The sequence below is a fragment of the Rhizobium sp. 01T444 genome (assembly GCF_056398305.1).
In genome coordinates this window covers 1-55,491 of sequence record NZ_JBFTPD010000038.1, presented here as the reverse complement: position 1 = coordinate 55,491, position 55,491 = coordinate 1, and the positions used below count along the sequence as shown (strand labels likewise).

At 57.9% G+C, this 55,491-nt stretch carries 57 protein-coding genes and 4 pseudogenes (1 of these 61 only partly in view); 18 read left to right on the top strand and 43 right to left on the bottom strand.

The annotated features are described in order from the left end of the window. A protein-coding gene (locus AC1DTN_RS32905) for an SAM-dependent methyltransferase (RefSeq protein ID WP_113321386.1) crosses the window boundary here: on the bottom strand, nt 1-153 show its 5' end (the start). Its footprint begins 1,077 nt before the window's first position; only the first 153 of its 1,230 coding nucleotides appear in the window; it begins with the start codon at nt 151-153; its stop codon lies beyond the left edge, outside the window. Between the two features lie 169 nt (nt 154-322). Continuing rightward, the gene (locus AC1DTN_RS32900) at nt 323-1,708 is read right to left on the bottom strand and encodes an NAD(P)/FAD-dependent oxidoreductase (protein WP_477924322.1); all 1,386 of its coding nucleotides are present in this window, start codon (nt 1,706-1,708) and stop codon (nt 323-325) included. 189 nt (nt 1,709-1,897) lie between these two features. On the opposite strand from AC1DTN_RS32900, the gene AC1DTN_RS32895 reads away from it, so the two are divergent. Genes AC1DTN_RS32895 through AC1DTN_RS32880 form a run of 4 tightly spaced genes read left to right on the top strand, consistent with a single transcriptional unit; the run spans nt 1,898 to nt 4,838 of the window. Further along, nucleotides 1,898-2,701, top strand: coding sequence for a DUF1295 domain-containing protein (locus AC1DTN_RS32895; protein WP_477924321.1), 804 nt, complete (start codon nt 1,898-1,900; stop codon nt 2,699-2,701). Next, nucleotides 2,701-3,729: an SAM-dependent methyltransferase gene (locus tag AC1DTN_RS32890; RefSeq protein ID WP_113321388.1), complete on the top strand. Its 1,029-nt coding sequence runs from the start codon at nt 2,701-2,703 to the stop codon at nt 3,727-3,729. Before AC1DTN_RS32895 ends, AC1DTN_RS32890 begins: the two co-directional genes overlap by 1 nt. Beyond that, complete coding sequence (locus tag AC1DTN_RS32885) at nt 3,729-4,265, top strand: hypothetical protein (RefSeq protein WP_049818421.1); 537 nt, start codon at nt 3,729-3,731, stop codon at nt 4,263-4,265. The genes AC1DTN_RS32890 and AC1DTN_RS32885 overlap by 1 nt, the downstream gene beginning before the upstream one ends. A 42-nt stretch (nt 4,266-4,307) precedes the next feature. Continuing rightward, nucleotides 4,308-4,838, top strand: coding sequence for a lipocalin family protein (locus AC1DTN_RS32880; protein WP_477924319.1), 531 nt, complete (start codon nt 4,308-4,310; stop codon nt 4,836-4,838). A gap of 382 nt (nt 4,839-5,220) precedes the next feature. Here AC1DTN_RS32880 and AC1DTN_RS32875 read toward each other — a convergent pair whose 3' ends face one another. From AC1DTN_RS32875 to AC1DTN_RS32860, 4 genes are all read right to left on the bottom strand, one after another. Then, nucleotides 5,221-5,655, bottom strand: coding sequence for a response regulator (locus tag AC1DTN_RS32875; protein WP_113321390.1), 435 nt, complete (start codon nt 5,653-5,655; stop codon nt 5,221-5,223). Next, the gene (locus AC1DTN_RS32870; RefSeq protein ID WP_477924318.1) at nt 5,652-6,779 is read right to left on the bottom strand and encodes a PAS domain-containing protein; all 1,128 of its coding nucleotides are present in this window, start codon (nt 6,777-6,779) and stop codon (nt 5,652-5,654) included. Before AC1DTN_RS32870 ends, AC1DTN_RS32875 begins: the two co-directional genes overlap by 4 nt. 393 nt (nt 6,780-7,172) lie before the next feature. Further along, the gene (locus tag AC1DTN_RS32865; protein WP_477924316.1) at nt 7,173-8,057 is read right to left on the bottom strand and encodes a hypothetical protein; all 885 of its coding nucleotides are present in this window, start codon (nt 8,055-8,057) and stop codon (nt 7,173-7,175) included. 30 nt (nt 8,058-8,087) lie between these two features. Next, nucleotides 8,088-8,528 (bottom strand): NUDIX hydrolase, encoded by a 441-nt coding sequence (locus AC1DTN_RS32860; protein WP_113321394.1) that lies wholly within the window; start codon nt 8,526-8,528, stop codon nt 8,088-8,090. Nucleotides 8,529-8,659: 131 nt separating this feature from the next. On the opposite strand from AC1DTN_RS32860, the gene AC1DTN_RS32855 reads away from it, so the two are divergent. Next, nucleotides 8,660-9,817, top strand: a complete 1,158-nt coding sequence (locus AC1DTN_RS32855; RefSeq protein WP_477924314.1) for a CYTH and CHAD domain-containing protein — start codon at nt 8,660-8,662, stop codon at nt 9,815-9,817. A 226-nt stretch (nt 9,818-10,043) separates the two neighbouring features. Next, nucleotides 10,044-10,271 carry a hypothetical protein gene (locus tag AC1DTN_RS32850; RefSeq protein WP_477924312.1) on the top strand — a complete coding sequence of 76 codons (228 nt, stop codon included), beginning with the start codon at nt 10,044-10,046 and terminating at the stop codon, nt 10,269-10,271. Between the two features lie 84 nt (nt 10,272-10,355). Here the strand turns inward: AC1DTN_RS32850 and AC1DTN_RS32845 are convergent, their stop codons facing one another. The 6 genes and pseudogenes from AC1DTN_RS32845 to AC1DTN_RS32820 all read right to left on the bottom strand — a co-directional run bounded on the left by AC1DTN_RS32845 (nt 10,356) and on the right by AC1DTN_RS32820 (nt 13,155). Next, nucleotides 10,356-10,547 (bottom strand): hypothetical protein, encoded by a 192-nt coding sequence (locus AC1DTN_RS32845; protein ID WP_477924310.1) that lies wholly within the window; start codon nt 10,545-10,547, stop codon nt 10,356-10,358. Between the two features lie 153 nt (nt 10,548-10,700). Continuing rightward, nucleotides 10,701-10,940, bottom strand: a pseudogene (locus AC1DTN_RS32840) (hypothetical protein); the annotation flags it as partial. A gap of 52 nt (nt 10,941-10,992) precedes the next feature. Continuing rightward, nucleotides 10,993-11,610, bottom strand: coding sequence for a flavodoxin family protein (locus AC1DTN_RS32835; protein WP_477924329.1), 618 nt, complete (start codon nt 11,608-11,610; stop codon nt 10,993-10,995). 409 nt (nt 11,611-12,019) lie between these two features. Next, nucleotides 12,020-12,286 carry a hypothetical protein gene (locus tag AC1DTN_RS32830; protein ID WP_477924308.1) on the bottom strand — a complete coding sequence of 89 codons (267 nt, stop codon included), beginning with the start codon at nt 12,284-12,286 and terminating at the stop codon, nt 12,020-12,022. 75 nt (nt 12,287-12,361) lie between these two features. Beyond that, nucleotides 12,362-12,541 (bottom strand): hypothetical protein, encoded by a 180-nt coding sequence (locus tag AC1DTN_RS32825; protein ID WP_025668369.1) that lies wholly within the window; start codon nt 12,539-12,541, stop codon nt 12,362-12,364. Nucleotides 12,542-12,756: 215 nt separating this feature from the next. Further along, nucleotides 12,757-13,155 carry a DUF1236 domain-containing protein gene (locus AC1DTN_RS32820; RefSeq protein WP_025668368.1) on the bottom strand — a complete coding sequence of 133 codons (399 nt, stop codon included), beginning with the start codon at nt 13,153-13,155 and terminating at the stop codon, nt 12,757-12,759. Nucleotides 13,156-13,496: 341 nt separating this feature from the next. Here AC1DTN_RS32820 and AC1DTN_RS32815 point away from each other — a divergent pair, with 341 nt between their 5' ends. From AC1DTN_RS32815 to AC1DTN_RS32795, 5 genes are all read left to right on the top strand, one after another. Further along, complete coding sequence (locus tag AC1DTN_RS32815) at nt 13,497-13,922, top strand: hypothetical protein (protein ID WP_162747954.1); 426 nt, start codon at nt 13,497-13,499, stop codon at nt 13,920-13,922. Then, entirely contained in the window at nt 13,919-15,139 is a 1,221-nt protein-coding gene (locus tag AC1DTN_RS32810) for an Nramp family divalent metal transporter (protein ID WP_113321402.1), read from the top strand. The genes AC1DTN_RS32815 and AC1DTN_RS32810 overlap by 4 nt, the downstream gene beginning before the upstream one ends. Further along, nucleotides 15,139-15,498: a hypothetical protein gene (locus AC1DTN_RS32805; protein WP_113321403.1), complete on the top strand. Its 360-nt coding sequence runs from the start codon at nt 15,139-15,141 to the stop codon at nt 15,496-15,498. Before AC1DTN_RS32810 ends, AC1DTN_RS32805 begins: the two co-directional genes overlap by 1 nt. Before the next feature lies 1 nt (nt 15,499). Then, entirely contained in the window at nt 15,500-15,826 is a 327-nt protein-coding gene (locus AC1DTN_RS32800) for a hypothetical protein (RefSeq protein WP_113321404.1), read from the top strand. Nucleotides 15,827-16,010: 184 nt separating this feature from the next. Next, complete coding sequence (locus AC1DTN_RS32795) at nt 16,011-16,301, top strand: hypothetical protein (protein ID WP_477924306.1); 291 nt, start codon at nt 16,011-16,013, stop codon at nt 16,299-16,301. Between the two features lie 159 nt (nt 16,302-16,460). Here the strand turns inward: AC1DTN_RS32795 and AC1DTN_RS32790 are convergent, their stop codons facing one another. Continuing rightward, a complete protein-coding gene (locus tag AC1DTN_RS32790; RefSeq protein ID WP_025668362.1) occupies nt 16,461-17,540 on the bottom strand; it encodes an ROK family protein in 1,080 nt (359 codons plus the stop codon). A 196-nt stretch (nt 17,541-17,736) separates the two neighbouring features. Between AC1DTN_RS32790 and AC1DTN_RS32785 the strand changes: the two genes are divergently transcribed. Then, nucleotides 17,737-18,348, top strand: a complete 612-nt coding sequence (locus AC1DTN_RS32785; protein ID WP_477924304.1) for a hypothetical protein — start codon at nt 17,737-17,739, stop codon at nt 18,346-18,348. A 211-nt stretch (nt 18,349-18,559) separates the two neighbouring features. Here the strand turns inward: AC1DTN_RS32785 and AC1DTN_RS32780 are convergent, their stop codons facing one another. The 12 genes and pseudogenes from AC1DTN_RS32780 to AC1DTN_RS32725 form a co-directional block, all read right to left on the bottom strand. After that, nucleotides 18,560-19,555 (bottom strand): DUF3618 domain-containing protein, encoded by a 996-nt coding sequence (locus AC1DTN_RS32780; protein WP_113321406.1) that lies wholly within the window; start codon nt 19,553-19,555, stop codon nt 18,560-18,562. Further along, nucleotides 19,555-19,971 carry a phage holin family protein gene (locus tag AC1DTN_RS32775; RefSeq protein WP_025668358.1) on the bottom strand — a complete coding sequence of 139 codons (417 nt, stop codon included), beginning with the start codon at nt 19,969-19,971 and terminating at the stop codon, nt 19,555-19,557. The genes AC1DTN_RS32780 and AC1DTN_RS32775 overlap by 1 nt, the downstream gene beginning before the upstream one ends. Next, nucleotides 19,964-20,533, bottom strand: coding sequence for a nutrient deprivation-induced protein (locus AC1DTN_RS32770; protein WP_113321407.1), 570 nt, complete (start codon nt 20,531-20,533; stop codon nt 19,964-19,966). Before AC1DTN_RS32770 ends, AC1DTN_RS32775 begins: the two co-directional genes overlap by 8 nt. 452 nt (nt 20,534-20,985) lie before the next feature. Next, the gene (locus AC1DTN_RS32765) at nt 20,986-21,876 is read right to left on the bottom strand and encodes a DUF72 domain-containing protein (protein WP_477924301.1); all 891 of its coding nucleotides are present in this window, start codon (nt 21,874-21,876) and stop codon (nt 20,986-20,988) included. 207 nt (nt 21,877-22,083) lie between these two features. Beyond that, nucleotides 22,084-22,440, bottom strand: coding sequence for a hypothetical protein (locus AC1DTN_RS32760; RefSeq protein WP_477924300.1), 357 nt, complete (start codon nt 22,438-22,440; stop codon nt 22,084-22,086). A 503-nt stretch (nt 22,441-22,943) separates the two neighbouring features. Beyond that, nucleotides 22,944-23,354: a low affinity iron permease family protein gene (locus AC1DTN_RS32755; RefSeq protein WP_025668353.1), complete on the bottom strand. Its 411-nt coding sequence runs from the start codon at nt 23,352-23,354 to the stop codon at nt 22,944-22,946. 878 nt (nt 23,355-24,232) lie between these two features. Then, a complete protein-coding gene (locus tag AC1DTN_RS32750; protein WP_477924299.1) occupies nt 24,233-24,847 on the bottom strand; it encodes a BA14K family protein in 615 nt (204 codons plus the stop codon). A 646-nt stretch (nt 24,848-25,493) separates the two neighbouring features. Next, nucleotides 25,494-25,619, bottom strand: a complete 126-nt coding sequence (locus tag AC1DTN_RS32745; RefSeq protein ID WP_477924298.1) for a hypothetical protein — start codon at nt 25,617-25,619, stop codon at nt 25,494-25,496. 406 nt (nt 25,620-26,025) lie between these two features. Continuing rightward, the gene (locus AC1DTN_RS32740) at nt 26,026-26,187 is read right to left on the bottom strand and encodes a hypothetical protein (protein WP_162747955.1); all 162 of its coding nucleotides are present in this window, start codon (nt 26,185-26,187) and stop codon (nt 26,026-26,028) included. 480 nt (nt 26,188-26,667) lie between these two features. Then, nucleotides 26,668-27,231, bottom strand: coding sequence for an acyloxyacyl hydrolase (locus AC1DTN_RS32735; RefSeq protein ID WP_025668350.1), 564 nt, complete (start codon nt 27,229-27,231; stop codon nt 26,668-26,670). A 355-nt stretch (nt 27,232-27,586) separates the two neighbouring features. Next, nucleotides 27,587-27,792, bottom strand: a pseudogene (locus tag AC1DTN_RS32730) (hypothetical protein). Between the two features lies 1 nt (nt 27,793). Next, nucleotides 27,794-27,994, bottom strand: coding sequence for a hypothetical protein (locus AC1DTN_RS32725; RefSeq protein WP_025668348.1), 201 nt, complete (start codon nt 27,992-27,994; stop codon nt 27,794-27,796). A gap of 238 nt (nt 27,995-28,232) precedes the next feature. On the opposite strand from AC1DTN_RS32725, the gene AC1DTN_RS32720 reads away from it, so the two are divergent. Beyond that, nucleotides 28,233-29,198 carry a cytochrome c gene (locus tag AC1DTN_RS32720; RefSeq protein ID WP_477924295.1) on the top strand — a complete coding sequence of 322 codons (966 nt, stop codon included), beginning with the start codon at nt 28,233-28,235 and terminating at the stop codon, nt 29,196-29,198. On the opposite strand, the gene AC1DTN_RS32715 is transcribed toward AC1DTN_RS32720, so the two are convergent. The 9 genes from AC1DTN_RS32715 to AC1DTN_RS32675 all read right to left on the bottom strand — a co-directional run bounded on the left by AC1DTN_RS32715 (nt 29,199) and on the right by AC1DTN_RS32675 (nt 38,363). After that, nucleotides 29,199-29,507, bottom strand: a complete 309-nt coding sequence (locus AC1DTN_RS32715) for a c-type cytochrome (protein WP_310384743.1) — start codon at nt 29,505-29,507, stop codon at nt 29,199-29,201. It abuts the gene before it with no gap. A 79-nt stretch (nt 29,508-29,586) separates the two neighbouring features. After that, nucleotides 29,587-30,480: a cytochrome c oxidase assembly protein gene (locus AC1DTN_RS32710; RefSeq protein WP_113321413.1), complete on the bottom strand. Its 894-nt coding sequence runs from the start codon at nt 30,478-30,480 to the stop codon at nt 29,587-29,589. Beyond that, complete coding sequence (locus AC1DTN_RS32705) at nt 30,468-30,779, bottom strand: hypothetical protein (RefSeq protein WP_113321414.1); 312 nt, start codon at nt 30,777-30,779, stop codon at nt 30,468-30,470. The genes AC1DTN_RS32710 and AC1DTN_RS32705 overlap by 13 nt, the downstream gene beginning before the upstream one ends. Then, nucleotides 30,776-31,378: a cytochrome c oxidase subunit 3 gene (locus tag AC1DTN_RS32700; protein ID WP_477924293.1), complete on the bottom strand. Its 603-nt coding sequence runs from the start codon at nt 31,376-31,378 to the stop codon at nt 30,776-30,778. Before AC1DTN_RS32700 ends, AC1DTN_RS32705 begins: the two co-directional genes overlap by 4 nt. Then, nucleotides 31,375-33,282 carry a cytochrome c oxidase subunit I gene (gene ctaD, locus AC1DTN_RS32695; RefSeq protein WP_477924328.1) on the bottom strand — a complete coding sequence of 636 codons (1,908 nt, stop codon included), beginning with the start codon at nt 33,280-33,282 and terminating at the stop codon, nt 31,375-31,377. Before ctaD ends, AC1DTN_RS32700 begins: the two co-directional genes overlap by 4 nt. 2 nt (nt 33,283-33,284) lie before the next feature. Next, nucleotides 33,285-34,274, bottom strand: a complete 990-nt coding sequence (coxB, locus tag AC1DTN_RS32690; RefSeq protein ID WP_477924292.1) for a cytochrome c oxidase subunit II — start codon at nt 34,272-34,274, stop codon at nt 33,285-33,287. Further along, nucleotides 34,274-34,810: a c-type cytochrome gene (locus AC1DTN_RS32685; RefSeq protein ID WP_477924290.1), complete on the bottom strand. Its 537-nt coding sequence runs from the start codon at nt 34,808-34,810 to the stop codon at nt 34,274-34,276. Before AC1DTN_RS32685 ends, coxB begins: the two co-directional genes overlap by 1 nt. A gap of 54 nt (nt 34,811-34,864) precedes the next feature. Continuing rightward, nucleotides 34,865-37,261 carry an FdhF/YdeP family oxidoreductase gene (locus AC1DTN_RS32680; protein ID WP_477924327.1) on the bottom strand — a complete coding sequence of 799 codons (2,397 nt, stop codon included), beginning with the start codon at nt 37,259-37,261 and terminating at the stop codon, nt 34,865-34,867. Between the two features lie 844 nt (nt 37,262-38,105). Continuing rightward, nucleotides 38,106-38,363 carry a GlsB/YeaQ/YmgE family stress response membrane protein gene (locus AC1DTN_RS32675; protein WP_113321418.1) on the bottom strand — a complete coding sequence of 86 codons (258 nt, stop codon included), beginning with the start codon at nt 38,361-38,363 and terminating at the stop codon, nt 38,106-38,108. A gap of 427 nt (nt 38,364-38,790) precedes the next feature. Between AC1DTN_RS32675 and AC1DTN_RS32670 the strand changes: the two genes are divergently transcribed. Then, the gene (locus AC1DTN_RS32670) at nt 38,791-39,324 is read left to right on the top strand and encodes a DUF4142 domain-containing protein (protein WP_113321419.1); all 534 of its coding nucleotides are present in this window, start codon (nt 38,791-38,793) and stop codon (nt 39,322-39,324) included. 90 nt (nt 39,325-39,414) lie between these two features. Then, nucleotides 39,415-39,573, top strand: a pseudogene (locus AC1DTN_RS32665) (IS5/IS1182 family transposase); the annotation flags it as partial. A 12-nt stretch (nt 39,574-39,585) separates the two neighbouring features. Here the strand turns inward: AC1DTN_RS32665 and AC1DTN_RS32660 are convergent. The 4 genes and pseudogenes from AC1DTN_RS32660 to AC1DTN_RS32645 form a co-directional block, all read right to left on the bottom strand. Then, nucleotides 39,586-40,449, bottom strand: a pseudogene (locus AC1DTN_RS32660) (SDR family oxidoreductase). 198 nt (nt 40,450-40,647) lie between these two features. Further along, complete coding sequence (locus AC1DTN_RS32655; protein ID WP_477924288.1) at nt 40,648-40,938, bottom strand: hypothetical protein; 291 nt, start codon at nt 40,936-40,938, stop codon at nt 40,648-40,650. Nucleotides 40,939-41,357: 419 nt separating this feature from the next. After that, nucleotides 41,358-41,771, bottom strand: coding sequence for a hypothetical protein (locus AC1DTN_RS32650; protein ID WP_477924285.1), 414 nt, complete (start codon nt 41,769-41,771; stop codon nt 41,358-41,360). Nucleotides 41,772-42,300: 529 nt separating this feature from the next. Further along, a complete protein-coding gene (locus AC1DTN_RS32645; RefSeq protein ID WP_477924283.1) occupies nt 42,301-42,684 on the bottom strand; it encodes a VOC family protein in 384 nt (127 codons plus the stop codon). Nucleotides 42,685-42,854: 170 nt separating this feature from the next. Here AC1DTN_RS32645 and AC1DTN_RS32640 point away from each other — a divergent pair, with 170 nt between their 5' ends. After that, a complete protein-coding gene (locus tag AC1DTN_RS32640; protein ID WP_477924281.1) occupies nt 42,855-43,121 on the top strand; it encodes a DUF6894 family protein in 267 nt (88 codons plus the stop codon). 324 nt (nt 43,122-43,445) lie between these two features. Here the strand turns inward: AC1DTN_RS32640 and AC1DTN_RS32635 are convergent, their stop codons facing one another. The 3 genes from AC1DTN_RS32635 to AC1DTN_RS32625 all read right to left on the bottom strand — a co-directional run bounded on the left by AC1DTN_RS32635 (nt 43,446) and on the right by AC1DTN_RS32625 (nt 51,973). Then, the gene (locus AC1DTN_RS32635) at nt 43,446-45,119 is read right to left on the bottom strand and encodes a response regulator (RefSeq protein ID WP_477924280.1); all 1,674 of its coding nucleotides are present in this window, start codon (nt 45,117-45,119) and stop codon (nt 43,446-43,448) included. Between the two features lie 10 nt (nt 45,120-45,129). Then, nucleotides 45,130-51,429, bottom strand: coding sequence for a HAMP domain-containing protein (locus tag AC1DTN_RS32630; RefSeq protein ID WP_113321424.1), 6,300 nt, complete (start codon nt 51,427-51,429; stop codon nt 45,130-45,132). A gap of 388 nt (nt 51,430-51,817) precedes the next feature. Next, nucleotides 51,818-51,973 carry an entericidin domain-containing protein gene (locus tag AC1DTN_RS32625; protein ID WP_025668328.1) on the bottom strand — a complete coding sequence of 52 codons (156 nt, stop codon included), beginning with the start codon at nt 51,971-51,973 and terminating at the stop codon, nt 51,818-51,820. Nucleotides 51,974-52,516: 543 nt separating this feature from the next. Here AC1DTN_RS32625 and AC1DTN_RS32620 point away from each other — a divergent pair. Continuing rightward, entirely contained in the window at nt 52,517-53,329 is an 813-nt protein-coding gene (locus tag AC1DTN_RS32620; protein WP_477924278.1) for a DUF1206 domain-containing protein, read from the top strand. A 378-nt stretch (nt 53,330-53,707) separates the two neighbouring features. On the opposite strand, the gene AC1DTN_RS32615 is transcribed toward AC1DTN_RS32620, so the two are convergent. Further along, a complete protein-coding gene (locus tag AC1DTN_RS32615; RefSeq protein ID WP_477924277.1) occupies nt 53,708-54,295 on the bottom strand; it encodes a hypothetical protein in 588 nt (195 codons plus the stop codon). 120 nt (nt 54,296-54,415) lie between these two features. Continuing rightward, nucleotides 54,416-54,850, bottom strand: coding sequence for a hypothetical protein (locus tag AC1DTN_RS32610; RefSeq protein ID WP_113183364.1), 435 nt, complete (start codon nt 54,848-54,850; stop codon nt 54,416-54,418). A gap of 429 nt (nt 54,851-55,279) precedes the next feature. Between AC1DTN_RS32610 and AC1DTN_RS32605 the strand changes: the two genes are divergently transcribed. Beyond that, nucleotides 55,280-55,491, top strand: a 212-nt coding sequence (locus AC1DTN_RS32605; protein WP_477924276.1) for an HU family DNA-binding protein, incomplete at its 3' end; no start/stop codon positions are given.

Genomic DNA, 55,491 nt, shown 5'->3' with positions numbered 1-55,491 from the left:
CTCGTGGATCACCGCCCCGGAGGGCAACACGATTTTAAGCGTGCCAATTCGAATGTTGCGGACCATATGCGCCATGAGGCGACCGCCGAGGCCAGGCTTTCGGGTCGCGGTGGTCACGAATGGTACGTCGGAAAATTCCCCAAGCTGGCTCATGCATTTCGCCCGATAGATGAGGCCGACTGGTGTCGCTGAACGACATGCGAACAAACAGTATCGGCGCTTGCGGCAGGCCAAGAAGCACACAAAAGCGAATCCCTTTCAGGCTTCGGCCGCGCACTGATCGTCAGATGACCGCAAAACGGGGTCGCGCGAGGTTCAGCTGTCACGCCAGCACCTCCTGTCCGATCTGCGCTTCGATCGGTCGTGCGATAGGCCTGCGAACGATGCGGGCACTTTCCTGCCCCACCTGCCATGGACGACGGATGCCTGCTAGATCTTCGGCCACCGCGAGCCCGGCCTGGATTCCGTCCTCATGGAAGCCCGAGCCGAAATGGGCGCCGCAGAACCAGGTATTCTGCGCGCCCTGAAGAGACCATATCTCCTGCTGCGCCCTGTCTGTTGCAAGGTCGAAGACCGGGTGTTCGTAGATATAGGTGCTGATGATAGTGTCTTCGCGCGGAGCTCGGTTGGGATTGAGCGTGACGAAGGTCGGCGGTGCGCCACCGAGAGGCTGAAGCCGGTTCATCCAATAGGTGATCGAGGGCTGCGTTTGTCCCTCTTTTGAAAGGGTTCGCGTATCTGCCGAATAGTTCCAGCTCGACCAGGCGGCTCGACGCCTGGGCATCAAGGCCGCATCGCGATGCAGCACCGCCACGTTGCGGGAATAGCGGAAACCACCAAGAATGCGGCGCTCGTCGTCGGTGGCGTCCGCCAGCATACGAAGCGCCTGATCCGCATGCGTTGCGACAACGACATGGTCAAACAGCTGCCGTCCGCCGAGAGCATCACGGATCTCAATATCCCCGCCCAGCCGACGCACCGTCCTTACTGGTGTCGAAAGGCGTATCCTGTCGGCAAAGCCGACCGTCATACGCGCCACATATTCGCGGCTGCCACCTTTGACCGTGCGCCACTTCGGACGATCCCAAATCTCGAGGAGGCCGTGATTGCAGCAGAATTTCACAAAACTGGCGGCCGGATAGGCGCCAACCTCCATGGAGGGCGTGGACCAGATTGCCGCGGCCATCGGATACAGGTGATCGTCACGAAAAGCACGCCCATAGCCGTTGCGCGAAAGATAGTCATCGAGCGAAATGCCCGCCATGATTGCCAGATCGCGCGGCGCCTTGCGATAAAACCGAAAAAGATCACACATCATGGACCAGAATCGCGGGCTGACGACGTTGGACCACTGGGCAAACAAGCCAAGACCATTGCCTCCGGAATATTCGAATGCGCCGTCGTTTAACGATACCGCAAAGGACATGTCGGAGGCGGCGGTCGGCACGTTGAGAGTGTGGAAGAGGGCCGTGAGGTTGGGATAGGTAACTTGATTGTAGACGATAAAGCCGGTGTCGACTGCCACGTCGTCGCCATTTGTCTGAAAAGTCACCGTATTGCTGTGACCGCCGATCCTGTCCGACGCTTCAAATACGGTAACGTCATGGCGCTGCGACAACAGCCAGGCCGCCGAAAGGCCTGAAATGCCACTTCCGACCACTGCGATATTAAGGCGCCGTGTACCCGCAACCCGATCATGAAATGCCATAAGGTCCTCTCGTTTCGAGCAATTGTCGGATCTCAATGCGATTGCTTCCAACCTGTCTCTACGAAGGGAATTCGGTCCGGTTTCATAGGCGGCACAAATTTTCCGAATTTTTCATGCTCGACGCGAGAACTGAAACGCGCCGACTAGCGTAAGACCCGTCGTGACCATTCAAGGCCGACGGGAAATACGATGGACGCGCATCTTCCAGTCATCATCGCAATCGGACTGTCGCTGGCAATGGCAGGCGCCTGGGCCATTCAGCGTACCACGGGGCTCAGCGGCTGGATCGACACGATTTGGTCCTTTGCCGTTGGGCTCGGCGGGATCATCGCGGCGGTCTTTGCCGATGGTAGCTTTGATCGCCGCATGACCGTCCTTGTCCTCATCAGCCTTTGGGCCTTGCGGCTCGGCAGCCACATCGGATCGCGCACCAAGGGGGGCACCGAGGATCCGCGCTATGCGAAATTCATCGAGGATTGGGGCGATCGCGCCGCCACGCGGTTATTTGTTTTCCTGCAGATCCAGGCGATCGTCGCCTTCGTTCTCGTGCTCGCCGTCCACCTCGCGGCAGGCAATGACGCGGCCTTCCCCCGCCTTGTCGATGTCGTCGCCATCATCGTTGGCATTGTGGCGATCGGCGGCGAGGCACTGTCCGACGCCCAACTTGCCCGCTTTCGCAAGACACCGCAGGCAAAGACGGAGGTCTGCGAAGTCGGTTTGTGGCGCTATTCCCGCCATCCCAATTATTTTTTCGAATGGCTCTTCTGGTGCTGCTTTCCGCTTTTTGCGCTGGCCCAGCCGATTTGGAGCTGGCTTTCGCTACTTGCGCCGCTGCTGATGTATTGGCTCCTGGTGCATATCTCCGGCATTCCGCCGCTCGAAGAGCATATGCTTCGTTCGCGCGGCGAAAAATTCCGAGCCTTGCAAAGACGCGTCAACGCCTTCTTTCCAGGCCCCCGTAAATCCACATCCCCTCTTCCTGGAGAACCCTGATGAACATGCTCGCCTTCGCCATCAATGCGGCCGAGCGCGCACCGATCGCCGACGGCCTGTCGCTCGCAGGCATCGATCTGCTCTGCGGCCGTATGCAACGACGATTGGCTACCCTGCCGCAGGAGGTCGAACAGAGATTTGTCGAGACGATGGACGGGTTTCCTGTCGCCACCCATACGGAGGATGCCAACCGCCAGCATTACGAGGTGCCGGCCGGCTTTTTTGCGCAGACGCTCGGCCCGCAGCGGAAATACTCCTGTTGCCTCTATCCGACGACCGAAACGACGCTTGCAGAAGCGGAAACCCTGGCGCTTGTTGAAACCGTCAAACATGCAGGGATCGAAGACGGCATGAGCATCCTAGAACTTGGCTGCGGTTGGGGCTCGCTCTCGCTTCATATCGCCCAGCATTTCCCGAACGCGCGTATCATTTCTGTCTCGAACTCAGCCTCTCAACGCGCCTACATCCTGGGCGTTGCAGAAGCGCGCGAGCTGGCCAATCTCACTGTGATCACCGCGGATATGAACGATTTTTCGACTGATGTGCGCTATGATCGTGTCGTCTCAGTGGAAATGTTCGAGCATATGTCGAACTGGCGCGCGCTCCTCCAGCGCATCAGCGGCTGGATGAAACCGGGGGGCAGGCTGTTCCTGCATGTCTTCACTCACAAGAATCGATCCTATCGATTCGACCGCGCCGACCCCGCCGACTGGATCGCGCAGCACTTCTTCACCGGTGGTATAATGCCGGCCCATGATCTGCCGCATCGTTTTAGCGATCTGTTCCGGGTCGAGGACGAATGGCGGTGGTCCGGCATCCATTATCGCCGCACCGCGCTCGACTGGCTTGCCAACTTCGATCGCGAGATCGATCGAATCCAGCCGATCCTAAGGCAGGTTTACGGCCGGCACGCATCGCTGTGGCAACGCCGATGGCGGCTATTCTTTCTCTCGACGGCCGGCATGTTCGGTTATGATGAAGGCGAGGTTTGGGGCGTCGGCCACTATCTGTTGGCACCGGCAGCGTGATGAACGAAAAAACGCGACCCTCGCTCGATCCTCTGACCCAAGCTACGGTAGCTGTTGCCTTGGTCATTGTCGTCAACAAGCCGTTCTATCCGGTCTATGTCTGGTACTTCGTCGGAAATGGTGTGGCGGCTTCGCTTGGTACTCTGATCGCTGCCCCTTTCTTCCTGGCGATCCCGTTACTGGCGCAAAGTTCTCCACTGGCAGCTCGCATCGCCCTGCCACTGGCCGGCACCGTCGATACTTTTTTTGAGACGAAACTATTCGGCCAGAGCTCTGGTACAGAACTGTTTTTCGCCGCCTGCATGCTGCTGGTTTCATTGTCGTTCCGCGAAAACGAGAAACGGTGGCAACGTGGCATGGCCGTTGTGGTCTTTGCCCTATTCATCTTATCGCGCCGCTATATCGGTTCGCCACTGCACATCTGGGCGGATGCTGATCTGGCAATCCTCTTCAATCTAAATGCATTCGCGGTCGCCAGCCTGATGGCCTTCGTAACGCTGCGATATGCAGGAGTTTCCCGGCATCCCGGAAATTGAAAACACAGCCTCTTCCAACGCACCGAACAAACGGAGGTATTCATGGAAATCTATCACAATCGCACGGGTCCTTCCCTGCTCATCGCGCTGTTCCTCTTTGGCGGCACCGCCACTGCGTGGGCGGCGCCCAAGGTGGTGAAAGTCGAGCGGGATCATTATAGCGGGACATGGCTCGAGATCGGGCGCACCCCGATGTTCCTGACCGACGGCTGCGTTGCGGGATATTCGACCTATCGACGAGGCAAATCGCCAGATGAAATCTCCGTCGAAGACGGCTGCCGCGTCGATACGCCTAAGGGTCGCCTGAAAACTGTCCGCGGTACCGGGACGATCCAGGATTTCGGAACGACAAATGCGAAGATGCGGGTGCGCTACCCCTTTCTCGTCACTTTCAACTACTGGATATTATACAAATCGCCCGATAGATCATGGTTTATAAGCGCGGACCCGTCGATGAAGGACCTGTGGATCTATTCCCGGACCGTTCCCTCCACGGCCAAGCTCCGGCGCATGATAAGGATGGCGAGCGAACTCGGCTACGACGTACGCAAACTCGAATTTCCACCACAGTGACTTATTAGAACAAGTTAGCCGCTCAACTGAGCAGTAACAGGCGGCAATGCGCTGATTCCGCTATTCTACTCGCCGTTGTGGAAGGGGCGAAACTCGTTCCGAAGGAGATCGAACCAAACACGCCTTGCGCAGATGGGAGGCTAACACACGAGCACTATCAGCGTGTGGGCGAAACGACCCAACGCGAGCCGCGATGTCGCGGATGTCGCTTCGCACGTATACCCCTCGGGCAAACCGACGCATCGGACGAGGCCGAAACCGAACTTGAAGTCGTCCAAGGCGAGGCCTTTGCAACGCCTTAGTTGAACGCGGTGATGTCGCGAGGGACTCTCATCGGCAGAAGTCACTGGTCGACCCAAGGATCCCTATCATGACAGAAACTTCAGCGCGTTCGCTGATGGCGCGGCAAGCGTATTGCATCCTCCGCAAGCACGAGGTTTGGTGGAGGTAGGCCATTGTTGTCGCCTGCAACCACCGCCGACAGATAGGCTAGCGCATTCGCCATACCGTTCATTGTGTACGGCTTTTCTATCGCACCGATGGCTCCCGCAAAATCGTTCGGAAGCTTCTTGATGTTACCGCTGACGAACACATAGGGGATATTCTGTGCGGCGAGAGACCGGCCGACGTCTATCCCGGTCGGACCGTCCTGCAGGTGAATGTCGACGAATGCAAATTCCGGTTTCTCTTCACGGGCGAGTTCCAGGGCTTGGGCGCTGGTGGCCGCAAGACCAACGACCGCATGGCCGGCTGTTTCTACTTCGCTCTCGAGTGCCATCGCGAGCAACATCTCGTCTTCGACAATCATGACCTTCAATAGCGTAGATCCTTCTCGTTTTCGATGAGCAGCGTGACGTCCACGACCGTCCGCCTTCCGTTTTGAGTTCGTTCGATTTTTGCATCAACCTGCCGGGCGGACGCCTCCAGCAGCATCCGGCCAAGCTCGGCACTTGTCTCGTCTGGTTCGACCGGCTTAGAGGTATCCTCCACCCTGATCAGGAAGTGGCCGTTGAGCCCTTTGACGACAATATGGATTGCGCCTCCGCCGGCGCCGAGACCTCGGCGAACTGCGTCGGCGACGAGCTCATTGACGATCAGTGACAGTGGCGAGGCTTTCACCGCCGGTACGTAGACTGGCTCAAGATCAAGGGTCAGACGGATGTCGTCCCGCTTAATGGCGCCGACCAGTTCGGTAGCAAGTTCGCGCGCGAAGTCAGCAATGTCGAACCGGGCGACATCGTTCGTCGTGAACAGTTTTCGCTGTACCGTGCTGAGCGCCTCGATCCGATTGAGCACGGAGGTCAAGGCCTGCCGCTGGCCCTCATCTTTGGTTAGTCTTGCCTGCATTTTGACGATAGACGCCATGGTCAGAAGGTTGTTCTTCACGCGATGGTCGACCTCGTGGATCAGCAGGCTCCTCGCAGCAAGCGCGGCCCGCAGGTCGCTGGTGCGTTCGGCCACAGCTTCTTCGGCCAGATGACGGGCAGCAGCGAGCTCGGCTTCCCTGCTCTTAACGTTGGTGAAGTCGAGTTGCGATGCGAAGAAGTAGACGATCCGGCCGTCATCGTCCCGCACGGGGCTGATGAACAACGCGTTCCAGAAGGTGCTGCCGTCCTTTCTATAGTTGAGGATATCGGCCGCGATGTCGCGGCCCGCAGCGATGGCGTCGCGGATGCTAGCGACTGTGGCCGCGCTCGTGTCCGGCCCCTGCAGTAACCTGCAGTTAACGCCGATCATTTCATCTTTTGAGTACCCGGTTAGCCGTTCGAAGGCGGCGTTGCAGAAGATGACGGGATTGTCGGGCTGGTTGGGGTCGGTAACGATCATCGGCATGCGCGTGGCCTTGAAGGCCGCCGCGAAAGGGTCTTCGCGCACGTGCTCAGCCACGAGGCGCTCTCCCGCCCTGCGCGCATCCGTATGATGTTGATCGTCTTTTGTCATTATCCGTCCCGTCAGTCACGTTGGGAAATGGGTTATTGCCCCGTTGGTTCCGGTAGATGAACTCATTTGTCGAAGAACATGAAGGGAGCGTGCCGTCGGCAGTAGATCATCCCGTCCCCGTCGTCGGGCTATTGGCCCGCGTATCCGCGTCAATGCCGACTTCGTGGGATGGACAAGGCGCAAAAGCCCTTGAAGGCGGTTAGAGTGGTACCTGTTGTGTCCATTCTCGTCGCCGATCATCCGGGCGAGCTGATGTAGGGGCACGTCGATTTCATGCTGGATCATCGCGGTACTGGCGGTGCTGCTTCCACGAACGGGCTCCCGGCGATCGTCCCTCCAGCATGGTTCCGTTTGATTGGTCGCGCAATCGGGCGATCGAGCAGGAGCGAAGAACTAGCTGCTGCTATGGCTCCGGACTGTTTTTACTTCTCTCGAACGCGCCGCCCTTCTTGCAGGCCGAAGCTCATCGATCGTCGGTGTCCACCACTGCGCGCGTTCCGGCCGCGCCGTCTTCGATGGCCAAGTGCGCACGAGTTCGTCGAAAGTGGGCTTCCGCCACAATCCCCACACATGATCTTCGGTGACGCCGGGATAGAATTCCGCGACCGCCGCGGGCTCGACGAGCTCGCCGGTAATGTCGGTGAACACGACGAGACCGTAGGAGATGGCGACAACGCGGCCGATAGGCGGCAGGTCGCCGCTCACAAGAGGATAGCGTCGACGCCTCCGTTCCATCGAGCGAAGCTTCGACCTCATGTCCTCTTCGCTACCCTTTCGTTCTGCGGCACGACGTCGCCGTTCCTCCGGCTCGTTGCGGCGAGCTGCCGCTTCGATCTGTGGCCAGCGTTGGTGCAGTTCCTCGAAGGATCGGTAGGGGACATGCCAGATCTTCAAGTCACCGTCCCACCGCGAGAACGGAACCTCGCGTAGCGTGTCGACCACCGTCTTCGAGTACGGTGTCTTGATCCGGAAACCTGCCTTGCCAAGCTCCAAATAGCTGCTGTCGATCGGATCGAAATCGAAGGCGTCCCTCCCCTTCGCATCGGCATGCGCGTCGGCTTCTGCCTCCCGTTCGGCCAGCCATTTTCCGAACCGACGGGACGCAGTCCGACCGGGAATGAACCATGCCTTGCGAATATCGCTCCACCGTGCGCGGGGGAACTTGCGGCGAAACTGTTCGACGGTCATCCGGTCGAAAGGAAAGTTGACGTTCGCGCCCGGCTTGGCCTCGTCCGGTTCATTCGTATTGCCCGAGATTGCCGAAATTTCGTCTTGCATCTCGCGATAACGCTTCTCGAGACCTGCAGTTCAACGCAGACGTTTCAAGAGTGCACGCAATCCCGATTGCGAAACGTCGCGGATCGCAACCTCTATCGGAAACCACTTTTGTCTTCGGATCGTCTTTTCGGGAAAGTCCGTGGCGATCCCTGAGACTTCGAGAAGATGGACAGCGACATGGTAACGATGAGGCGTGCTGTCCTTCTGATAGGAAAATGACCCGAAGACTTCCGGGTCGATCTCTCCCACCACGCCAGCCTCTTCGAACGCTTCCCGCAAAGCAGCGACAAAGCTGGTTTCACCCGGATCGAGATGCCCTTTTGGGACACCCCATCGGCCGTTCCGCAGGCTTCCGACCAGAAGCACCCGCAGCCGGCCACTTTCGTTGCGACGATAGCAGATGGCTCCAGCCTGCTGTAGGTCGTGGCCGGCATTGCCGGAACGCGATGATTTGAGGTCCTTGGCAAGCATAAAGGTTGTCGATTTTCGATTTTGTTTCATGAAATCGCTGTATCACCGCACTATGACAGCACGCTCAGCGTTGAGGACCGCCCTCTCACAGCCGGAGTCATCTTGTCGTCGGAAATCGAAATCAAGCTCGATTGTCAACGGAAGCCGCGAACGCTGTTCTTGGTTCCGATCTTCTTGGGAAACCCGACAAAGTTTTAAATCAAAAGTCGACTTACTTCGATACGGTCGATCGCACCCTATGGCGGAACGGATACACGCTGCGCATCCGGCAGGTTGGGGCGGCGCGGACCCAGACGGTAAAGGCCAGCGGCCCCAGCAGATCGCTGTTTGCCCGTTCGGAATGGGAAACGCCCCTCGAGGGAGAAGAACCCATCCTTGATCACACGAGCCCGCTGATTGGAGAGTTCGGCTGCGACCTGAGCCTCGAACCGGTGTTCGACGTCACAGTCGAGCGGCGATTGTGGAACGTCGAGGAGAACGGTTCCCGGATCGAGGTCGTCATCGATGCCGGCGAGGCGAATTCCGGCGACCGGAGTTCGCCGATCCGCGAAGCCGAGCTGGAGCTGAAGGACGGTGATCCAAGCGATCTCTTCGTCCTTGCCCGCAGGATCGACGCGGTTGCCGCATTCAGGTTCGGTGTCCGAAACCGGCTTCGTTCTCATCGAAGCGCAGAAACCGGCTTACAAGACGAAAGTCTTCACCTTGACCGCGACATGACGGCCATTGCTGCTTTCCAGGCCATCGCGAGTTCCTGCCGGCATTTCCGTCTGAATGAAGACGCGCTCCTTGACAAGCGCAAGCCCGAAGCCCTGCACCAGGCTCGGGTAGCCCTGCGGCGTCTCCGCTCGGCGTTCTCTCTCTTCAAGTCGATCGTCTCCGGCGACGAACCTGTGCGTCTCAACGGCGAACTGCGCTGGCTGGCTACGGTGCTGGGCGAGGCCCGCACCGACCATCTTGCAAATAGCGGGCTACTTGGGTCGGCACTGCCGCGTGCGCAAAATTTTGCTGCACGGGTGCTGGAGAAGAAACGCAAACGGCTGAAAAAGGACGGAAAGGCGCTTCGACGATTGACGGCGACCATCGGCACGAAGTTTCGCAAGGACACCAAGAAATTCAGGTATGCGGCGGAGTTCTCCCGCTCGCTCTTCGCTGACACGCGCGGAGCACGCCGGCACAAGAAACTTCTGAACGCGATGGAGACGCTCCAGGACGATTTGGGTGGTCTGAACGACCTGGGCAACTGGTGCGTGCGCCCTGGAAAAGCACGGTCTGGCCGGACATCCGGCTAGAGAAGTGTCATTGCGCAAGCGGGCATGCAATTTCTCGTCGAAAAGGCTCAGGGATTCGCTCGATGTCGGACACGAGGTGCTTCTGGCGATGATCCGCATCCAGCCGCCATCAATTTGTGGAACGCCGCCCGTCGTTTCGAGAACGCGACCGCATCGCACTCGAACTGAGGCATGTTCATATTCGAGGCTTCTGTTATGGTAGCGGAATCGAGTTGGAGTAACGTACATGTCAAATACGTGTCTAGTGCCGGGCGCCCTTTACTGGGCGAGGTCCCCGAAACATTTTGACGGGAACGTTACCGTCGTGCAAGTCTCCACCATATTCGGCGACGATCCGGATTATTGGACATTGGCCGTCATAGGATCAGACCAGCATTTCATGCCAAGCGAGTTCGAGATCCTGGCCGTCGCGGAATTTTCCGCGGATGATTCTCTACGCCAAGCCGCGGAATGAGCAAACCAAAGAGCGGAGCCGCCGCATCTGTGGTCGCGGACATGGTCCCAGTCGACAGATAAGGCTCCAAATGCAGACCTTCTACTAGTTCGCCGGAGGCGAATGCCGCGGCATGTCCCCTGTCGCGTCGTTTCTGGCTTCTTGCATCATCGGGCCGGGTTGATCGTCGGGTTCGGGCAGTGGTTGGTCGTCAGGAATGCGATCGGGATCCTGTGGCGGGCTATCGACCGGCGGTACGGGCGCCGGCGGCACGATGGGTTCGTTTGGAACTGACATTTGAAATCCTCCTCATCGTTCCAAAACGTCGGAGGCACCATCAAGTTCCTGCCCAGGTGCGCACTCCGTCATGTCGGTTTCGGCCCGCTGCGGCAGCGGGTGCGGAGTCACGGCCGGCCATGCAGCAAGTTGCGCGACATCTCTCCCAGGCCTTCATCCATCATCACCCTCTCTGATCCCCGACGCGACAACGTCGGCGTGGCCATCCTTTCCTTCGACCTTGAAGGTCGTCATCACGCGTAACGTCGCGAACGTGGCGATCGAAAGCACGATCGCAGTCTCATATGCTCCGAGACCGTCTGCCGTTCCAATCGGGCCTGTCGCCCAAAGGCTTGCACCCGTGGCCGTCCCGCGGATGCTCGCCTTGCCGACGAGGATCGCACCGACCCCGATCCTCGCCTCGAGCGGGTCCTTGTCAGCCGTGCCGGCTGCCATCATCATTATACTATCGCTCTTCCCCTGGATATTGAGCATGCTTCAGAAGCCTGGCGAGATGGGCGGTATTTCGGGCAAGCGTGGAAATCATCGTCTGAACCGCCTTCGGGGTCTTTTTCAGATCAACGAAGTTCGTCGATCCCATGGCCTCACCGACCCAATAGGCGACGGCGTTAGCAGGGATTGTAAAACCGACGTCGTTAAGGGCCTGGAAGACCTCCCCCGAAACGTGGTGAGCCCCGTCTTCGTTTCCTACCACCGCAACCGCGGCGACCTTGCGATACGAGACCATGCGGCCCTGTTCATCGGTCTCTTCCAAAAACGCGTCCATCCGCTCCAGTGCCCGTTTGCAAACACTTCCTGGCTGCCCGAGCCAAATTGGCGTTCCGACAAGAAGGATATCGGCGTCAAGCACCATCTTGCGAATATTCGGCCAAGCGTCGCCTTCGCCCTCATCAGACGTCACGCCTGGCTTGACGTTGTGATCAGCAAGCCGGATGGTTTTGCTTTCGACGCCATGCTTCTTGAATTCTTCGGTGATGAGCTCGAGCAATTTGCCGGTGGAGGACGCCTCAGAGGAATCGGAGGACTTGAGGGTGCCGTTCAAGGCAAGGGCTTTAAGAGACACGATAACTCCTGTTGTGCGGGGCTCGGGATGATACGGGTAGCGGCTGGCGACTTGCGGCAGCGCCAAGTGTCCAAGACGTTTGAGCTTTCTCGATCATCAACCGAAAGCGGGCGTTCAAGCACTGCGCGTGACCGCGAAGTTCCACTGCCTCAGCTAAGATATCGCCTTGTTGCACACGAAACCGATCATCGGCCGAGTTGTTCCCTCCAGGCCGCCTACAGGAAGCAATCGCTTCACGGTGCTGTTTTCAATGAGCGCAAGGCAGGCGCCTTAAGCATGGAGGAGTTTCACTATGCGAGCTATCGGATAGATATACCCGACGAGCGATCGCGGCAAATATCCCTACGAGAAGGGCCCCGCAGAAAAGTCTGTCCAAACTGACGTATGGGGAAGCCGAATCGAGGAGATTTCAGGTGCGGCTCGTCGCCCGTCGTGGGCTTGGCTGAGCCTCATCAGCTTCGATAACTTCGCCGCTGGCGCGGAGTTCCAGGATCCCAAGTTGGACGACCTTGATTAGATCCGCCATCCGTTTGCCGTGGCTATTCTGGTACTCTTCCAAGGTAGGCGTGCTAAGCGTCACGTTTCTGAGCGCAGATATACGATTGTCTTTCACTGCTTTGGCGCCAAGAGCCCAAACCCGGTCAAACAATTTTCGATCTGATTCTTTAATCGCCATGACATTTACCAAGGCTGGTCGGATCCTACGGTGAGATCGGGCCCGGGGAAGGGTGGAGCTCCATCTTCACTCGGATCAAGGGCCAGAAATCCGCGATTTGCTGACGGCCTCCGGCTGTTGGATCTGCACAAAAACCCTGGCCTGCCGATGGCTCCCGGCGTTCGACATCAGAAGCAGGACAATCCCGACCATCGCCAGCAGAATGGCGATGATTGGCAAGGCAAGACGGCTGGTCCTTGGTTCTTCGTAGACCATGCATCACTCCATCGATAACCGCCCGATCCGGCCGTGATAACGTAGACGATCGGGTATTCGTTCGGATCCACCATCACCATCTGGCCATCTTATGAAGCAATAATGAAAGTGATGACTTCTCTTCTTTGAGGCCGCACCGTTGTGGCGGCATATGGGTGCGGCCGTCTTCATTTCTCCAAGAGCTGACGCCGTTAAAAGGCGGCGTCTTAACCCCGTCAGTTAATGACCTGGATCACCTTTCGCGACGACGGTTCGACGATGACGCGCTCGTCGTTCACGATCGCATACGAGTATTTCGGATTTTCCGGAACGGGCGTCACAACGACGGTTTCGGGGAGCGGCTGACCGACGACCACCTTCTCCTTTACCACGACGCGGGTCGACGGCGCAGGCGCTTCACGAACATAAGTAACGACCTTTTCCGGCGGCGGATCGATCGCCGTACCGACGATGGCGCCGGCAACGCCACCAACGGCCGCGCCAACCGGGCCGCCCACGATGGCGCCAGTGACTGCGCCGCCTGCAGCGCCGTTAACCGTTGAAGACTGGGCAAACGCTATGCCCGACATCAGGGCGGCGGCGGCGGCCGTGCCTAGAATAAGCTTGGCAAACATCTGATTTTCCTTTTGTTCGACGCGGCCTTCCTGACCGCTGCCCAACCAACGACGGAAATGCTTTGCTGTTCCCAGGATGCGACCTCAGTCCGGGTGTGCCTCGGACCAAAGTCCGAAATCAAAGGAGGAGGCTGCGCATTGGAAAATGGCAAGGCACTCAGGTCGCAGACGCCTCGCCATGCGCTTACCTTCATGAGCTGCACTTCCCATCGACCTTATCAACGACCCCATTGGATCGGTGCTTTTCGACTTCAGAAAGATTTCCGGACGGCTTCGGTGCTCCGGAACCTGCTGACTGCACCCGCGTTTTATGGCGAAGGCAACCGCTGAACCGAACTGACATGAACAGTCCGAATTTAGTGAAAATCAGCGTAAGCGTTCTTTGCTTGGTCGCGGCAGGTTGCTCCTCTTCCGACGCGGATCAGATAAAGGAGCACTCCAGAATTGTTTCGTCATGCTCGAATTCGGCGCGCATGGCGCTTGATGGCTGGCGCATGAATCAACTCCCGGCGCCTTTTGTACAGCAGACCCTGCGGTCGACGCGGCGCAATGTCCAAAATGCAGCCTCTAAAATCGAAGCCCTTCGCCACGCCGACAGGACGCAGCGCGAATTGGTGAGCAGGTCGCTAAGCGAGATCATCGATCTTCTCGCACAAGCGCAAAACCAGGTCGCGCTTGGAGATCACGACACCGTGCAAACGGCAACCAAGCTAAGTGATGCGATAGAGCGTCTCAACCTAACGTCAGGTATGCGACGATCCACATGAAAAAAATATTAGAAATATCGCTTGGAATTGTCACAAGCGTTGGCGGTTTTCTTGAAATCGGATCGCTGGCGACGGCCGCCCAAGCGGGATCAGCATTTGGCTTTCAACTCATCTGGGCGATCGTGCTCGGCACTATCTGCATCATTTTCCTTGTCGAAATGGCTGGCCGTTTCGCCGCGGTAAGTGGCCACACGATTTCGGACGGCATCCGAGAGCGGTTCGGTTTGACATTTTTCTTGCTGCCTTTTCTCTCCACGCTGTTGCTCAATCTGATGGTTCTTGCCGCTGAAATAGGAGGAGGTGCCATTGCTCTCGAGCTTGCGACAGGTATTACCTTTCAGTGGTGGGCACCGGCAGTTGCCTTTCTAGCCTGGTTATTACTATGGAAGGGCACTTTCGGCTTCATCGAGAAAGGCGTTTCCATCCTCGGATTGGTGACCTTTTGTTTCGTCATTGCGGCGGTATTGCTTAAACCTAATGTGAAGTTGCTCGCCCTCGGTGCTTTGCCAAGTATGCCGCAGCACGACCATGCCAGCTACTGGTTTACGGCCGTGAGCATTCTCGGCGCATCGATATCGCCATACCTATTCTTGTTCTATTCTTCTGGCGCGGTCGAGGATGCGTGGGATGAAACCTATCTTGGAACTAATCGTGCAATCGCGGGGCTGGGCATGAGTTTCGGCGGCACGATATCAATCGCAGTGTTGATCGTGGCCGCTCTTGTGCTCGCTCGGAATGGGGTTGATCAAGTCACGGATTATCACCAGTTGCCGACCATGCTCGTCCCTGTATTTGGTCGCTCGGGATACTGGTTGTTTGTTGCTTCCCTAGGGATCGCCTGTTTCGGCGCAATCCTGGAACTCGGGTTGCAGCAAGCCTACCTGATTGCTCAAGGACTGGGTTGGAACTGGGGCGAAGACCGCAAACCAAGTGAAGACCCGGGTTTTAGCGCCGCTTATACGCTGGCACTTTTGTTCGCGGCCATTCCGATCATTTTAGGCTTCGATCCGCTAAAGCTGACGATCCTGTCCATGGCATTGACCGCAGCAACCCTCCCGCTAACTGTCGTCCCTTTTCTATTCCTGATGAATGATGAGCGATATGTCGGAAAACATGGCAACGGAACCGTATCCAATTCGGCCGTCGTCTTGATCATCCTGCTGGGTTCTATCTTGGCGATTGTGACGATCCCGCTCGAGTTATTTGGAGGTACGTGATGGATCTGCTGCGTGATGTTCTCGATAAGCAACTGGTCGATCGAAATGGCGTAAAGATGGGCAAGGTTGACGGCATCGTCGCCGAACTTCGGCGCGACGGCCCGCCACGGGTCATCGCGATAGAGGTCGGCGCTATCGTAATGGCCCGGCGGCTTGGCCGACAGCCACAGCAATGGATGACGTGGGTCGCGTCCCAACTCGGTGGAGACCGACACTCCCGACCCCATCGCGTCGCGTGGACGGCCGTGCGCCGCATTGGGGTTGACATCGAGGTGGACGTGGCGGTGAGCGACACCACCATATTTGCTTGGCAAGATTGGTTGAGAGACCATGTGGTAAACAAAATTCCCGGAGCATAAATTGGTTGAGATTAATGTCGAATTGTTGGTGGGGCGAGCCGTCTTATCGAGGGCAGGCAAAACAATTGGCCATATTGAAGAGGTACGGGCGCAACAAGACGGGCCAGATCTTATAATCACCGAATTCCATGTCGGCCTGTACGCAGCCATGGAGAGAATATCTGCATCGCCAATCGGCACAGAGCTCTTAGGTCTTTTCCGCCTGCGCCGCAGACACCGCGGCTATCGCATACGCTGGAACCAAATCGAACTCGGCAAGAGCGAGCTCCAACTCCTCTGCGACGAAAAGGAACTCGCTCCGCTGTTTGCAAACCATTTGGAGCGTTAGCCCGTGCCGTGTCGGCGCGGACCTTTGCGCAACAAATTGATGCTTGCAGGCCAACGGCGTGCTCCAATGGCAGGTCGTAAACGAACGTTGTGCCGGCGCCTTAGGTTGGCCTTATATCAATGGTGCGGGGAACTAAAGACAGCCCGGTCCATTTTCCTTCTGAACAATCTTAAAGGACATGGTCATGCGCGGGTTCATTGCAGCAACGACATCGATCATTCTTCTCGGACTTAGCGTTCCCGCTTTATCGCAGGCTCTCGGCGACATGGATTCCAGTGGCCGGTTTGGCGGCATGCCTCCTGGCACTGATCGTTATCGCCAGGACTATGACCAGGGCGGGGTTTCCATCCCGCTTGATGTCGCCACCGGCAGCATTACTGTCGACCGGCGTTCGACGCCGGTCTGCCCGAAGCCCGGTACGCGCGAGTGGCGCGCCGAAGCGCGGGACGGCACGTTGAGAGAAGATTGTCGCTGACGATATGGCGCGATCGACTATGACTTACGGAAAACTTGATGGTATCAGGTGACAAGCATTGCATATGGCCGGAATACTCGCGTCACCCCCAGGCAGGCGAAAATATGTCGGAAGTGAGAGAAATTCCGTGTAACGTCCGGAGGGATCTTCTCGGCCACCCTATTTCTTTTTGACCGTTCGGTTCGTGAAATGTGCATTGCCGAGACCAGTGCCGATCGTCAGCGCCGCCCAGCTCGAAACGTCCCTCACCTGCGGCATCTGCGAAAGCCCCTGCACCACTGCGTCATTATGCATAATGATGAAAATGTCATCGCCACCGATATTTGGGATGGCCTTTTTCAGCTCGCGCGGAAGGTTAAAATGGTCGCTTTCCCAATTTCCGCCCGGCAGATTTTGTCCGCCACGTGTGATTGAGCCATCGGCTTCAATGACACCTGGGCATCCGATACCGATGAGGGGGGCAAGCCTAAGACGAGCGGCCTTTGCCTTTTCGACAAGTTCCCCAAGCATGGCGGCAAGCCTGGAAATCGTTGCAGTGCGGCTCGGCTCGTCGTCGGCATGGCGCCAGAGTATAGAATCGGTGACACGCGTCTCATCAAGGTTTCGCTTCTTCCCCTTGCCGAATTCGACAATGCCCGCCCTGACGTTGGTACCGCCGATGTCAACCGCCAAGATCGCTTCATGGCCATTGAGCATCCAGTCGGGCATGAGATAGACCGCCCCAATCAAGCCGGCCTCATCAGCGTGATGAATCGTGGGCAGCAGCTTGATGTCCATCCCCGACGCGTTCAGCAAAATTTGTGTCCGGGCAATTGTGAGCTCTCCCACACGCCCCTGTCTGAACCCTCCGCCGATGACAATGCGCTCGGTCTTAGACCATACGCTGTCTTGAACAAATTTCTCGATTACCCCGGCAAAATCGTGAGCGAAACCTTCGATCGCTCCCATCACGACGGCGACCGCCTCCACATCTTCGCCCACCAGCAGGGCATCGATCTTTTTCTTCGAAAGTTTGTCAGCTGGCATGTCTTTCAACGGATCCATTCCGTGCGTCCGCTGGACCTTTCTCAGCTCCTCCAGCTTCGAGATGAATGTCGCTTTGTTCGCGTCATCGCCAAGAAAGCCATTCCTGCCACGTAGTTTGCTGCTGTAATCGTCAACGGTCACAGACGACAGTTCCGCTGCGCCATGGATTAGAGGAGCGGTCTCAAGCTGCTTTTGCGATTTTGTTTTTGCCATCGAAGCCTCAAATGTCGGCAGCAAGCCGTGGAATGGGAGGAGGTAACGCAGTGCGAAGACGAGATGTTCCATGAATAAACGTCCTTGCAACTCAAGTCCCAGCGGCTGATCACGACATGCAAAAGCGGACCACTTCTGGAACCCTATCGTCATTCATGGATTTCCCATCACCAAGTGTGAAACGGAGTGGACAACAATGACCGTGAGCCATGCTGACACAGACAAATCGGGATCCTTGTCATTGCTCTCATTCTTCGATGATCGCACTGGCGCCGAGCAAGCGGCCGAATTGCTGGTGGCGGCTGGCATTCAACGTGCGAACATTAGTCTCATTGCCGATGTGCAGAACTCACGAACAGACATAGATGAACACGACGGCCTCTGGAGTAACATCGAAGATTTCCTATTTCCCAAAGAGGATCAGGCCGTCTACAGCGAGGGTATTCGGCGGGGCGGCCATGTGCTCGCGGTCTCCGGCCTTTCAGAGCGCAATTACGAGCTGGCGCTCAGCATTCTCGATGAGGCGGGATCCGTGGATCTTGATGAGCGGATCGTGACATGGCGCTCCGAAGGCTGGAATGATACCCAAGGATTCCTGGATCAGCTGCAGCACCCACCCGCCGTCATCGACCGCGACGTCGCTGCCTCGCTTATCGGGAAGGGCCGAGGCGACGAGGTCGCCCCGGTGATCACCGAGAAGATCAAATTCGGGCAGAAGAGCGATCGGAGCCGAGCCCGCGTTCGGGTCTACACTGTTGAGTACATTTTGAAGGATGCCGGCAAAGATCCAACCGGCTCTCCTCGATGACCGCACGACCTTTCTCCCAGGTCGTGGCACATTTTCAAGCAGAGGTCAAAGCGTGGGTCCTTAGACTGGGCTTTACCCAGGCGTCAGCACGATCACAGGCGAACCCGTCGGCCGTTGCCTGAACATCAGTCGCTCACCCGTTGAGTGCACATGGCGGGCTGTGCCCAGAGGTCATAGATCAAAACGCGCCGCGCCTTAACTCAACGACACTTTATGTCGCAGCGCCCTTGTTCTTTAAACCATCCACTTCATCGATGATGCGGCCCTTTGCTGCATCGTGGAGATCCGCCGTCACCGAGAGTGCTTTGTCGAACACAGCGGAAGCTGCATCCTTGCCGTATTCGAGTGCGTCTTCCGCTTCCGAAGCAGCCTTGGCCCTGACCGCGTCAGCTGCCTCGCCAAGGATCTCATCCTCCTGTTCTGAGTGCGGAAGTGCTGCCCCGATCGCCGCTCCGACTGCGAAGGCGAGAGCGCCACCAACCAGCGGCTGGTCACGGAAATGCGACAGAATTGCTTCATTCAACCGGTTCGACTGATTCATGAGGGTCGTTCCGGTCGAGCCGGCAGCGCTGGAAACGGATCCCGCGGCCTCGCCGATCTTCTGAGTCGCGCCGCCGACCGCACCCTTGACACTGTCCCAAGTGTCGGATGCCCACCCCAGCGAAGCATCGAGAGCAGCGCCCGCTTCATCGCTGATGGAAGAGATGCGCTGGCCGGCCGCGTCCGAAAAGCCGCGATAGGCTTTGCCGGTTGAATCAAGGAAATCGCCGGCCCGACGTCCCGTCTCATCGGTAAGAGCCTTGAAGCGTTCGCCAGCCTCGTCCGTAAAGTGGCTGTAACGAAGGCCGCCGATGTCTTCTGGCGGGCCAACGCGTTTGATTGTCCCCCGCGCGGGATAGAACGGAAGAACCTCCCGGTCGTCCGGCGCCGGCAAGCCTTGAGACCCGGAGGCGCCCTGTTTAGCCACCAGCCACGCAAGGCTCACGCCCATTAACGCTACCGGCAGTGGGTTGGCCTTCACGGCTCTTCCAAGGTTGGTCAAATAATCAGCGCCGCCACTTCCCTTGGCATAGGCAAGGACCTCATCAACGAGCTGCCCGGGGGACATCCGTTCCTGGATAGCATCGATCCGCGCTTCGATCCTCTGGCGATCGTCGTCGATCTCGCGCTGTAAATCGGCGGAGGATTTTTCAGAAGATTGCGTCATCACATTTTCTCCTTGACAACGTCCACATCACGGCGAAGCGACGCGGTCGTTCGATTAAGTTTGAATCGCGTACCCCGCAAGGCAGCAATTCCTCTCGACACAAGCGCCCAGGCAATGGCGGCAATGACGACACCGACAATCACGGCTGCTAGCGCCTGCGCGCTGGTTTCGCTCATGCCGTTCTGCACAAGCGCGGCCGCAAGTCCGCCGACCAAGGCGCTGAGGAGCACGCCGACGGCGCCGATCGCGAGCACGACACCAATTAAAAGAACCTCCACGCCGCTCAGGGCGCTACTGAGTTTTTCCGAAGCCTCAGTCTTGGCGAGATCGATTTCCTTGCGTAGCAGCCCTGTAACGTCCGCGAGAAGCCCACCGACCAATTCAGCCAAAGGCGTGTTGTCTCCTAGCTTAGCCATTGTTCGTTCCTCCGGTGCGATCGGACGAATCCTGTGCATGTGATGTCCCGTCAGGCGACCCCTGTGAGGGGCGTGACGCCGGGCGTTTTGCCGAGGCGGTTAGGAACCGGCTTGCTACCAGACCGGCCAGTGCCGCGGCACCGAGAAAAGCGACAGGCTGACGACGGCCGAATGCCTCCGCCATGCCGGCGATTTCGCCGAGATCGCGCCCCTCCATATCCTTTGCAATTGCCTGAATGTCGTGACCTATGCGTCGGGCAAGTCTGCCCACGTCCCGCTGGTCACCGGCTTCCAGTTCGCTGCCGACCTTTTCGAGGGCAGTAGCCACACCGCCGACCTGGCGTGCCGCGAAATTCTTTTGCTCGGCAGCTTTGTCCTGGACCTTGGTCATAACAGTTGCAGCACTTGCCTCGACGGCATCCGCAGCCTGTGTGAGGTCGCCTGAAACCCTGTCCTTGAGATCGCTGAGCGTGGGGGCCGGGTGTGCGGACGGTGAAGCATCATTGCTCCTTGACGACAAGCCGGATGGACTGAATGGTCCCGGGCGGAATTCTTCGGGCATCTCTGCCTCCCTGAGGTTGACGAATCTGTTCAGATGCCTCCCAACTTCGCTGCAGCGGGTTTGTTCCTGGGACAACCGGTCCTGTTGCGGCAGAAACTTGCTAGGACATGTTCCCCAGGTTCGCCCTTGACTAAAGCAATCGTTTTTCCGGTTCCTGGCCGGGTCCCTTGTTACCTGCGGCCGAACGGCCACGCTTCGGAAGCCACAATGCGAAGATGGCCGAGAGAGCTGCTGATGACAGAAAGCGTACAAGCGCTGGATCGGACCCCTAAGGGCGGGTGGTGGAACACGATTGTGATCTCAGCCCATCCGGATAGTCACCACCAGGAAATTGGTCGACTGGTTTAATTTCGCTAGTGAGTTGTCGCGGCCTTTGCGAGATGATTTATCCCATCGGGGATTTGATCGAGCGCAAAATGAGCGCTTACTCGGCGGACCAGAGAGACACGGCTTCAGACCGGCCAACCGGGCCGTCGAGCAAGAATTTGACAAAGCGACTTAGCGTTCTTGGTCGCATTTGCGTCTCTGTCATTGTTGAAATACGCCCATACGCGCTTGGCTCCACTCCTTCTTATACGATCAGCCCAATGTTCCAGCTCGTCGTCGCTGTAGTCGTGACGATACCATTGTGACGTGCCATGGAAGCGCACGTATATGTCGTCTGTCGTTTTGATGAGATCATCGGGAAGACGTGGTCCACTGGTCGAACAGAAGGTAATTCCTGCTGCTTTGAATTTCTCGAAAACGTCCTCTTCCCACCAACTCTTATGACGAAATTCGACGACATTTCGACGGCTCGGATCAAGCTGGCACAAGATCAGGTCTAAAGTCCGGGGCGAATAGCGGACGCTCGGGGGTAGCTGAAACAGGAAGCATCCCATGCGATTTCCCAGCAAATCCGCAATATAGTAGAAATCCTGGATCAGCCCCTCGGTACCTTCGAAGCGCTTGATATGGGTTATCAGTTCACAGACCTTGACAGTGTAAATGAATTCTTCCTCGGCTTGGCGAAGCCAGGTCTTTACCGAGGCGACCGTTGGCCAAGAATAAAACGGGGCGTTTAGTTCGACGGTTTGAAATTGCGTTTGATAAAAAGAAAACCATTTGTTCCGCGGTAGATCCCTGGCGTAGAAGCGACCGTTCCAGTGCCAATAGTACCACCCAGAACAACCGACATGGACGCTGGCATCACGCGGGATATCGGCGAGCCTTGGCCGTTGCTGTTCCAATCTAGCATCGTGCATCTTGGAAGCACGCACTTCGTTTGCAGCGCGCTGCAATTGGCGCCGTTCGGCCCGCCGGGCTTTGCGCATAGCAAGTTCTTCTGTTGTTTTGACCGGCAAATGACACCTGCAGATTAAGATGCTACGCCAACGGAATCTCGACAGCTTCGAGGAACGTCGATGGGAGCGCTCTTGATTGCCTCGGGACGTCTTCCCCTGTCCCTCGACGACACCCCCGTGGCGACGCGGCTCGGATTGATCACGGCCCCATGAAAGTATGCGCAGTCGTTCAAATGGAGACGACGCGCTCGTCAGAAGTGGTCGACTTCACCGAACCTTCTCTGTCCCGCTGGGAGTGGTAATCATCGTGGGGCCACCGCCGTTACCCGTCGGTGTGAGGTCACGGTCAGTCGCTTCCGGCGGCCTGCTTGCACCGCTTGCCGGATCGTTATCGAACGCTGTCGGACTGGAAGGTTGTGCGTTGATAGGATCCGGTTTCGTCGACGCCGTAGCCTGCGGATCTTTATCGATGCTTTCACCCCAGAATTCCGAAGCTCCCCAGGCGACCGCAGCAAGCACCAGCCCGCTTAAGAGTACCAGTAGGACCGGCCTGCCACGGCTTCCCTGTCTCGCCTCGGTCGCGCTTTCCGTTACCTGCTCCGTGCGATTATTCAAGCGTACCATCGTGTCAACTCCATCCAATCTGATGTGTGACCAACTTTCGTCAAGCCTACATGTTCCGTCCGCGTGGTCCGTCGCCTCTGCTCCTGTTCCAGACGCATTTTCGCTGCGGGCGGTTATGAAGTTTTGGGCGAACTCCCCAATGTCTTGAGCTTAATCCTCGGCAAGCCCAGCTCGTGTCTCGTCCACCGCAAGACGGCACTCTGTCCTCGGCATGCCGGAAAGGATGGCCGCTCGCAGCCGACGGCGTGGTTGTTTTGGCGGTCGCAGCCGGGGCGATCTGATGCGTCGCCATCCTTGGGCCGCTCTCAGAATGGTTCCTGCTGTCGAAAAGATTCGGCAAATTCATCGGTTCTGCTGGTGATGCAGCATTTTCACAAACGAGACATCCACGTATTTCAGGGGCGGTCGACGTCCTATCGGTTCAAGCGGCGTCGGCAACCACCGACCGGTACCGAGATAGCGACACAGACGAGTTGATGGGCCTGACCCGGGGTCAGAATTCACTACTTTGATGGTTCTAAATTCTCGACCTTCTCGTCCGCCATGACTTCGACGCACTCGGCCTTTTCCGCTAGTCGCTCGCTCATCTCGCGCAGCTGGCGCTCGTCGAGCTTTTCGATGCCGACGAACTTATTCTGGGCTTGAGAGGTAAGAATGAGTTCGTCGAGCTTGGCTTGAAGCGCCCTGCCGTCGCGGTTCTGGGAGTTCTGCAGGACGAAGACCATAAGGAAGGTGATGATCGTTGTGCCGGTGTTTATGACAAGCTGCCAAGTCTCGGAGTAGTCGAAGAATGGCCCCGACGCTCCCCATATGATCACGAGCGCGACCGCGGAGGCGAAGGCCACAGGTCGCCCGGACCAGTCGGCGATCGTGGTGGCGAATTTCGAAAAGAAGTTGGACGTCGCATTTTTCATGATGATGACCTATCCTTCCCGGCTCATTGGAACGCAAACACTTGGCACGAGGTTCCTTGCCACGGACTTAGGTCTGATGGTCGTACTCGGTCCGGAGAGCGGCGGCTTGTCGCAGAAACCAGAACATAATCCTGACCCACTCGAAATTCCTCCTCCTGACTGATGACATTTTGGACGGCAGTTCCTTTAAAAGAGGGGCTCCTGTCAGTGCACTGAAGCCGAGCTTAGGGCATTCACGCCTGTCGCCCCCACAGACCGACATAGTTTCCGATCAGCATCGTGGCGATATCGTCGGCGCTACGATATCCGTTATTGAACAGGTCAGTGGCGGCGCTAAAGAATGGGGTGGAGGCACACCCGTCAGTGGGCACTTCATAGAACGCGAACCACTATTGCGCGACTTGAGGCAAGATGCGGTAATCAGGGCCTTGCATAGCGATTTCCTCCGCATGCGAGATAGCGTAGATGCTTCGGGTCAAGAACGCCCGCTCTATCCAATGCCGCTACCATCGAGTGATTTGGTTTGCTCAGACTGAGCCTGAGATCGAGCAGCGAGATCCGGCAACCCGAAAATTGCGGAATTGTCCACCAACCCTATACGCTCTTTCCTCCGCGCTTGAGTGCGCCGTTTCCATCGCACGAAGTCGCAATCACGAGTTGCACGAGACTGCCGGCTCCAGGCGGCCAGCTATTTAAGATTTCGATCTTGCCGATGGTCGAACCGCACTTGATTCTATCGCCGCGCTTCATTTCGCGCGCTCGACACGAGGCGCCTGAAGTTTTCGAGATGCGACGAATACGAGCGCCGGAACGCGCTATCGCCACACGCGTCGCAATGAAGAGGCGAGCTCGTCCTCTGATAATCGCGCAAATTTTTGTCACTTCCTCCGCGGGTCCCCCAGGTTTTCAGCCGACGCAATTTCTGCGGCGGAACGAATCTCGCAGTCGCGCCGCTGACCCTCGTATGGCTGATAAGTATTGTCCTGCTCCCTATAAGACTGATAGTGGGCGGCACACCACGCGGCCTTGGAATTTCCACCGCGGGCTTCTGAGACCACAGTCACATCCGCCTCAGTCGGCTGTGGCGTAGTATATGGCGATATGCAAGTGCGGATCCGTCCGCTGTAGGTGCGGTAGTTGTTGGTCGCGCGATCGAATGAGCGATAGCGCCCCGCGCACCAGTTCAGATGCGCCGCCGATAAAACCGGGAGTTTGCCAGCCGTCGCCTCGGGATTGCGGTTCGGCTTGCGGGTGGCAAGCACTACTTTCGGTGCATCGGTGACATAGCTCGAATAGGCGGGTGGTAGACGCTGGTAGTCCTGCTTGCTGCGATCGATGCGAACCGGGTTTGTGGTCCAGAGGTCCGGGGCCGACAGCCGACCGAACGAGTGGCCCTCAGAGTGGGCCATGACGATAGAGGCGACTGAGGCGGCGCTGATGCAGGCGCCGAGGGAGCTCACGATACCGAATGCCAGCGTTGCAATGGCCTTCATGTCAAGGTCCTGTTTTTCTTGAGGAGGCGGGCGCTTCGGGCATGCTCCCGTCCGTCAGTTGAAGATCTGTATGACTTTTCTGGATGAGCGCTCGACGATCGCCCGCCCGCCGGGCACCAGCGGATGGCGTTGGCCGGGTCGTAACCTTGCGAGGCATTTGGTCTTCCTTCTCAATCGAACGAGCATCTCAGCCGCCGGGACAACGGACAAATTCACAGCGCGTTCCATTGGGTAGGACCTTGGTCGGACATGCCCCGGACCAAGGTTGTAGCCCGGGAACAATCGCCATCGACCTTCATTTGCGAGACAGTCGCCGCCCCGCAGTTACAAACATTTGGAGAAATTACACGATGGAATCCGCGCGCATCGCATTCGCGTTAAGAACGGCCGCGACGGCGCTCGCCCAGTCGTTCAAGGACGGTCTGCACAGAGGCTCGGCAGAGGTGGCGCAACTCCGAGCAGTGAGGCCTCGCGCAGTTCACCAGCGCCGTCGAAAACCGGCGCGAGCCCTGCCGACTCCTCACAGGAGAACCCATGGAAAGACGGGCAGCGTTCGCGGCAGATTAAGAAGAGTGGGTGGCGGCTGCAGCCGTCCCTGCTGAAGCGACAGGCCGGCGTCGCGAGCCATTAGAACGATGCGTGGGCACTACCTTACCTGCGCAAACCGATAGGGCTCCGGAATGTCGCGCCCTTCAAATGCTGGTAGCGCGTAGGTCGCCGCAATGGCGAGCAGGACAACGGCAAGCGAGGTCGAAATCAATGCGATCTTCATCTGATACCTCCTTAATTCCCAAAAACACAACCTGCTAGGCGACGGATGGTTCCGCGACCCGTTTGTCTGTGCGGCAAGGAAATCTCAGATCGAGTCGCGAGTGACCCAAAGGAACGCTGCTTTCAGTAACGTCTGAAAGAGCAATATTTGTATTGCCCTGAGCGTCGGATGAAGCGCAAATGCGATATCGCATTTACCGGGGCCTCCTCCTTTTGGGCCCCGTGGTCAGAATTTCGGGCCGATCGAGCCACACCGCATAGCGATTGATTGTAGTTGGAGGTTCCTCCGAAACTCCTCCGTGGGCATGAAAGCAGACGGGTCCGTTCCAACCCAGCATTCACTGTTCCAATTATTGAACACCGTCTCCTGAACGCCACCGAGAGTGGGACTTTGTAGGCGTGTTCGGCTATAAAAGGAACCAAATGCCGACGAGGATCAGGAACCCGGCCAGCAAAGCAACCGCCCATGCGGATTTGGCAACCCCTCCTTTGGGTGGGGGATTGTGCTGTCCTTCGTAGGGCGTGCTCGGATCGGTGGAACCGTAGGAATCGCTGCCATCATCTGCCATTGGACCCTCTCCACTATGCAGATCCAACCTCAATTGCGGATACTTGTTCCAGCTTCCTGTGAAGCAGTTCTCAAGGTCTGCGTCATCCTACAGTCGCTACTGCGCATCAAATCGCCGTCCAGCCCGACCGTCGCTTGTTGCCGCATGGATAAGACGTCAGCTCTCTTGCCGGGCTACTTCTGTTTGCCGCATCGTCAAAGCAAGATCATGCAGTCGGCCCACTTGGCAAGCGTTCCCCGAACTTGATCGACACGCATTTCTGGACAGCGAAAGCGCCCATCGGCGATAAAGGACGCCACTATGATCCTGCTGGAAGGTGCCGGTCAGACCGCCGGGAAGGGCTATAGAATTAGCGCGAGCCAAGCGCTGTACGCGATCTGATGTGGAGGGTGTCGCGTCCAACGGTAAGCTAAGCCTTTCGAACGCACACGGGTCGCCATCGAGCCTGCCCTTGGCCGAACTCTTGTACAGAGACTTCGATTAAAACTTGTACCCGACCTGCAGCCCTGCGCGTGTCATCCCATCGTTGGGGCTGCAGAGGTTTGCGTTCGATGAATGCGCGATTTGAGCCAGCAAGTTCCAGTGTTCTGTGAAACGATAGCCGGCACCAATATATTCGTGGAACAGGACACGACAGCCGAGATTGGGGCCGTCCTCGTTGCCATCCAGATTCCCCGTATGGATAACTCCGCCGAATCCAGCTTCGGCAAAGACCTTGCTGGTCAAATCAATCGTCCAACTAAATCCCGTGAAAAATTGCGTTGCTTCACCCGCGGTTCCGATGGACGTCCCAAGGTGCACGCGCGGACGCATGAGCTGATCTCTCCAGTTCGAGGCAGATTCATACCCGAATGGATCGAAAAAAGCAGTTATTTCGGGAAAGACGCCATCTTCGGCAGAGCCGCCGCCTTGGACGGACGTTGATGTGCCGAAACGCAGTTCATCAAAGACCTGATCCCCCGCTGACGCATGACCACCAAGGAAGGTCGCCGCTATGAGAGAAAGTACAAATGACAGCTGGGCGTTCAGTCGATTTCTGCTCATTGCACGTTGATTCCCTCGCAAACCGATTGGCCAATTGCTAGCATGCCCGGGAACAATGGAAAGTATTTGTTTCGACGCTTCCGATAAAGGCGCAAGACAGACGCGTTTGGATCACACATCACGAGTGCAACAGGAGTCGACGGATCGTTGTACCAACTCGTTTTGGGGCCTTGGCCCCCCACGCTCGACCCGGGTGTCGCCCACCTGCCCATTTCGAGCGCATTTCGGACGTGGCGGTCTATAGTCGCCTAATGCGATGAATAGGTTTTCTCCGACGGGATGCCATTCCTGACGACGCGGCTTAAAGAATGTCGTGCTCAAGCTTTCTGCGGAGTACGTTGCATGCAAGAAATGATTAGCGCATCCGTCCTTCGTTCGAGCTGTCGGGATCGTAGTTAATGTCCCAATCCTTCGCCGGCTCTTGACCGGGAGGGATCTTGTGTACGGTCGCATCTTCGGAACCGGTGATCACCGTCGGCTTGGCACTATGAACGCCGGACGCTTTTCGATCGGCTTTCGTTTGGCGAACTGACCCTCGGCATCCTTTTCGACGTCTGCCATTTTACTCGCCTTTCTGCTTGTAACCGTCCGATACAGTCTTGACCTTGGGATCGGCATTCGTCTCCCCATTTGCATCCTCCGCGTGATCCGGATTGTCCTTGGCGCGCAGATAGCCACGCGGGGTGTTCTCCTGCGGGCCCTCCCAGCGGGGTGACTGATCGGTAGTGCCGGCGGCGCCATCTTTCGGTTTATTCATTCCCATGACAAATCTCCTTTCACTGGGAGCTTAACTTTTGCTGCAGCTCAAGGTTCCCCGTGGATGCGCCGCTTTCTCGGTAAACCATTCCATTTGCTCGACAGCGCAGTCGTGCCGCAGCACGCGACGGGGATGGGTCATCTGACTTGTCAAACGGGCGCATACCGGGCCCGAGCTTGCGGAACCCGCGACAAGGATTATTCGTTGCTACAGCGAGAAAAGACACAGCGCTGGTTGGAGCGTGATGAAGAAAGAGAGCGAGTTTGCCGCCCAATTAACATCATCCGCCGATGGCAGCCGCCCTTGGCCGATATTGGCATGTCTGGGAACAGTAATCGTCTTGTCCGGTCTGTTGATCGGTTGGAAGGTTACCGAGGCTGTTCCCGCATTTCGGCCGAATGATGAGCGCCTCGAAGGCGGCAACGCAGCGCGTGGCAAGGCGGTATTTGACGCAAGCGACTGCGCATCGTGCCACGCAAGCCCTGGTCAGCCTGACCGGCTTCGCTTGGGAGGCGGGCTGCTGCTGGCGTCTCCCTTCGGCTCCTTTCGCGTACCCAACATCTCGCCCGATCGCAGCGACGGCATCGGCGCTTGGTCGGCATCTGATCTGGCGAACGCATTGGTTGCCGGCATCTCACCCCAACGCCAGCATTATTATCCGGCCTTCCCATATCCGAGCTATACGGCGATATCCGTCGACGACATCAGTGACCTCTACGCATACCTTAAGACATTGCAACCTGTTGCCGGCAAACAGCCGCCGCACGAAGTTCCCCTGATTTTCAGATACCGTCGTGTGCTTGCCTTCTGGAAGATGCTGTTTTTCAGGCAGGGCCAGTCCGAAGCCACCCTCAACGGCGACCCGCTTCACGATCGCGGCGGCTATCTCGTGGAGACCCTCGGCCACTGCGCCGACTGTCATTCCACACGAAACAGGCTGGGTGCCATCAAATCATCGACCCGATTTGCCGGCGGACCCGACCCGGAAGGGACAGGCTTTGTGCCGAACATCACGCCGGAGCGCATCGGCACCTGGAGCGAAGCCGACATCGTTGTAATGCTGGAGACCGGGGAAACCCCGCAACATGGACGGGTGGGCTCATCAATGGTGGACGTGGTAACGAACACCAGGCAACTGCCACCGGGTGACCGTCAAGCCATAGCCCGTTATATCAAATCGCTACCGCCGCGACCGACGCCGGAGCCTTGATCAGTGAGAATAAAGATAGGCCGCAACGTCACGCGCTTCTGCTTCGGAAATACCGGTAGCAGGCATTGCCGAAGTCGGTGAAAATAGCTGTGGCGCCACGATCCAAGCCGTGAGGTTCTGCGGGGTGTTTGTCACCACACCTCCGATGTAGACCTGTTGGCGAAGATCTGACAGGCGCCCACCCACTTTTCCGTCAGCACCAGCTATTCCAGCGATCGTGTGGCATCCGCCGCAACCGTATCGGCGAAGCGCGGCTGGAGCTCGTGTCACATCTCCCCCAGTAAGCGCTTCGGCGACGTCTCGAGCCATGGCCCTTTGCCTGATCAGATCAGCAGCGAAAGCGACCGCTCCAGCCGCCAGCAAAAATAGCATGAAGCCAAGGACAGGTTTAGACAGTGTGGAAGCGGTCGGCACGCTTGCCTCCCTGGCTGGAGGAAAGGATCCAGGTAGCCACGGAACAGAGTGCTGCGGCCGCATAAATGACCCCGCCCGGTACCCACATGATGAGACCAGCCATTTGCTGGTCTTCCAGCGGTGTCAGGCCCCATTGATCGGAATAGCGGGTTTGGTCCGGGAAGATGACGTTTGGTGCGAGCGTGATCAACGCTCCGAGAACGCCAGTATGAATCATTGTTACGAAAAGATGCCAGGCAGCGGTCCCGTAGTCGCAACGCCAGGTAATCGCCCACCAGAAGAGGAGACCCGTCAGGAAAAAGCTTAGGTGTTGGAGCCTGTGCAACAGGACGTCCGTCACGCTTGCGTCGAAGAGGGTCGGCGCGTGCCAGACCCAAATTGCCAGACCGTGCAAAAGCGTCGCCACAAGGGGAAGCGAAACAACACCCCAAGCCACACGTGCGGCACGGTGCCTTATCGCAGCCGCAACTTGATGCCTCGCTTTTTTCGGCAGACCCCAAAGAAGCAGGCCGACCGGGCGTGCCAACGCAAGAAGCGGCGCCGCCACGATCATGACCAGTTCATGCTCGATCATGTGCACCGTAAACATATGCTCGCCGAGTTCGTGCAAAGGTGAGACAAGGGCGATCACCATCACCGCCACGCCCAACCAGAACAGGCCGACCGAAGCGATCAAGCGAGCGCTGAACCGCTTGCGCCGTTGCCACAGTCGAAGCGTGCCGGCACCGTGCAGAACGGCAATGATGAGGATTGGCGTGACGATCCACGGATCGATCGTCCAATCAAGCTCGGCATGAGGTTCCCCGCCATGAGCGGCTGCCGGCCCGACACGGAGGAGCAAGAGCAGCAAAGCTATCAGCGTGCGCATGGGTTCACCAAGACTGTCGCCGCAACCTGCAGAATGAGCGCGAAAGAAACCGCCAGGCCGAATAGGAGCGAAAGCTTGCCGACAAACGACCCGGTTTGAGACGGCTGGGCGGTTAACGCATTGTAGCAGAAAAGGACCCCGGCAGCGGCGATCGCAGCGGCGGCGAATGCTCCGATCAACGTCCAGGATACACCACCGTTGCAATCCGCGTAGGGCAGGATCTGCCCCAACTGCGTGTTGATTGCCCAGGCTGTCGGCGGCAGCACTAGGCCGGCATATCGTCCAAGCAGAAAGCTCATAAGCGTGGGACCCAATAGATGCAGATGTAGAGCGGCAACCATGTGATGATCACAAAATGCCAATAAAGGGCATTGTCCTCGACATCCCCGAAACGCCTGGGGTTGTCGGCATGACGGGAAAACATCAGGGCGGTCAAAACGAGCGTTTCCACCAGGTCGGTCAGGATATGCGTGGTGTGGAGCCCGAGAAGGGTCCAGACAATCGAGCCATATGCATTTGCGTCCCAATTGATGTGCAGAGCCGCAAACTCGAAAGCGCGAAATGCCATGGGAATGACACCGCAGACCGTCATGACGACAAGCCCGAGCCGGACCTTGCGAAGGTCTTTCTGACGTGCCCATCTGGAGATAAGAATGTTGGGAATAGCGCTGGTAACGAGGACTGCGCTCAGCCAGGTGCCGGCCCACAAGTCGGGCGGGGGAGCCTCGATTGGCCATGCGTGCGCAAGGCTCATCAGATAGAAGTAGACAGCAATCGCCAGGCCAAATCCGCTGCCCTCGATCAACATGAAGGCCAAGGTCGCCCACCAGGTTGGGCTTTTGGAGCCTCTGCCATGAAGCGGCAGCGCGGCGACGTCCAGAACGACGCGGTCTTTCACGATTCGTCCTCCGGTGTGCCCTTCGGCCAGAACCAGCCGATCAAGGCGATAGCGACTGGAATAGATCCCCAGATCACGGCCCAGGGCGAGAAAATCGACCAGATCAGCATGATCGAGGTAGCGATCGCCGACCAGAATGGCCAGACCGAGTCCCGTGGTGAGGATTCCCTCGCCTCAGGTAAGGCTTCGACGACACTTGTCACCAAAAGCTCCCGGCGATCCGTGCGCATGCCTGCAGCGGTCGAAAGATCCTTAACATCGTCCGACAGCGGATTTCGCGAGCGAACGACCGGGATGCGCCTGAAGTTGTATGGTGGCGGGGGTGAGGTTGTCGCCCATTCGAGTGTCGAGGCACCCCAGGGGTTCGGTCCGGCCGCCGGTCCAGACCGAAAACTGCGCAGGGCATCAATGAAGAAGACCACAAAGCCCAATGCCAATATGATCGAACTCAAGCTGACAAACAGGTTCAAGCCGCTCCACGGCAATTCCGGCTGGTAGGTATAGATCCTGCGTGGCATGCCCCACAGGCCTAGAATGTGCATTGGAAAGAACGTCAGGTGAAAGCCTACGAAAATCAGCCAGAACGCCAGTTGTCCGAGCCGCTCGCTCATCATTCGCCCGGTCATTTTGGGAAACCAATAATAGATCGCGCCGACCAATGGAAAGACTGCCCCGCCGATCAGGACATAGTGAAAATGCGCAACAACGAAATAGGTATCGTGAACCTGTGTATCGAAGGGGACCGATGCGACCATAACCCCGGTTAAGCCTCCCATCACAAAAGTGACGATGAATCCGAGTACGAAGAGAAGTGGCGTCTTGAACACCGGCCGCCCGGACCAAAGTGTCGCCAGCCAACAAAAAATCTGGATGCCGGCCGGCACGGCGATCGACATGCTGGATGCGGTGAAGAAGCTCTCGCCTACGCGGGGAAGGCCGACCACAAACATGTGATGGACCCACAGTCCGAAGGAGAGCACGCCGGTTGTGATCAGCGCCATCACCAGCCACAAATAGCCGAAAAGCGGGCGCCCGACAAATGTTGGCAAGATGGTTGACACCATGCCTACGGCAGGCAGGAAGATGATGTAAACCTCCGGGTGGCCAAAAAACCAGAACAAGTGCTGCCACAAAAGCGCGTCACCACCTTTCGCCGGGTTATAAAATTGGGTGCCGACCAGCCGGTCGAGGATCAGCGTCGAACTACCAAACATGATCGCTGGCATTGCCAGGATGACAAGGAACGACATGACCAACATCGCCCACACAAGCACGGGGATACGGTCGAGTGACATGCCGGGTGCCCTTTGCTTGAAGACGGTCACAACAACTTCCACTGCTACGGCGAGGGCTGCGACCTCCGTAAACGTGATCATCTGGGCCCAGAGATCAGTCCGCTTGCCTGGGCCGTATTGCGGTCCGGCAAGGGGGACATAGGCGAACCAGCCCACATCCGGAGCGGTATCTAGCGCGAAGGCCAGCCAGAGAAGGATGCCGCCGAACAGGTAAATCCAGTAGGAGAACGCATTGAGACGCGGGAATGCGATGTTGCGTGTTCCCACCATCAGGGGCACGAGATAGACAGCCATTGCTTCCATGACCGGCACCGCAAACAGGAACATCATGTTTGTGCCGTGCATTGTGAAAATCTGATTGTAGCGATCGGCACTGATGAAACGTGCTTCCGGCTGGGAAAGCTGCAGGCGCATCGCCAGCGCGAGCACGCCGCCGAGGACGAGAAAGATGAAAGCTGTGGAGACGTAGCGTTGCGCAATCGTCTTGTGATCGACGGTGGCGACGCCACCCCAGAACCCCGATCGCGCGCACCAGGTGACTGCCAGCCGCCGCTCGATCTCTCCATCGGCAAAATCGCTATCGATGGGCCGGTGGGCCTGTCGATCCATGGTCATTTCAGGCCTTCCATATAGGCTGAGATCTGCCGGAGCTCGTCGCTCGTCAGCGGTATCAGCGGCATATTGTTGCCAGGCTTCAAGGTCTGAGGATCGGCAATCCAGGCCGCCAGCGAGCCGCGGGTCCGATCAAAAAGTCCTGCTGCAATCGTTGCGCGGCTGCCGACATGCGTCAGATCCGGGCCCGAGGTCCCACCTGCCATTGTTCCGCGGATGGTATGGCAGGCCGCGCAAGGCTTGCTCATGAATGCTGTCTTTCCAAGGGCTGCCTCGGGATCGGAAGGCTCAATCGCGCTCTGGTGTTGCGCGAACTGCCAACTTCGATAGTCCCGCTCCTCCTGTGCCACCACCAGAAACGCCATATGGCTGTGCTGGAGCCCACAAAACTCGGCACACTGCCCTCGATAAATGCCGGGGTTCTTTGCGTTCAGCGTCAGGGTGTTCAACCGGCCCGGGATCATGTCGAGTTTGCCGGCAAGGCTCGGGACCCAAAATGAATGGATGACGTCGATCGATTCCAGTTGCAGGCGCACATTCTGACCAACCGGGATGTGGAGTTCGTTTGCGGTCTGAAAGATTTGCGTTCCATCCGGATATTCGTAGATGAACTGCCACCACCATTGCTGCGCCTTCACCCGGACGGTGACAGCTGCATCTAAGCTGTTGTAGAGCGCCCGGGTCGTGTAAAAACTTGCCACGGTCAGTGCGCTTATGACCAGGACGGTTCCTGTCACCGCGGCGCTGACGATCCTCGTTATGTTCTGCTCCGATCGATCATGCTCGACAATCGGCCGGTTTCTCCCATGCAACAGCGACCAGGCCATGAAAGCGACAACAAGCAGCCAGACAGCCGTACATACGACGACGACAAGGATGATCAAATCCTTCAGCGCGCCGGCTGACGTGCCATGGGTATCAAGTGCCGACTGAGGACCAGTGCATCCCGCAAGCACGGACAAAAGCGATATGGCCAGGCAGTTTCTCATCAGGGCGACGGCCCGTGTTCCGCATGGATAGGATTTGGTCCTTCGTCAAAGAGTATCGACGCCGGACCGCGATTTTCGGCCGGTCGATCAGTTTTATCATCATTGCGACTTGGTGCCACCACGCTCGTCGAGTAAGCGCCGAGTGACTTGACGTAGCCGGCCAACTGCCAGATCTCGTCACTGGTCATCCTGTCCTTGAAGGCAGGCATTCCGTGGGGTCGCCCATCTCTGATCGAGGCGACGATCGACACCATTGATGGCCCGTAATACCACCAGCCATCAATGAAAGATGGGCCGGTCCCGCCCCGCCCGTCACCGTGGCAGGCCGAACAGCCGAACCAGGAATATAGCCGCTTGCCCTGGCTGAGATCATAACCGGTTTTTTCGTAGGACTGGCCAAGCGCAAAATATACCTCCGTGGGTGCCCCGCTGATGCGGTTTGGCATCAGCCGGAACTGGTCAAGCGCGGCAGATACCGGAGGATCGGTCCGGTAAACTCGCGGCTCCCTGAAATAGCCGATCGCTGCGGCTGACATGAGACCAAGCGACACGAGCAGGACCTTCGCAATCGAGCACCGGAACACGAGGCCTCACTCTACGGACAATTGATCGGATCGACGGAACCGGACCGGCAAGAGCTTATAGGATGGTGTCTTGGCTTTCGGGTCATGATGGCTCAAAGGAAAGAGCCGGTTCACCTCCGGATAATATGCTGCGCAGCAGCCCCTCGGAATATTGTAGGCGACGAGGCGGAAGCCTCGCACCTTGCGGTCGGTTTGACCGTCGATCGCCGTGATTACGTCGACCAGGTCACCGGCAGCGAACCCGAGCGCGGCAATGTCATCCCGGTTGACGAAGAGGACATGCCTCGTACCGTCGACGCCCCTGAAACGGTCGCTGTAACCATAGATCGTCGTGTTGAACTGATCATTCGAGCGCAGACTTGCGAGATTGAGCACGTCGGGACGAACCGCAGCCTCGCCAAAGTCGGGAAACAGTCGAGCCGGAGTGATGAAGTTTGCCTTTTGATTGGCCGTTACCCATTTGCGCTCGCGCGCCGGAACCGGCCGGGTCAGTCCGCCCGGCTGAAAAAGACGTGCGTTAAAATCCTTAAAGGTCTCGGGATAGGTCTCCTCGATTGCCGCCCTGATAAGCGAGTAGTCCGCAACCCATGCATCCCATGGCACCTGCCCTTTGGTTAATGTCGCCTTGGCCATTCCCGCAATAATCGCCGGCTCGGAAAGAAGATGGGGACTTGCAGGCTCCACTCTGCCCCGGGAGCCATGGAAATGGGCAACCGAGCTTTCGATCGAGACCGCCTGCGGCCCGCTTGCCTGCCGGTCGATCTCCAGGCGGCCGAGGCATGGCAGGAGATAGGCGATTTCCCCGTGAATAAGGTGACTGCGGTTGAGCTTCGTTGCGATCTGGACAGTGAGGCGCAGCTTCGGCCAGGCGGCCTCCATAGCAGCCGTTTCCGGGATCGCGCGAATGAAATTGCCGCCGAGGCTTAGGAAAGCACGTGTCTGGCCCGATAGGATGGACCGGCAGGTGTCGACCGTGGAATGCCCCTCCCACCTCGGCGGTTCGAACTTGTAGAGTTCCGCAAGCTTGTCGAGGGGAACGAGGGCGGGTTTTTCGGTAATGCCAACAGTTCTTTGTCCCTGAACATTGGAGTGACCACGCACGGCACAGATATTGGCCCCTGGTTTGCCGATATTGCCCCGCAAGAGCGCAAGGTTAGCCACCATGTGAACGTTGTCGACACCCATTAGCTGCTGGGTCAGTCCCATACCGTAGACAAGCAGAACCGCATTCGCATCGGCGTAGGTGCGCGCGGCCTGTGTCATCTGCTCGCGGCTCAGGCCGGAAACTCTCTCCAGCTCCTCCCACGTATGTTTGCGCGCCACGGCCGCAAACTCTTGGAAACCGGCGGTGTGCTCGGCGATGAAGTCGTGATCAAGCACATGCTTCTTATCGACAGCTCCAACGGAGGCGGCAAACGCAACCGCTGCAGCGCTATCGCTTCTCGGCTCCGCGTCGGCTCCTGAGACCTTGCTGACATGCAGTTCGTTTTTGGCGTCATCGGCCTCGATCAATGCTTTGCATACGCCAAAAAGCGCAGCGACGTCTCCGCCGTTCCGCACCTGATAATATTCGCTGGAGATCTGCGTCTCCTTCCCGCTCAACATTTCTCCCGGTGCCTGCGGATTGACGAAACGCTCTAGGCCCGGCTCTTTCAGGAGGTTGAAGGTAACAATCTTGACGCCACGATCGACGGCATCCTGTAGATCGTGAAGCATTCGCGGCGACGACGTCGACACGTTCTGCGCGATATAGAAAATGCAGTCGCAGTTTTGAAAATCCGAAAGGATCGCAGTCCCGACGGTCGCTCCGATGCTTTCCGGAAGGCCAACGGAAGTGCTCTCATGGCACATGTTCGACGAATCTGGGAGGTTATTGGTGCCGAACATGCGGGCAAATAGCTGATACATATAGGACGTTTCGAGTGATGCGCGCCCTGAAGTATAAAACTCAGCCTGCTCTGGAGCGACCTGTCGCAGTTCGCGCCCGATCTCGTCGAAGGCAGCCTCCCAACTGACGGGGAGGTATTTGTCGGATAGAGGATCCCAGCGCATGGGGTGGGTCAAACGGCCCTGTTCTTCCAGGTCATGGTCCAGCCAATTCGCAAGTTCCGTCAGCGTGTGGTTTGCAAAGAACGCCTCGTCGGCACGACGTTTTGTGATTTCCCAAGCCGTTGCTTTTGCGCCATTTTCACAAAACTCCAATGGGTGCGTTTTCGCCGGCTTGGCCCAGGCACAGCTGACGCACATATATCCGTCTGGCTTGTTCTGGTGGGAAAGCAGAGAGGGTCCGGTCAGCGGAATGTGTTCGCGCAATATGATTTCGCCAACAGACTTCGCCGACCCCCAGCCTCCGGCGGGGCCGCTATCAAATCCAATCTTTGGTTTTTTCGGTCTTGAGGACATCTGGCTGACCTTGGGGGAAAGGGAAATCGTGCCCGCTGGGGCGGGAATCGAGCCCGAGTGCTTGCTAGAAACCAAAGCGGTTCGGGCAACGAAGAAGTGACAACGACTATGGCAAATGCCAGCTCTGCCAGCTACCGACTGCACGCCAGCCAATGGTGTTCGAGGACGGATGGTCGATCGAGTTTGCGGACCCAACAACCTGCCGGCCTATGTGAGTCTGTATGAACGTCATCGGGCGAAGATCTGTCTCTGTATTGCCCGAGCGCCTGCTCTTGGTTATCTGATGATGGTTGTCTTGCATCTAAGGTCTGCCAGGCATGGCTGGTTATCTGTAGTCGGCGTGCAAATGAGCCACAACAGGTCTAGAACGACGTTGGGCCCGCCGAGTTCCCCCGTCATGCATTGTGTCCGCTACCGTACAGCTACCGGGTGGAAGGACTGGAGAGCGGGTTCCACTTTGTCTCGTGATCAGTTTTCATCAACATCGCAACACTCTCTTCTCCGTGCAAAACGGGACCCGGGTTTCTTCCGCGCAGCGGAGGCAATGAAGAGAGTGGCTTGATCCATGGCGGCTCATCCTCCTCGTCGCCATCGCGGCAACTGTTCGCCTGAGCGCGGCTGCCTTTAACTCGAAAAGCAGCGGATCCCAGGCACGACCAATATCTCCTTTCAAAAGTCGTCGCCCAGACCGAGACGTTGAGGGTCATCAATCACGTAAGGAGCGACAGACCGCCAAATAGCACTCCACGCGATCGCATTTCTGCCGCCAGCCAGTGCGGACCACGTCGCCGACGACCCGATCGGTCCATTCCGGTCCCGCAAAAACGCCGATCCGATTCCTCGATCAAGCGGTTCGCCTAACCATGCGTACAAGCGCGATAAGAATGCAGGCCCCGATAAAACCAGCCACGAGATAGCCCAGCCACCCCCCGAGGACGACCCCGAAAAGGGACAGGAGRAAATTGGCGACGATAGCGCCGACAATTCCGAGCAGGATGTTCATCAAAACGCCCATGTTGCTCTTCATGAACATTTCGGCGAGCCAACCTGCAATGCCGCCGATAATGATTGCGGCGATCCAGCCGATACCTGCGTTTTCCATGAGAATTCTCCCTACTGTGTTGAAGCTGAATTGTGACGCGGTGGCCGCCCGAATGATTCACAGGCCGTCGAAATCTTTGCGAACGATCAAGGCCGTAACACCGGCACGAGCAATTGGTTCCTTTCGTCACCTATGCGGTTGATCGATCTCGCGGGATGAGGTCAGCTCTGAGCGCCGCGGACGGCGGTTGTCGAAGGCGTCGAAATCGTGACCCTGTTCGTCATGTCTAGCAAGCATCTGCCACATGTCAAAACGTGGACGTGAAATCCTCGTTCCATGCCCTCACCTTAATAAAGCAATTCCGCATGTCGCTTTTGGATTTATGAAGGGCCTTTGCGGTCTAGCGATCAAAAATCGCACCACTCCGGAACGAAGTCGTCACCAGGAAGTTCAACAGGCTCCACCAACCGGCCAATGGAGTTCCCTCATGAAAACTACCTATGTTCTCGCGAGCCTCGCCGTCATGCTTACCTCCCCTGCTCTAGCGCAGTCTGCCGCCGAAAAGACCGGTGTCAACTCGGTGATGGGCGTTGCACCCAAGACAGAGGATTTCGTCACCGAAGCGGCTACAAGCGACATATTCGAGATCGAATCGAGCAAGCTTGCGCTGGAGCGTTCTTCGGACCCCGCGACGAAAACCTTCGCCCAGCAGATGATCAACGACCACACCAAGACGTCTGAAGAATTGAAGGCATTCGTGTCGGGCGGGAAGGTCAAGGCGACCATTCCAGCTGCCATGAGCTCCTCTCAGCAAAGCATGCTCGATGACCTCAAGAAGCTGCAAGGCGATGATTTTACCAAGAAGTATCATTCGGATCAGGAGGACGTGCACGAGGATGCGGTCGATCTTTTCAAACGATACGGCGACGAGGGTGACGATGCCGAACTGAAGGCTTGGGCAGCAAAGACCAGACCCGCGCTCGAGCATCATTTGCAGATGGCGACAGAAATGAACAAGTAGAAGATCGGGACGCCTTCTGGGAGCTTTGCCTCGACGCCTCAGCTGGTATTGAACGCGGGACAGTGCCGGGCGGTTTCGATTGCATTGATCCTCTACCGCGAGCCCAATCTAATCGAGCGGTTCTTCTCCAAGCTGGAGCACTTCCGCCGGGTTGCCACGCGCTACGACAACCTCGTCGCAAACTTGTTTGCTGTGGTCAAGCTCGCCTCAATGCGGCTGGGGCTGCGCGCTTATGAGTCTACGACATAGCTGCCACAAATCTTAGATCATGATCTCGCCGCCGGTGACAGGAACGATGGCGCCGGTCATGAAGCTTCCGAGATCGGACGCCAGTAATACCTAGGCGCCCGCGAGCTCCGCCGGTTGCCCGGCTCGCCCGATCAAAGTCTGCTGTCCGAACTTCGCGGCCTTTTCTGCGGGCATGGTCGAGGGTATAAGAGGCGTCCAAATTGGGCCCGGCGCTACCGCATTCACGCGGATGCCTTTCTCCGCGACCATTTCTGCAAGTCCTGCCGTAAAATTGGAGATAGCGCCTTTCGTCGACGCGTAGGCAAGAAGCTGAGGCGATGGTTGACGCGACTGTATGGACGTTGTGTTGATGATCGAGCTGCCAGGTCGCATGTGCGGGATCGCAGCCTTCGACAGGAAGAAAGGTGCATAGATATTTGTGCGGAAGGTTTTATCCCACTCTTCCACCGGAATGTCGGAAATGTCCGCGTAGGTGCGCTGGAAGGCAGCATTATTGACGAGAATGTCGATCGCCCCGAGCTCTCGAATTGCCCGCTGAACCAGCTTCTCGCAATGGCCTTCGGAGGTGATATCGCCCGGCGCGACGATAGCTTTTTGACCTGCTTCTTTCACCCATCGAGCGGTATCTTCCGCGTCGTCAATTTCATCAAGAAACGATATAAGAATATCAGCGCCTTCGCGAGCAAAGGCGATCGCGACTGCCTTGCCGATTCCGGAATCTGCGCCGGTGATGAGAGCCACCTTGCCCTTCAATCTGCCGTTTCCTTCATACGAATGCTCCCCGTGATCGGGGATAGGCTCCATCCTAGCTGTCTTGCCAGGCGGCTCCTGCTTTTGCTTCGGGTACGGCGGGATCGGGCGTCGTTCTTCGCTCATTGGAACCTCCTGTTCTTAGCGTCGACTCAACCTCCACGAGGCGTAACGGTTCCGTTGCTCGGTGACTTCTGCAGCCTTAAAGTTTCGGGCCGGCGCGCGCGGCGATAGGGAAGCACTGTCGCCATGCGATCATTGCAGATCGTCCTGAAAGATCCGTCCTCCGCGCAGCGGCAAGAAACAATTGAAGCACTTTGTCGCTCAAGCCACCGAATTCGGAGAGGAATGTGATGCGGTTGTCGGTGACGTTTCTTCCAGCCCTTCAACGCGAACTTCTGCGAGCGCTTCGACTGACGATCCAGCGTCTTCGACTGCGTCGAGGCTGAAGGTCGCAACCTGGACCATCATTTCCTTCGCGCGCTGCACCGCTGCAGCATCCTCCAATCCATCGGAGGCCAGCACGACGGAAATGAGCTCGCCGCCTTCGCCTTTGAATTCAACTGTGGTCTTGCCGTCGGATTGACCGACGACATTCGTTCCAATGATCTGCATATCAATCTCCTTCAACGTCCGGTGAATGCGGCCACTAGCGATTGGTTCCGCCACAGTTGGATTTCATACGCGACCCGCTACCCTCAAACGCAGGCAAAACAAGGCAAAACCCCTTTCGCCACTCGCGGACGGGCGCCGTAAGAAAGCTGAAGCGCCTGACGCCCAAGTTGCGTGCACCTGATGCGCGCGGTCTAATGAATGCGGATTGAAGTCATTCGCTGGGGGGCGCGACCCTCGCCAGGAAGGATTACGTCTATCATGAACCGTGCCGAGGGATATCGCCTTCGTTTTTAACAAAGCATGATCGACTGCACGGCCTTGCCGACAATTGGCAAGGCCGGTTTGCAGGGATGACACCGAGTTTGGTCCACCCTTTATTTTAGGCGCCGGCGACCATGCTTGTCGACGATCAGGAAAATTCATCCACTGCGATGGCGTACCCTGCCGTATAGAGTGCCAAGATCATCCAGCATGCGCTCGTAGCGCGACCGAGGCGCGGGCGACCTCAGCCCAGCAATGGCGAAAGCGACCGCACCGACAAGCACAGCGACGGTCATCAGGCTGGAGACAGGATAGAGCTTCACGGTGGCTTCGGTCTGTCGCGCCGCCTGACGGGCTCCCCCTTTGATCTTACCGGCGGCCTCCGCGACCTGTTTGCGAAGGGCGTCCAATTGCTTGCGCAGGGCTCCGATTTCCTCCTCGGCATTGAACCCAGGCTGCGGCGGGATGCCGACCGATCCCACATTCGTATCGATGATAGCACGCGGCACGGGCTCGCCGAGTTTCGCGCCCCCCGAGATAAGCGAGGCCGTTTGGTTTTTTTGGGCTGGCATGATGTCATCTCCTTACTTGCGGGTGCAATCGATTAGCGCACCCTTGCATCGAACAAAGACGCCGCTTCACAGCTGTTTGTTCCATCGTCCGCGATTCCGGGTGCGAACAGTCCTGGGGCCCTCTCACCGGCTTGTCTTTGTCGAGGCCACGACAGCATTTCATGCGAGCCGTTCACCCGGCATCGGAGAACAGCGTTTATCTGCGAGAGAAATGACAAAAGCCCCCGCAAGGGCGTGCGGGGGCTTTTAGGTCTTTATGACCTGTCACCCTCGTACAGATTGGGGGCGTGCGTTGAGTGACGGATATCAACTTTCTCCGCCGCGGTCGGTTCCGCGTCTTGCAGATATTTTCGTGAGGGTAGTGTCGAAAGGGCGGTAGTAAGGGATGAAGGTCATCGGGTGGCACGTCGTGGTCAGCCTTGCTTGCGTGGAAAACATGAACTCGACGCCAGCCGGATCCCAACCCGCCAATGCAGAGATCGCCTGCCGACGATCGCTAAAATCGCATATTGGATACGATTTTTTCCTCCTAAAGGGGCATGTCGGCTGCGGTGCCATGAAACACCGCCTCGATGTTATTGCCATCAGGATCAAAGACGAAGGCTGCAAAATATCCTTGATGGTAATGCCGAAAGCCTGGACCTCCGTTGTCCTTGCCACCAGCTTCGAGCGCGATCGAATGGAAACGAACAACACTTGCCATATCTGTTGCACGAAATGCGAGATGCAACCGCGAAACGTGGGTATTGGCCTTGTCCACCCACAGTTCTTCACAGGCAAAATGTGTCTTGCTCTCCGAACTGAAGCTTCGCCCCAATGCAGCAAGCGCTGCGCGATAAAAACGGCGGCTCGCTTCAAGGTCCGCGACCCGCATATGGACATGGTCGATCAGGGCGATTTGCAGGGTTTGCATCGGCGCGGCCTCCTTCGCGGGACATGGGCAAGAACGCCGTTTCGTCAATCGCGGTTCCCTTAGCCCGCGATCGGTCCGGGGCAACGCTGGATCATAGATCGGTATCAGCTTCGAGATCGGAACGACTATCGGGCAATGGCGTTCATGTTTACCGACAGGGATGGAACCAGATGACGACATATTACTTCGCGGTGCAGGACCTCGATGAGGAATTCGACGCCGACATAGGGTTGGATCTGCCCGACCTTCCCTGCGCAATCAACTATGCACGGCGGGCGTTGTCCGACATGGCACTGGACGGTATTCCTACCGTCCCCGGAGCTCGGCAGGCCGTGACAGTTCTCGGCCCGGATCGAATTCCCATTGCCATCGTCAGCTTGTGCATTTCAATTGATTGGTGCGATGAAAAGGGTTCTGTGATGCCAGGCCCAGAGTGAATTCTTGCGCCAACGAACGCTCAAGCCATGGTGGGGACCCTAGAACTGCCGTTCGTCTGGCCCGCACGCAACTATCGCTGACCGATTTCAATACGAAGATTGYGCCCGGGCGGAAATGCGCAGGATTCGATTCAAAGTGCTTACAGCGACGGTCTAACAGCAAGCGACGTTGTTCATCTTTTCCCCTAAGCGAAATTCGGGTTTTGCTCCGGCAGCGTCTCCACTACCTCCCGTTCGGTCGCGTTCTCGGACCCACGCAAACGGAGGCGGTGCCTGCTCTACCAACAGGCATAGCCGGCGTCCTGGCCCGACAGGATGCAGTTTTCAGGCCACGGCGGCCCTGTCCATGAACGCTCGTTCAATCGCCGTCTGGAGTTGTTCTTGGGTAAATGGTTTGGTCATCCGTATCATGCCATGATATGCGGAATCCTCTGGAAGATCGGCGTAGCCTGACGCAAGAATGACCGGGATTCCGGGATAGGACGTAAAAATGCGACGCGCCAAATCGGCCCCTGTCATTCCGGGCATAGCGTGATCGGTAACTATTAAATCGCACCCGTCCCCTCTTTCCAGCACGAGCATTGCCTGTGAAGCTGAAGCTGCCTCGACAGTGACGTGACCCAGGTCCTCCAGCATTGCGACGGTGCCCATCCTGACCAGCATGTCGTCGTCGACCACAAGAACCCTGTGCTGTGCGAAGGTGGAGGGGGCCGTATCAGACATAACGGCTTCAGGCGCCCGGGCACCCTCCTCGATCTGCTCTGCCACAGGCAGCCAAAGGGAAACGGTTGTTCCTGATCCTTTGCTGCTGAAGATCTGGAGGACACCCCCCGACTGCGCAGCCAGTCCATGCACCATCGATAGCCCGAGCCCGGTCCCCTTGCCGATTCCTTTGGTTGTGAAGAAAGGTTCTGCGGCGCGGGCAAGCGTCGCCTCGTCCATGCCCTCACCGGTATCGACGACGGAAATGCGCAGAAACCGGCCGCCTTTAAGTGTCGCGGGTGGGTCTTCGTCCGCTGCGGCTTCTATTGTGACGCTCCCACCATCTTCCATGGCATCTCGGGCATTGACGAACAGGTTGAGCAACGCAAGCTCAAGCTGATTTCGATCAATCAGGACCGGCGGAAGTCCTGCCGGAATTTTTGTTTCAAAGGAGATCCGCGGTCCCACTGCCTTACCCAACAGATCTTTGACGTCATCGAACAGCCTTGCAAAATCGATTGCCTGGGGTTTCAAATCCTGGCGCCGGGCGAACGCCAGTAGCCTTTGTGTCAAAGCCGATCCCCGCTCCGCGGCCTGCAGGGCATTCATGATGAGACGTTCGCTCCGCTCATCGTCCGGCAAGCGTTTCTTCAACAAGTTCAGGCTGCCGAGGATCGCCATAAGCAGATTGTTGAAATCATGTGCAACCCCACCTGTCAACTGTCCAATCGTGTCAAGCTTCTGGGCTTCAAAAAGCTGCGCGAGGGCGTCTTCCCGCTCGCGGGTCTTTTGCTCGATGCGCTGCTCTAGCTCTTCATTGAGTTGACGCAGCTGTGCCGACGATGCTTCGAGTTCGGCCGTCCTTTGAAGGACCCGCGCCTCGAGGTCGGAATTCAGCCCCTCCAGCTCCCGGGTTTTGCGATGGAGATCGGCAAATACCCGGACCTTGGCGCGCAGCACTTCAGGAACGATTGGAACCGACACATAATCGACGGCTCCAGCCTCGTATCCACGCAGACGGTCCGGCTCCGCCATCATTACGGCCGAGACGAATATGATAGCGGTGTTTTGATAGCGAGGATGTTCCCTGATCATGCTAACGAGCTCGAAACCGTCCTGTTCAGGCATGCAGACATCGACCAGGATCACGGCGATTTCGGATCGCAACAGATGTTCGAGCGCCTCGCGGCCCGATTGCGCCTTAATAAGGTTCTCGCCGAGGTCCTGGAGGATGACCTCGTAGCTGAGTAGTTTCGCGGGCTGATCATCCACCAAAAGGATGTTCACGGGCTTCATGGCGAACTCCTCAACGGTGTAGCCACATGCGGAGCGCCGAGAGGAGCTGCTCCGTATTGACCGGCTTGGCCAGATAGTCCGATGCACCAGCCTCAAGACACTTCTCACGGTCCCCCTTCATTGCCTTTGCCGTTAAGGCCACAATTGGAAGTCGCCGGAAAGTGGGGTCCGCGCGGATGACCTGCATTGTCTCATAACCATCCATACCCGGCATCATGATGTCCATCAGCACGATGGCCACTGACGGCTCGCCATTGATCACCTCGATCGCCTCGCTGCCGGTGGTCGCCGTCAGGACCCTCATGCCACGGCGCTCAAGCACGCTACTGAGCGCAAAGATATTGCGCGCGTCATCGTCGACGAGCAAAACGGTTTCACCAAATAGGTCCTCATCGGAACTATGCAGGTCTTCCAGCATGGCCTGTTTGGATGCCGGCATGTCCGCAACGACGCGGTGAAGGAAGAGCGCCGTTTCATCCAGAAGCCGCTCGGGCGATTCAACGCCCTTGACGACCACGCTTCGGGCCATGCTGTGAAGCCGAGCGTCCTCCTCGGGAGAGAGTTCGCGGCCCGTGAAGACAACGACAGGAATTTCGCCAATGTCGGTATCGTCACGCATTTTTTCCAGCACTTCGAAGCCCGACATATCGGGAAGCGTCAAATCGAGGACGACACAATCGGCAGGGTCGTTCCTGAGCGCGGCAAGAGCCTCCGATCCCGAGCCGACGCTGGCGATGTCTATGTCGTCATGGCCAAGGAGCGCCATCACACTGATCCGCTCAGCCTCGTTGTCTTCCACCAAAAGCAGGCGCTTGCGCCTCGGCTCCGTATAGGATCGCAGCCGCGATAGAGCCTTGACTAGTCCGTCGGGCGTTGTCGGCTTGCTCATGAACGCGAAGGCGCCCCGGGTCAATCCGTGTTGGCGATCCTCATCGAGACTGATGATCTGCACCGGAATGTGGCGGGTCTGGGCGTTCTGTTTGAGCTGGCTCAACACCGTCCATCCCAGCATGTCGGGAAGGAAGATATCAAGGGATATCGCAGCCGGCTTGTATTCCTGCGCCAGAGCCAGGGCATCGGCGCCGCGCATCGCCACCAGAACCTTGAAGCCGGTGTCGTGCGCCAAGTCCAGCAGAACTCGGGCGTAATGGGGATCATCCTCCACGACAAGCAGAACCGTGTCGCCAGATGCGATGCGATCCCGGTCATCCTCGACATGTTCGGTCGGCTTGTCCGCCCGCCGGCTCGCTGCTGCATCCGCGAGTTGCACGATATTGTTCGATTTTGGAACCTCCTGTGGCGCTATGGTACCCGCACCAACATAGGTCAGTGGAAGATAAAGGACGAAGGTGCTGCCCGCGCCCGGAGTGCTTCGAAGCTGAATTTCCCCGCCGAGCAGGTTCGCGAGTTCGCGGCTGATGGCGAGGCCGAGGCCTGTGCCCCCATATTTTCGGCTTGTTGACGCGTCAGCCTGCTGGAAGGCTTCGAAAATGATGCGCTGCTTTTCCGGAGGAATACCGATGCCGGTGTCGGCAACCTCGAATGCGATGACGGACGGCGCGTGCTTTAGCGAAGAATGATCCGGAGACCATCCGCCGGCCACTGCATTCACACGAAGCGTGACCCCGCCCTCAGCCGTGAACTTGAAGGCGTTCGACAACAGGTTCTTTAAAATCTGCTGAAGTCGTTTGGAATCGGTGATGATGCTCCTGGCGACGTCGCCCCCGATTTCCACCCCGAATGTCAGGCCGCGGTTCTCCGCCTCGTGTCTGAACGGCCGGGCCATCACTTCAAGCAGGTTGTTGATGAAGATTTCCTCAGCGTCCACCGATACGGTTCCGGATTCGATCTTGGACAGGTCGAGGATGTCGCTGATGAGGTTGAGAAGATCCGTCCCCGCCCCATGGATCGTTTTGGCGAATTCGACCTGCTTACCCGAAAGATTTCCTTCCGGATTTTCCCCGAGCTGTTGACCGAGGATCAGGATGGAATTGAGCGGCGTGCGTAGCTCATGCGACATGTTTGCAAGAAATTCAGACTTGTATTTCGACGTCAGCGCGAGCTCGGCGGCCTGTTCTTCAAGAGCGCGACGGGCCTGCTCGATCTCCTGGTTCTTCGCCTCGACCTCGACATTGCGCTCCTCGAGCTGCTGCGCTTTCTGTTCGAGTTGCTCGTTGGTCTGCTGCAGTTCGCGCTGCTGGGTCTGAAGCTCCGCTGCAAGCTGCTGCGACTGCTTGAGCAGGCCTTCGGTCTGCATCGTTGCTTCAATGGAGTTGAGAACAATGCCGATGGACGTGGTCAACTGGTCCAGGAAGGAGATCTGCAGTTCAGTGAAATTGCCTGCCGAGGCAAGTTCGATAACCGCCTTGACCTGTCCTTCGAAATGGACCGGCAGGACTATGGCACTCCTTGGCAAGGCCGAGAATACGCCCGAGCTGATCGGGACGACATTGACGGGGAGGTCGGTGATCAGGATCCGCCGAGCGTCGCTGGCGCACTGGCCGACAAGGCCCTGACCGAACTCAAGTCGCGTGGGATGGGCAGTCTCCATCCCCTGCGCATAGACCGACAGCAGGGAAAGCATCCGCTGAGGGCCGTCATCGACCTGATAAATAACCCCTTGATGGGCTCCGACAAGCGGAGCAAGCTCCGAAAGCAGCATCTTTCCCACAAGTGTCAGGTCGCGTTGCCCCTGCAGCATGTTGGTGAAGCGGGCAAGGTTGGTTTTCAGCCAGTCCTGTTCTGTGTTGCGCTCGGTCGTCAGGCGCAGGTTTCCGATCATCGTGTTGATATTGTCTTTCAGTTCCGCGACCTCGCCGCGCGCTTCGACCTGGATGGACCGGGTCAGGTCGCCCTTGGTGACCGCAGTGGCGACTTCCGCAATCGCGCGCACCTGGGTCGTCAGGTTGGCGGCGAGCAGGTTCACGTTGCCGGTCAGGTCTTTCCAGGTGCCGGCCGTGCCTGGCACGTTCGCCTGCCCGCCAAGTCGGCCTTCGACGCCGACTTCACGCGCCACGGTCGTCACCTGGTCGGCGAAGGTGGCGAGCGTGTTGGTCATATTGTTGATGGTCTCGGCCAAAGCGGCGACTTCGCCCTTGGAGGCGACGGTGAGGTTCTGCTTGAGGTCGCCGTTGGCCACCGCCGTCACGACCTTGACGATGCCGCGCACCTGTTCGGTCAGGTTTGCGGCCATGACATTGACGGTATCGGTGAGGTCCTTCCAAGTGCCGGCGACACCCGGCACTTGCGCCTGTCCACCGAGCTTGCCTTCAGTGCCCACTTCGCGTGCGACACGTGTCACTTCGCCGGCAAAAGCATTCAACTGGTCCACCATCGTGTTGATGGTGTTCTTCAGCTCGAGGATTTCACCCTTCACATCGACGGTGATCTTTCGGGATAGGTCGCCGCGCGCGACGGCCGTCGTCACTTCCGCGATGTTGCGAACCTGGGTTGTCAAGTTTGCGGCAAGCAGATTGACGTTGTCGGTCAAGTCCTTCCATGTGCCAGCGACGCCCGGAACGACGGCCTGTCCACCAAGGCGTCCGTCGGTGCCGACCTCTCGCGCTACGCGCGTCACCTCGCCCGCAAACGAGCGCAGCTGATCGACCATCGTGTTGAGGGTATCTTTCAGGAGCAGGATTTCTCCGCGCACGTCGACGGTGATCTTGCGCGACAGGTCACCATTGGCGATCGCGGTGGCGACCTCGGCGATATTGCGCACCTGTGCCGTCAGGTTGCCGGCCATGGAGTTGACGCTGTCGGTCAGGTCCTTCCAGGTGCCGGCGACACCCGGCACTTGCGCCTGACCGCCTAGCTTGCCTTCGGTACCCACTTCGCGTGCAACGCGCGTCACTTCGCCGGCAAAGGCGTTCAACTGGTCCACCATCGTATTGATGGTGTTCTTCAGTTCGAGGATTTCCCCCTTCACGTCGACGGTGATCTTTCGGGAGAGGTCACCACGCGCCACGGCCGTCGTGACTTCGGCAATATTGCGCACCTGGCCGGTGAGGTTGGAGGCCATGGAGTTGACGTTTTCGGTGAGATCCTTCCAGGTGCCGGCGACCCCCGGCACCTGCGCCTGACCGCCGAGTTTGCCCTCCGTTCCCACCTCACGCGCCACGCGGGTCACTTCGGAGGCGAACCGGTTCAACTGGTCCACCATCGTGTTCAAGGTTTCCTTGAGCTCAAGGATTTCGCCCGAGACCGAAACAGTGATCTTCTTTGATAGGTCACCATTGGCAATTGCGGTTGAGACCTCCGCAATATTGCGCACCTGGGCCGTGAGGTTTCCGGCCATGGAATTGACCGAGTCCGTTAAATCCTTCCACGTACCGGCAACACCGAGCACGTTCGCCTGGCCACCCAGCCGCCCCTCCGTACCGACCTCGCGTGCGACACGCGTCACTTCGCCGGCAAAGCCATTCAACTGGTCAACCATCGTGTTGATGGTTTCCTTCAGCTCGAGGATCTCGCCCGAAACAGTGACCGTGATCTTCTTCGATAGGTCGCCCTGGGCGACGGCGGTCGCGACCTCGGCAATATTGCGCACCTGGGCGGTAAGGTTTGAGGCCATCGAATTGACGGAGTCGGTCAAATCTTTCCACGTGCCCGCAACGCCGCGAACATTCGCCTGCCCGCCGAGCTGTCCTTCCGTGCCAACCTCGCGCGCCACGCGCGTCACTTCGGAGGCAAAGGCATTGAGCTGATCGACCATCGTGTTGATGGTCTCCTTCAGTTCGAGTATCTCGCCCTTGACGTCGACGGTGATCTTCTTCGACAGATCGCCACTGGCGATCGCAGTGGAAACTTCAGCGATGTTACGCACCTGGGCGGTCAGGTTGCCGGCCATCGAGTTGACGTTTTCGGTCAAGTCCTTCCAGGTGCCAGCGACGCCCGTGACGTTGGCTTGCCCGCCAAGCCGGCCTTCCGTTCCAACTTCACGAGCGACACGGGTCACTTCCGACGCAAACGCGTTCAACTGGTCCACCATCGTGTTGATGGTTTCCTTCAGCTCAAGGATTTCCCCCGACACCGTGACGGTGATCTTCTTCGACAGGTCGCCGTTGGCAATTGCGGTCGACACGTCAGCGATATTGCGGACCTGGGCGGTCAGGTTCGACGCCATCGAATTGACGTTGTCGGTCAAATCTTTCCAGGTACCCGCCACACCGGGAACCTGGGCCTGCCCGCCAAGCCGGCCTTCGGTTCCGACTTCGCGCGCGACGCGCGTTACTTCGCCGGCAAATCCGTTCAGCTGATCGACCATCGTATTGATGGTCTCCTTCAGTTCCAGGATTTCGCCGGAGACATCAACCGTGATCTTGCGCGACAGGTCGCCACGCGCCACGGCGGTCGTTACCTGGGCGATATTTCGAACCTGAGCCGTCAGGTTCCCGCACATTGCATTGACCGAGTCCGTCAAATCCTTCCATGTTCCGGCGACGCCCGGCACCAGCGCCTGCCCTCCCAGTTTGCCTTCAGTTCCCACCTCACGGGCAACGCGTGTCACTTCGGACGCGAAGGAGCGAAGTTGGTCCACCATCGTGTTGATGGCTTCCTTGAGTTGCAGGATTTCGCCTCGCACGTCGACCGTAATCTTCTTGGAAAGGTCGCCATTGGCCACCGCGATTGTAACGTCGGCAATGTTTCGCACCTGAGCGGTCAAGTTCGAGGCCATGGAATTGACACTTTCGGTCAGATCCTTCCAGACACCCGTCACCTCCGGCACTTGGGCCTGTCCACCAAGCTTGCCGTCCGTGCCGACTTCGCGCGCAACACGGGTGACTTCCGAGGTGAAGACGCTAAGCTGCTTGATCATCGTGTTGACGATGTCAGCAGAGCGCAAGAATTCCCCTTTCAGCGGTCGGCCGTCGACATCAAGCGGCACCGTCTGCAAAAGGTCGCCTTTGGCGACGGCAGTGATCGTTCGGGTGACCGCCGTCGTCGGCCAGAGAAGGTCTCCGATCAGCTGATTGATCGATCCTTCCATGTCCGACCACGATCCGTCCGAGAGACCAAATCGGACCCGTGTGCTCGTCTGCCCTTCCCGACCCACGACCTGGCCGACATGTTCGAGTTGCTGAGACATTCGCTGATTGGCTGCAATGATGTCGTTGAGTGCGTCGGCAACCTTGCCCGTAACACCCGTCAGATCCGAGGGCATCCGAACAGAGAAATCACCCCGTCTGACTGCGGTGAGGATTTCCAAGAGCGCGCTGGCGGAACGCTCGGAAATGCCATTCACCTCACGCTCGCTCCCGCCGACGCTTTCAACCTCTTGACGCCCAATCCCAACGTTTTGATTGACCATGGAATCCCCCATTCATCGATGGGCAAAATGTAGCGCGCAGGTGGAAAATTGGTATGGGGTTCCTCGCCCATCGCTGGACAGCAGGGTTTCGACATCTGGCGGATGTTACGCGCCTTCCTGGGACGGAGGGCTTGAACGCGCAGCAACAATTGAACTCGTCTCGCTCAAAGGGCTGTCAATCGCAGGTTCGAAGTTTACGCCTTTACCCCGGCAGACGGCGCTCGGAACGATAGTTTCGCTCGGAGTGCTACGACACGTGCCCTCATCTGGGGTCAAAACGAATGGCGATGCCGGCTGGCACAAGGTCACCTTCATGGAACGTGCGCCCGCCGGTCTTTCCTTGTGCCACCATATCGCTGAGGGCGGCTCGATAGCAGCGACTGATCGCTTAGTGAGCCGCCGCATTGCCGACACGATGGCCGGCGCTCTGCGTCGCATTCACAGTGTTTGCGGTATCTTTCCCCATGCCACGGATTGTATTGGCGCAGGCGCTAAGCGAAAGCATCATGCAGACGGTGGCGGCGATTACGGAAGCGGTCTTCATTGGGATTCCCCTTTTGGTTGAACAGGGTCATAACCGTTGAAGAGCAGATGGGTTCCACAAGCTTGACGCAACCAAGACGCGGTAAGCCGCCATAATACTGCCTCCCAAGATTTTATCACGGTCAGCCTCGCCTTCGGGCGAGGCTTTTTTCTTGAGCGCCTCCAGGTCGATGCGAAGCCTTTGAACGATCGGGTTAAAGGCTTGGAACGCACCATCACGCGGTTAGAGCCGACGGATTTCAACGGCTGGCGTGGAGACATCGCGCGCAGCTGACTGTGCCTGATCGGCGACGTTGCGAAAATGGAATGTCGTGCGCTTCAGACCTCGAAGCACCTTCGATGCTGGTAGGACTGCCCTGTCGCAAAGGCCTATTTTAATCGCCGCTCGCACGCATGCAGGTTGCGCCCCGCAGCGCGAGCAACGGTCGGCTGGAGATAGGGGAAGACGACGGACAGATCGAAGTGCGCGAGCAATCGACCGGCGCCTGAAAACTTTTCGAGTGATGGCGCGTTAGCTGGTACGAACGTAAAGGACCCATCCGCCATGATCCGCCAATTTCGGTTCGATATGCTTGCCAAGTGCGGCTATGTCGCACGGGGTATCGTTTTCCTTCTTGTCGCCGGGCTAGCCCTATTTTCCGGTGTGGCCCCTGAAACGAAATCGGCCCTCGCGACCCTTCTGGAACAGCCTCTGGGCCGGGTCTGGGTGGCATGGATCGGTCTGGGTCTTTTGGGGTTTGTGGCCTGGAGATTGGCCCAGTCCGTCGCCGACACAGATGGTCATGGGTTCGGCGCGAAAGCCGTGGCCATCCGGCTCGCCTTGCTTGGCAGCGCTGTGACCTATCTCGCCCTGGCAAGCTACGCGCTCGGACATGCCCTTTTTCCTTCTGGCGGGCGTGAGGGCGCTGGTGAGAAGGGGCTTGCCCACTGGATCATGTCACAGCCGTTCGGTTTTTATCTTGCCATAGCGGTGGGCCTCGGCTTCGTCGGCGGCGGCGCTATAACGGCTTCAAAGGGCATTACGGGGAAATTCGAGCGGTATCTGCGCTTTCCAGCCGCCAGCAAGGGTTTTCTTAGAGCCGTCTGCATCTATGGTCTCGTCTCTCGCGGCGTCGTTTTCGCTGTGACAGGCATGCTTTTCGTTTATGCCGGATTTCGGGTCGATCCGGAACAGGCTGGAAGTATGGGCGACGCGATGGCCTGGGTCCGGCAGCTCCCGTACGGGGCCATTCTTTATTTCGCTGCCGCAGCAGGTCTGGCCGCGTTTGGCATCTACAACCTTGTTGAGGCTCGATACCGGGTGATCCATAGACCTTCACTTGCAACGGCAAAGCGGTCAATGCCGGCAATTCGATGAGTTCCACGGCCGTCTGTGACCTTAAGGGTTCGAGAGCGCCGGAGTAGCGCCGATACTGATAAAACGCGCACGAAATCGCCTTTCGACAGGCAGGCGGCGGGGCAACGCCCTCTGCTTGCCTCCAGGGAATGCGTTGCCACGCCGGCCCAGATGTGTCGGTGCAGGCCGCATCCTATCTTCCGACGAGAGTTCCAACCACCTGGCATGCGGAAACTCCGCGGCCACCTGGTCGGTGTAGGCAATAGCGTATCCGCCGGCGTGCAGGTCATGGGCGAGCCGAGCGCCTATGTTTCCGGAGATAGGACGTCGCGGATGTCGGTGGCAAACATCGCTCGTAAAGACTGAAGGCGGCCTGCCGTTCGGCGCCGGTCCGGTGGCTCACTTGTCGTCATAGCGTTCGAGCAGGCGACGCAAATGTGCGTTCTGCTCAAGCAGTTTTGCGGAGAGCTGCGATCGCAGATCCTTAATTTGAAGTTCCAGTTCAATGGCCTCATCGAGGAACGTTTTTTTCTCCGCCGCCGGCTCTCCGGCCGCTTGTGTGACGCCAGATTGTTCCCGGCGATTTTCCCGCGTCCGAGCAGCCTTTGCCCTTTGCTTTTTTGTACCGCCTGGCGGAACTCCCGCGCCGTTTTCACCTGCGATGACGGTTGCGGTCGGCAAAGGTTGGTCATAAACCTTTAAAGCGGTGGCTTCTGACAGCTTGCCAACCAAAGGATCGGATTGGTCCACCCGAGCGGGTGGCTCGCCCGCCGCACCAGCTGAATCCGACCGTTCACGCGCATCGTTCTCATAAACGGTCGACTTAGATTCGATTGCGGCTTCTATTTCCGTTCGCAGAGTTGGATCTTGCCGGTATTCCTCCGCTCGTGGATCGGGTATCGCCACGATTTCATCGGCCGGTGCACTCGCTTCTGTCGCCTTATGGCGCGACGCAAAGTCCTTGATTAGCTTCCACGGTGATCTCATCACCACCTCCCGACTCGTTTTCTTAGTGCCATAGTACCGAGCCGGAGACCGGGCTTGCAATGCGAGCCCGGTCCTTCGTCATAAAACAAGATCAAGCCCTGTGGACCGGTTTGTTGACGATCAAACCAATCCGAGCTTTTTGCGCAGATCGGCGTTCTCGGCGCGGAGCTTGTCGGAGAGCGCCTTGCGCAGCTTCTGGTTCTCTTCTTCGAGCTTCAGAAGATCCGCAAAACCGTCGGTTTCCGGCGGGGTGGCCTCGACGGCCTGCGGCGCAGGCTTGGCAGGCTGAGCCTTCGAAACTCTAGGCTTCTTTGCAGGAACAGATGCCTTGGTGACGGTTGCGGTCGCCGCCGGGGCAACGGACGCCGTGGGCGCCGCGTTCTTTTTCGCCGGGCCGCGGGTCTTTTTGACCGGAGCGCTCACCGACGTATCGGCAACCGCTTCAGCGGCGGTCTTGGGCTTACGCGGCGCTCGCGTCTTCTTTTCTCTTGTTTTCGAAGACGCATCTGCGGACGCGGTCTCGACTGCAGGGGTTGGGTTCGGATCATCTGCCATCGGTAAATCCTTGCGGTTAGTAAAGTCGCTCGACCATATCAGTCGCCGTCAATAATCGTTGAAGATTATTTCGAACTTATTGACGATGGTTCAGCTGTTTGCCAACCACCTCTCCCCGTCAGTCCGAGGAACTGCCGACCCTATCACTGAAAATTACTGCCGTCCGGCTGGATGAGATAAGCGGACGGGTTCGATGGAGGAATGAACGAAAATCAGGAGCTGGCGGATCGATGGACTGAAGGGTGACGCGAGAAGCCCGGCTATTTGCCTCATTTTCTGAAATTGGCACGAACAAGCACGCCAGGGGCGACAGATCGACTGGAAACTGTGGAAATCTCGCTGAACGAGCGCCATCGCCGGTGTCGCCTCCATGACAATGGACGCGGTCGGTGTCAGGGATTGCGCATCAACGACGATGCGGAGAACGACATGACGACGACCAACGAAATCGCAGACAAGATTGCTGGCGAACACGGTCTGACGAAGGTACAGGGTAAGGCGATCGTCGAGGCGGTCCTCGCTTCGATCACCGAGGCAGCTCTTGCCGGCAACGAAACCTCGCTGCCGGGCTTTGGCAAGTTCAAAGTCAAGGCGACGCCGGAGCGCGAAGCACGCAATCCCTCAACCGGCGCGACGATCAA

What these genes read in the sequence shown, in the direction of transcription:
- AC1DTN_RS32900 (WP_477924322.1), bottom strand. Translation starts at nt 1,708, where the DNA reads ATGGCATTTCATGATCGGGTTGCGGGTACACGGCGCCTTAATATCGCA.
- AC1DTN_RS32895 (WP_477924321.1), top strand. Translation starts at nt 1,898, where the DNA reads ATGGACGCGCATCTTCCAGTCATCATCGCAATCGGACTGTCGCTGGCA.
- AC1DTN_RS32890 (WP_113321388.1), top strand. Translation starts at nt 2,701, where the DNA reads ATGAACATGCTCGCCTTCGCCATCAATGCGGCCGAGCGCGCACCGATC.
- AC1DTN_RS32885 (WP_049818421.1), top strand. Translation starts at nt 3,729, where the DNA reads ATGAACGAAAAAACGCGACCCTCGCTCGATCCTCTGACCCAAGCTACG.
- AC1DTN_RS32880 (WP_477924319.1), top strand. Translation starts at nt 4,308, where the DNA reads ATGGAAATCTATCACAATCGCACGGGTCCTTCCCTGCTCATCGCGCTG.
- AC1DTN_RS32870 (WP_477924318.1), bottom strand. Translation starts at nt 6,779, where the DNA reads ATGACAAAAGACGATCAACATCATACGGATGCGCGCAGGGCGGGAGAG.
- AC1DTN_RS32865 (WP_477924316.1), bottom strand. Translation starts at nt 8,057, where the DNA reads ATGCAAGACGAAATTTCGGCAATCTCGGGCAATACGAATGAACCGGAC.
- AC1DTN_RS32860 (WP_113321394.1), bottom strand. Translation starts at nt 8,528, where the DNA reads ATGCTTGCCAAGGACCTCAAATCATCGCGTTCCGGCAATGCCGGCCAC.
- AC1DTN_RS32850 (WP_477924312.1), top strand. Translation starts at nt 10,044, where the DNA reads ATGTCAAATACGTGTCTAGTGCCGGGCGCCCTTTACTGGGCGAGGTCC.
- AC1DTN_RS32845 (WP_477924310.1), bottom strand. Translation starts at nt 10,547, where the DNA reads ATGTCAGTTCCAAACGAACCCATCGTGCCGCCGGCGCCCGTACCGCCG.
- AC1DTN_RS32830 (WP_477924308.1), bottom strand. Translation starts at nt 12,286, where the DNA reads ATGGCGATTAAAGAATCAGATCGAAAATTGTTTGACCGGGTTTGGGCT.
- AC1DTN_RS32825 (WP_025668369.1), bottom strand. Translation starts at nt 12,541, where the DNA reads ATGGTCTACGAAGAACCAAGGACCAGCCGTCTTGCCTTGCCAATCATC.
- AC1DTN_RS32820 (WP_025668368.1), bottom strand. Translation starts at nt 13,155, where the DNA reads ATGTTTGCCAAGCTTATTCTAGGCACGGCCGCCGCCGCCGCCCTGATG.
- AC1DTN_RS32815 (WP_162747954.1), top strand. Translation starts at nt 13,497, where the DNA reads ATGAACAGTCCGAATTTAGTGAAAATCAGCGTAAGCGTTCTTTGCTTG.
- AC1DTN_RS32810 (WP_113321402.1), top strand. Translation starts at nt 13,919, where the DNA reads ATGAAAAAAATATTAGAAATATCGCTTGGAATTGTCACAAGCGTTGGC.
- AC1DTN_RS32805 (WP_113321403.1), top strand. Translation starts at nt 15,139, where the DNA reads ATGGATCTGCTGCGTGATGTTCTCGATAAGCAACTGGTCGATCGAAAT.
- AC1DTN_RS32795 (WP_477924306.1), top strand. Translation starts at nt 16,011, where the DNA reads ATGCGCGGGTTCATTGCAGCAACGACATCGATCATTCTTCTCGGACTT.
- AC1DTN_RS32790 (WP_025668362.1), bottom strand. Translation starts at nt 17,540, where the DNA reads ATGGCAAAAACAAAATCGCAAAAGCAGCTTGAGACCGCTCCTCTAATC.
- AC1DTN_RS32785 (WP_477924304.1), top strand. Translation starts at nt 17,737, where the DNA reads ATGACCGTGAGCCATGCTGACACAGACAAATCGGGATCCTTGTCATTG.
- AC1DTN_RS32780 (WP_113321406.1), bottom strand. Translation starts at nt 19,555, where the DNA reads ATGACGCAATCTTCTGAAAAATCCTCCGCCGATTTACAGCGCGAGATC.
- AC1DTN_RS32775 (WP_025668358.1), bottom strand. Translation starts at nt 19,971, where the DNA reads ATGGCTAAGCTAGGAGACAACACGCCTTTGGCTGAATTGGTCGGTGGG.
- AC1DTN_RS32770 (WP_113321407.1), bottom strand. Translation starts at nt 20,533, where the DNA reads ATGCCCGAAGAATTCCGCCCGGGACCATTCAGTCCATCCGGCTTGTCG.
- AC1DTN_RS32760 (WP_477924300.1), bottom strand. Translation starts at nt 22,440, where the DNA reads ATGGTACGCTTGAATAATCGCACGGAGCAGGTAACGGAAAGCGCGACC.
- AC1DTN_RS32755 (WP_025668353.1), bottom strand. Translation starts at nt 23,354, where the DNA reads ATGAAAAATGCGACGTCCAACTTCTTTTCGAAATTCGCCACCACGATC.
- AC1DTN_RS32750 (WP_477924299.1), bottom strand. Translation starts at nt 24,847, where the DNA reads ATGAAGGCCATTGCAACGCTGGCATTCGGTATCGTGAGCTCCCTCGGC.
- AC1DTN_RS32745 (WP_477924298.1), bottom strand. Translation starts at nt 25,619, where the DNA reads ATGAAGATCGCATTGATTTCGACCTCGCTTGCCGTTGTCCTGCTCGCC.
- AC1DTN_RS32740 (WP_162747955.1), bottom strand. Translation starts at nt 26,187, where the DNA reads ATGGCAGATGATGGCAGCGATTCCTACGGTTCCACCGATCCGAGCACG.
- AC1DTN_RS32735 (WP_025668350.1), bottom strand. Translation starts at nt 27,231, where the DNA reads ATGAGCAGAAATCGACTGAACGCCCAGCTGTCATTTGTACTTTCTCTC.
- AC1DTN_RS32725 (WP_025668348.1), bottom strand. Translation starts at nt 27,994, where the DNA reads ATGGGAATGAATAAACCGAAAGATGGCGCCGCCGGCACTACCGATCAG.
- AC1DTN_RS32720 (WP_477924295.1), top strand. Translation starts at nt 28,233, where the DNA reads ATGAAGAAAGAGAGCGAGTTTGCCGCCCAATTAACATCATCCGCCGAT.
- AC1DTN_RS32715 (WP_310384743.1), bottom strand. Translation starts at nt 29,507, where the DNA reads ATGGCTCGAGACGTCGCCGAAGCGCTTACTGGGGGAGATGTGACACGA.
- AC1DTN_RS32710 (WP_113321413.1), bottom strand. Translation starts at nt 30,480, where the DNA reads ATGCGCACGCTGATAGCTTTGCTGCTCTTGCTCCTCCGTGTCGGGCCG.
- AC1DTN_RS32705 (WP_113321414.1), bottom strand. Translation starts at nt 30,779, where the DNA reads ATGAGCTTTCTGCTTGGACGATATGCCGGCCTAGTGCTGCCGCCGACA.
- ctaD (WP_477924328.1), bottom strand. Translation starts at nt 33,282, where the DNA reads ATGGATCGACAGGCCCACCGGCCCATCGATAGCGATTTTGCCGATGGA.
- coxB (WP_477924292.1), bottom strand. Translation starts at nt 34,274, where the DNA reads ATGAGAAACTGCCTGGCCATATCGCTTTTGTCCGTGCTTGCGGGATGC.
- AC1DTN_RS32685 (WP_477924290.1), bottom strand. Translation starts at nt 34,810, where the DNA reads ATGTCAGCCGCAGCGATCGGCTATTTCAGGGAGCCGCGAGTTTACCGG.
- AC1DTN_RS32680 (WP_477924327.1), bottom strand. Translation starts at nt 37,261, where the DNA reads ATGTCCTCAAGACCGAAAAAACCAAAGATTGGATTTGATAGCGGCCCC.
- AC1DTN_RS32670 (WP_113321419.1), top strand. Translation starts at nt 38,791, where the DNA reads ATGAAAACTACCTATGTTCTCGCGAGCCTCGCCGTCATGCTTACCTCC.
- AC1DTN_RS32655 (WP_477924288.1), bottom strand. Translation starts at nt 40,938, where the DNA reads ATGCAGATCATTGGAACGAATGTCGTCGGTCAATCCGACGGCAAGACC.
- AC1DTN_RS32650 (WP_477924285.1), bottom strand. Translation starts at nt 41,771, where the DNA reads ATGCCAGCCCAAAAAAACCAAACGGCCTCGCTTATCTCGGGGGGCGCG.
- AC1DTN_RS32645 (WP_477924283.1), bottom strand. Translation starts at nt 42,684, where the DNA reads ATGCAAACCCTGCAAATCGCCCTGATCGACCATGTCCATATGCGGGTC.
- AC1DTN_RS32640 (WP_477924281.1), top strand. Translation starts at nt 42,855, where the DNA reads ATGACGACATATTACTTCGCGGTGCAGGACCTCGATGAGGAATTCGAC.
- AC1DTN_RS32635 (WP_477924280.1), bottom strand. Translation starts at nt 45,119, where the DNA reads ATGAAGCCCGTGAACATCCTTTTGGTGGATGATCAGCCCGCGAAACTA.
- AC1DTN_RS32630 (WP_113321424.1), bottom strand. Translation starts at nt 51,429, where the DNA reads ATGGTCAATCAAAACGTTGGGATTGGGCGTCAAGAGGTTGAAAGCGTC.
- AC1DTN_RS32625 (WP_025668328.1), bottom strand. Translation starts at nt 51,973, where the DNA reads ATGAAGACCGCTTCCGTAATCGCCGCCACCGTCTGCATGATGCTTTCG.
- AC1DTN_RS32620 (WP_477924278.1), top strand. Translation starts at nt 52,517, where the DNA reads ATGATCCGCCAATTTCGGTTCGATATGCTTGCCAAGTGCGGCTATGTC.
- AC1DTN_RS32615 (WP_477924277.1), bottom strand. Translation starts at nt 54,295, where the DNA reads ATGAGATCACCGTGGAAGCTAATCAAGGACTTTGCGTCGCGCCATAAG.
- AC1DTN_RS32610 (WP_113183364.1), bottom strand. Translation starts at nt 54,850, where the DNA reads ATGGCAGATGATCCGAACCCAACCCCTGCAGTCGAGACCGCGTCCGCA.